This is a genomic window from Ectothiorhodospira sp. PHS-1, assembly GCF_000225005.1.
Lineage (GTDB): Bacteria > Pseudomonadota > Gammaproteobacteria > Ectothiorhodospirales > Ectothiorhodospiraceae > Ectothiorhodospira.
In genome coordinates, this window is the sequence record NZ_AGBG01000004.1 from 1 (window position 1) to 55308 (window position 55308).

Sequence of the window (55308 nt, forward strand, 5' to 3'; positions counted from 1 at the left end):
CTGGCTCGCCCCCTGACCCGCGAGCAATGCCGCTGGGTGGCCGATAGAGCCGGGGAGTACTGGCTGCGGTGGTTCATCGCCTGGCCACCAGTGCTCTGGCTGGCCGTGCAGATCGGCCCGCCGGCAGGGGCGGTAATACACTTGCTTTTCACCGCACTGGCCGGATGGACCTTGGTGGGCGTTACAGTGGCCGTTGCCAGGACACGTCGCGAACAGACTCAGCTTGAAGCCTGACCCCTACTGCTCACGGGACCGCAGGCGGATCATACTCTGGCGGCCGCCGTGCGACCACGTTCCCCTTGCCATCGGAAACAAACTCGGGAAACAGTGCTGCCTCCAGCTTTGTGGTCCCAACTTGGAAATAGCTGTCCGCCACCTGCTGCAGGTTTCGCCCGTTGCGATGCCTCTTGGGTGGCGCTGCGACGGTAATGTTCTTCCTCGGGTGGCGTTGTTTCACCATACGAACAACCGGCACCAGATCCGAGTCGGCAGTCAACAACAGCCCTCGGTCGAAGACATCGTCCTCGGCATCAGCCAGAAACCTCAGTGCCAGATGAACATCGGTTTCCTTCTCCTCCCGGCTAGTCCACGTGGACTGGCATTTGAAGCATTGCACGGTCTTTTCCTTGAAGTGGGCCATGACCACCTCAACGCCCGAAGCCTTCAATGCCTTGGTGTACTCACGATGACGCGCATAGGCATCAGGCAACCAAGTAGCATAAGCGGAGAAGTAGACTACAGAAGCCACCCTCTCTGTGGGTTTCGCAAGCTCCGCCGCCAACCGGGCCAGGTTGACCCACTTCAGCTCCGGTCGTCGCAAGTCACTGACGGCGTGGTAAAAGTTGAATCCATCAACATACAGCGCCAGTCGCCTCATTATTCACCATCCCTAAAGTGAAAAGGCCGAGCCCCTTGCGGGAACCCGGCCTTTATCCTCGGGGACGCACCCCGAGGGGGGAACTCATGCGCAATGATGGGATGTTGCCGAGGAAAAATCAAGTAAAAGACGTGCCCGTAGAAATAGCAACATCCTGTCGCTATTCTAGAAGAACTGGGTGGCGCCCGGCCGTCCAGCTGCTTACCTACTCAACACTTTTTCCCGGTAGACTTGGGCTTCGACCGTCGGTGTCCGGAAACACTGACGGTCTTCGGCCCAGGCTTGCCGGAAGTGCGTTTCGGATAACACTTCGTCTTGGCCATCGCCTCGACTCCTTCACCTGACGACAGGACGGGCCTGCCTCCCCAGGGAGCCCCATGCCCCCAGCTTGTACGGGCTGGATCTCACAGGGGTCAGGCAAAGAGAACGACCGGGCACCACGGTCCAAGTGTAATTTCACCCTGTCACAACCGGCAAATCTTCCGCAGATGATCGAGGTCCGTTCCTCGTTTCCGGTCCACCCTCTGTCAGTAACGGCCCTATCACCAATCGGTGATTGCTGGATTAGGGTGATGGGGAAATGGATCGTCTGCTGCACGTCGCCGCAGACCGGGAACTGCGTCAGGAGTGGGAGATCAGACTTACCGGTCCTCGGCCAGACGGGCCGGGCTGGCCTGAGATTGTCCAGGCACGGGTACGCTCCATTGCCAACCGCGCCACACGGGTATCCAGCAACCACGGCCACATCCTGCGTGGCCTGCCGCTCACGGCGGAAGATGTCGCTTTCATTCAGCGTTGCCTTGCCAAGATCCCCCGGCAGCGCCACAGGGAAGTCCTAGGAGGCTACCGCCGTCGATGGAGGGAGGCCTTCAAAGCGGAGGGCGCGGACCACCGCCGGGAGAACGCCGGACGCAGGACCGCCAACACCTACCTGGTGAGGTGTCTACCCACCATGGCCGACGTCTCGCCGCGGAGAGGTCACGACGCTCGCTGAGCGAGGGTCTGCTCAATTACGCCGTGCATGTACCCGACCAGTGCGCCGACATCACTCTCACGCCCTCGCCAGGAATCCCGACACTCACCCAGGTATGCCCGTCTCGCAATTTCCATCAGGGGTCGATGCCCTGCTGGAAGGCGGCTGACGGCCCAGGCTGCCGCGTTGTCCTTTGAGACGATCTCGCCGGTCTCGACGGTCATCCACATCCTGGCCAGGGTCAGGAGCACGTTGCGTTCGTCCCCTTCCAGGCCACCAATCAACTCCGGAAGCGAATCAGCAATCGCCTTCCGCACGTCCTTCGCAGGCACTGGATCCACCACACTTCCCACCGGCGGCCCGAAAAGCACGACGTTGTCCGCGATCGCTTTCGTCAACACGATGGCCAGGTCCGGGTTCAGTGCAGCTGGCGGAATGGTTCCGCCCTCAAGCGTCTCGCGCAGCCATTCACCGTAAAGCAGTTCGCAGCGGGGCGGATATCGCCACGGCACCAGATCCGAAAGGCACAACACCGTCACCTCCAACGGCCGGGGAGTGCCATCGAGCTCCGGCGTACCCGACACCGTCATCAGCCTGGATACAATGCGACGGCGTGTGCCCACATCCGGTCGCTCTCTCACCAGCGCCAGGACATCCACATCGCTGTTCGGCTGCAACCCACCAGCGACCGCCGAACCATACAGGTAGACACCGACAAGCTTACCGGCCAACTCATCGCGTAGGATCCCGAGAGCGTCGCGCGCTTCTTTCGGCACTTCGCAGTTGCCGTACTCCACCATTGGGTTTTCCCCCTCCGCGCAGATATCTCAGGCCGGTCTGTCCCCACGGTCATGAGACGTCCCCGGCTTTCCCCCAGAGCTGACGCCCCAGGTCCGCCGCGTCCAGATGGGTATACCGCGCCAGCATCCGCAGGTCCTTGTGCCCGCTGATCGAGGCGACCTGCATGGGGTTCAGTCCCGCCTCGAACAGGCGCGAGACGGCTTCGTGCCGCAGATCGTGCAGCCGGAGCCCCCGCAGGTAGGCCGGATCAGGCTTGATGCCCTGACGCCTGCACGCCTGTTCGTAGTTATGCCGGGCACGCTGGATGACACGCTCGATTGCACGGCTCGCCGCCCGGGCCTCCATCGGGATGATACGGCCATCGATGGATCTCGGCAGCCGATCCAGTTCCGCCATCACCCTGGGGGAGAGTGGGACTGAACGCCCGGTCCGGGTTTTGGTGATCTCCGCCGGTAGCGTGATCACGCGCCGCTTGCGGTCCAGGTTGGACCAGCGCAGGGCCAGAATCTCGCCCCGGCGCATGCCGGTATCCAGCGCGATCAGCAGAAATGCCAACAGATAGGGGGAGCGCGGCCGGTGCACCTGTCCGCCGCGACCCCCGTGGCGACCCGGCTGGCTCACGCGCCGACAGGCCGCCAGCAGGAAGTCCTCCTCCCCATCGTAGAGCCGCCGCTCCCGGGCATCGTCCACGGTGGGCCGGCTGACCCGATCCAGCGGGTTGAGGTTGAGGTTCATCCCCCACTCGTTCATCCCGTGGCGGATGGCGCGTCGGATGATGGCGAGTTCCCGACAGACGGTCCCGGGCTTCACCTCCCGGAGGCGTTCGTCGCGCCAAGCCGCAAAATCCATCGGCCGGAGCCGGGCCAACGATCGGTCACGGAGGGGGTGCTCGCGAATCCAGCGGTTGAGGCGCGAGACCTCCTGGGCACGTCCCTTGGGCTGGACGACTTCATCACGGTAGCGGGCGAGTAGCTCGCAAAGCGTGGTCTGCTCCGCCTCGCTGGTGTCCAGAAATCGGCCTGCCCGCATGGCAGCCTCGGTTTCGGCCGCCCAGCGACGCGCATCGCTAATCCGATCGAAGGTGCAAGTGCGTCGGGGATAACCCTTGATACGAACCTGAACCTGGTAAACAGTTCGCCCGCCCGGCCCACGGCGAGAAACAATGTGCGCCAATGCTCTCCTCCCGCAGTGCTGCATAAGTGCTGCAAAACGTCTCGGGAGGCATAGGGAAGGTACTGACAGGAGGGTAACTACTTGAAAATACTGGTGGCTACGGGTGGACTCGAACCACCGACCCCCGCATTATGAGTGCGATGCTCTGACCAGCTGAGCTACGTAGCCTTGAAAGCGCGTTATTTTGCTCGGACCCAGGATCGTTGTCAAGCGCGGAGACATCATTTGGTGAATCTCCTGCCGTCACTCCCGCGAAAGCGGGAGTCCAGAGTTTCCGTCCGCAACTGGATTCCCGCTTGCGCGGGAATGACACTTCGGGGGAAGGCAAGGTCGGGAAAACCGTCGAATGGCTCAGACATTGAACCGGAAGTGCACCACGTCCCCTTCCTTCATGATGTACTCCTTGCCCTCCAGACGCCATTTGCCGGCATCCTTGGCACCCTGCTCGCCCTTGCAGTTCACGTAGTCGTCATAGCCGATGACTTCGGCACGGATGAAGCCCTTCTCGAAGTCCGTGTGGATGGCGCCGGCCGCCCTGGGCGCGGTGGCGCCGCGCTTGACGGTCCAGGCACGGACTTCCTTGACCCCGGCGGTGAAGAAGGTCTGCAGACCCAGCAGTTCGTAGGCGGCCCGGATCACCCGGTCCAGCCCGGCCTCTTCCAGACCCATCTCACCCAGGAATTCGGCCTTGTCGGCCTCGTCCAGCTGGGCGATCTCCGCCTCCATGGCGGCACAGACGGGCACGACCTGGGCCTGTTCCACCGCGGCATGTTCCCGCACCCGATCCAGCAGCGGATTATTCCCGAAACCATCCTCATTGACGTTGGCAATGTACATGGTGGGCTTGGCGGTGATGAGCTGCAATTCCCTAAGCAGCAGGCGCTCGTCATCATCCAGCTCGGCACTGCGGGCGGGACGGCCTTCGGCCAGCACCGCCTGCACCTTCTCGGCCACCTGCTTGCGGGCGATGGCATCCTTGTTGCCGGACTTGGCGTTGCGGGTCAGGCGGGTCAGGGCCTTTTCCACGGTCTCCAGGTCCGCCAGGGCCAGCTCGGTGTGAATGACCTCGATGTCGGACAGGGGATCCACCTTGCCGGCCACGTGGATCACGTCGTCATTCTCAAAACAGCGCACCACGTGGGCGATGGCGTCGGTCTCGCGGATGTGGGCCAGGAACTGGTTACCCAAGCCTTCGCCCTTGGAGGCACCGGCCACCAGGCCGGCGATGTCCACAAACTCCACGGTGGTGGGCAACACCCGCTCCGGGGAGACGATCCCGGCCAGGACCTTGAGCCGGGGATCAGGCACCGGCACCACGCCCACATTGGGGTCAATGGTGCAGAAGGGGTAGTTTTCCGCCTGAATGCCCGCCTTGGTGAGGGCATTGAAGAGGGTGGATTTGCCCACATTGGGCAGGCCGACGATGCCGCATTTCAAGCTCATGGGAGGGTCCGGGTGGGATCAGGTGGAAAATCAGGATGGAAAAAGAGACAAACCGGGTCAATCACGCCGAGTGCAGTCGGTTCATGGCCTTCTGCAGTCCCTCGGACAACAGCAGGGGCATGAGGTCGGCGGCACGATCAATGGCGTCCATGATCAGGGGCTCTTCCTCGCGGGAGGGACGGTTAAGCACGAACCCGACCACCTGCTCACGATGCCCGGGATGGCCTACCCCCAGCCGCAGGCGCATGAAGTCCTGCCCTTGGTGGGCCATGATGTCCCGCAGGCCGTTGTGCCCACCATGACCACCCCCGCGCTTGAGACGGGCCGTGCCCGGAGGCAGGTCGATCTCGTCGTGGGCCACCAGCACGGAGGTGATGGGAAGCTTGTAGAACTGGGTCAGCAGCCGGATGGGCTGCCCACTGTGATTCATGTAGGTCTGGGGCTTGATCAGCCAGATTTCCTGCCCCTGGATGCGGATGCGCGCCGTTTCGCCGGCAAACTTGTTCTCCAGGCGAAACTGGCCACCATGACGGCGGGCCAGCTCATCCACGAACCAGAACCCGGCATTGTGCCGGGTCATGGCATAGTCGGGGCCGGGATTTCCCAGCCCCGCGATGACCTGAACGGTGTCTTTGTCAGCCACTGGCAGGTGTCATCCTTTCTTGCGGTCGGAAAGACAAGGCGGCTTACGCCTCGCCTTCGCCCTCGCCTTCAGACTCTTCGGCGCTGCTGCCGCCACGGGTCTTCAGCACGCTGACCACCGGCAGGTCATGATCCGGACCCTGGGCCAGGGCCACGATGCTCACGCCTTCCGGCAACTGGATCTGGGACAGGTGCAGAGAGTCCCCCACATTCAGGGCAGCCACGTCCACCTCGATGAACTCGGGCAGATCCTTGGGCAGACACTCCACTTCCACTTCCATCGCCTGGTGGCTGATCATGCCACCGCCGGTCTTCACGCCCACGCAGATGTCTTCGTTGATGAAGTGCAGGGGCACGTGGACCTTGATGGCCTGATCATCGGTGACGCGCTGCAAATCCATGTGCAGGACCATCTGCTTGACCGGATGACGCTGCAGGTCGCGCAGGATGACCCGCTCGGATTTGCCGTCCACCTTCAGGGTCAGGATGTGGGAATAGAAGGCTTCGTGGGCCAGGCTCAGCCACACGGTATTGTGGTCCAGGGTGATGGCCACGGGTTCCTTGTCGCCGCCGTAGACGATGGCGGGCAACTTGCCGGCGCGGCGCAGGCGGCGGCTCGCACCCTTGCCCTGGTCCGCGCGCGGCTCGGCTTGCAGTTCGAAATTGACACTCATGTCGGTTCTCCAGTCACACAAACAAAAAGCCTCTCCCGCGACCAGGAGAGGCAGCGGCGATCAACCCATGCCGGTTCATCAGTCGATGAACAGGGAGCTGACCGATTCCTCGCGGTTGATGCGACGGATGGTTTCCGCCAGCATGCCGGCAACACTGAGCTGCTTGATGCGGCCACAGGCCTTGGCCTCGGGACGCAGCGGCAGGGTATCCGTGACCACCAGCTCGTCGAGCTGGGAGTTGTTGATGTTTTCGATGGCGGGGCCGGAGAGCACCGGATGGGTGGCATAGGCCATGACCTTGGAAGCCCCGTGGTCCTTGAGGGCCTTGGCGGCCTGGCACAGGGTGCCGGCGGTGTCCACCAGGTCGTCGATGATGATGCAGGTCTTGTCTTCCACATCCCCGATGATGTGCATCACCTGGGACTCGTTGGGCTTGGGACGCCGCTTGTCGATGATGGCCAGCTCCGCGTCATCCAGGCGCTTGGCCAGGGCGCGGGCGCGTACCACGCCGCCGACGTCGGGAGACACCACCAGCAGGTTCGGGATTTTCTGGCGCCAGATATGGCCCAGCAGGACCGGCGAGGCATAGACGTTGTCCACCGGCACGTTGAAGAAACCCTGGACCTGATCGGCATGCACGTCCACCGTGAGCACCCGGTCGGCGCCGACGGCCTCAAGCATGTTGGCCACCACCTTGGCGGAGATGGGCACGCGGGCGGACCGCACCCGGCGATCCTGACGGGAATAGCCGAAATAGGGAATGACGGTGGTGATGCGCCCGGCGGAGGCCCGGCGCAGGGCGTCCACCATGATCAGCAATTCCATCAGATTGTCATTGGTGGGCGCGCCGGTGGACTGGACGACAAAGACGTCCCGGCCGCGCACGTTCTCCAGGATTTCCACCTGCACTTCCCCGTCGCTGAAGCGACCGACGACGGCCTTGCCCAGCGGCAGGTTCAGGTGATTGACGACACTTTGTGCCAGTTGGGGAGTGGCATTCCCCGCGAAGACCATCATCTTGGATTTTTCCACCACTGTGGACCTGGGCAGCATGATTCCAACAATGTCCGGTTGCGAGCGAAGCGGATGACAGGGCTGCACCAGCAGGGCTGACGCGGGCCACCCTGCCGGCGAAAGGACGCACCGGGCCGCGCCATAGCGTAAACGCCGCCAGCCGATGACCGTCATGGGGACAGTGAACCGGTGGCGGCGCTGGCCTGGCGACGGCAGGCAACGTCCGAAGAATGGCTGGGCCGGCAGGATTCGAACCTGCGAATGCCGGGATCAAAACCCGGTGCCTTACCACTTGGCGACGGCCCAATAAATCGTGTGACTCGTTATTCCTGCGAGGCAGTGACAGCCTGAAGCCGAGCCCTGTGTCGATGCAACGGAGACTGGTTGCAGCCACGGGCCACAAACCCCGTCCATCCACCCGGCAGACAATCAAGGGCGGCGCGGGCGGCGTCTTCCGTCTCGAAGATGCCGAACACACAGCTGCCGGTACCCGTCATGCGTGCCGCCACGCCCTGTCGTTGCAGCCATTCCAGGGCCTTGGCCACCTCCGGAAAGCGCCGACAGACGACCGGCTCACATACGTTGCCTGCTCGTCCTGCAAGAAAGTCCGCTATTTTGATGGGTGGGCAGTCCCGTGTCAATCCAGGATCGGTAAAGATCGCCCCGGTGGGCACCATCACGCCGGGATGCACCACCAGATACCAGGGCTCAGGCGGCGACACCGGCGCCAGCCGCTCCCCGACCCCTTCCGCCCAGGCGGCATGGCCGCGCACGAACACCGGCACGTCCGCACCCAGCTTCAGGCCCATGTCGGCCAGGGCGTCGTCGTCCAGTCCGGTCTCCCAGAGCGCATTGAGGGCCACCAGCACCGTGGCCGCATCGGAACTACCGCCGCCGAGCCCGCCCCCCATGGGCAGACGTTTATGGACCCGGATGGCCACGCCGCCGGGGTGACCGGTGGCGGCCTTGAGGGCCCGAGCGGCCCGGACGGTCAGATCATCGTCATGATCCACGCCGTCAAGGGCGTGCTCGGCGCACACCCGATCCTCATCCAGCAAACGGAAATCCAGGGTATCCCCATGGGAGAGGAACTGAAACACGGACTGCAATTCATGATAGCCGTCGGGCCGACGACCGATGATGTGCAGGAACAGATTGAGCTTGGCGGGCGCGGGCCAGCCCATGCAAGGGTCTTGTTGCATCATGGTGCCATTTGCCAGTCGTCCACCACCAGGCGGACGCGTATGTCGTCGAATTCCAGCCTCATGCGATCGGGCAGCGGCGCCGGGCCGACGGCCTCGGCATAGCGATCGTACCCCACGTCCCAGCCGGATTGCAGCAGTCGCTGGGCCCTGCCCGCCGAATCCAGGGCCCGCCCTTCCAGGCGGTCGTGGGAAGGTATGCCGAGCACCCAATAGCGCAATCCGCTGACCGGCAGCTGCCAGCCCAGGGCCTGATGCACCAGACGGTCCACGTCCCGGTCCTGGTACACATCACCCTCGGCATTACGCAAGGTCACGCCGGCGGCATTACCCTCCAGGGTGGCGGCATGACGTCCGAACGGCCCGAACAGCTGGATGTCGTAGTCATCCCCCCGCTGACGCCAGCGCAGATGGGCATTCCACTGCTCGTTCTCCAGGAACAGCGCGATCCGGCCGCTCAGGGTCCATTCATCCTGGGCGGAGAGCAACCGCACCCGCTCTTGCCAGGCCTGCTCCCGATCATCCACCGGTACCGGCGGACGCACGGCACAGGCGGTAAGCAGCAGGCTCACCAGACAGACAAGCAGGAGTGCCCTCATGGATCCAGGCGCTCCTTGAGCCTGAGCAGACGATCATGATCAGGATCCCGCTCCAGGGCCTGGTAAAGAATCTCCAGGGCTTCCTCCCGCTCGCCCCGATCCCACAGCAGGGCCGCCAGATTGCTGGCGATCTCGCCGTCCTCCATCATGTCGTGGGCACGCCGCAGGTAGACCTCGGCCTCGTCCAGACGCCCCAGACGGTAGAGCACCCAGCCCATGCTGTCGATGATGGCCGCGTCATCCGGGCGCTGGGCATAGGCCCGACGGATATAGCCGTAGGCCTCCTCGTGGCGATCGGTATGATCCGCCAGGGTGTAGCCCAGGGCATTGAGAGCGGCCGGGTTATCCGGATCCTGGGCCAGGATCTGGTTCAGATCCGCCTCCACCAGATCGATCCGGCCCAACCGCTCCGCCATGAGCGCCCGGGAGTACAGCAGGTCCGGATTGCCGGGGTATTCCCGCAAGGACTGATTGAGCAGGTCCATTCCGGCCTCATAGTCACGCACATCCCGAAGCAGACCGGCCTCGGCCAGATAGACGCGCACCCGATCACCCGGCTCGGCCAGACGATCCCGCAATGCCGACAGATCGGTGCGAGCCCGCGCCACCTGCCCGAGCTCCCCCCTGAGCAGGGCGGCGCGAATGACGGACTCGTCACGGTGATCTCCCCGAGTCACCTGCTCATAGAAGCGGATGGCCCGTTCACGGTCACCGGTGGTCTCGGCGATCCGTCCCAGGTAATAGCGGGCCTCCTGGGCACGCCGCCCGGTCTGCAGCACCCGCTCCAGATAACGCTGCGCGTCGTCGTACTGTTCCACCTCGATGTTCAGCAGCCCCAGGGTATAGAGCAGGTCGGCATCCCCCGGCCGCTCGCGGGCAACCCGCTCGAACTGCTGACGGGCCTCCTCATAACGCTCCGATTGCAGCAGCAGGCGGGCATAGGTGATGCGCAGATCCACATCGCCGGGATAGCGCGCCACCAGTTCTCCCATGGCTCGTAGGGAGGCTTCCTCGTCACCGGCGTGCCCCAGGGCACGGGCGCGCAGGACGTGCGCCTCCCTGAGCCCGCCGTCCAGGGTCAGCGCCCTTTCGGCCGCCGCCACGGCCGTCAGGGGGCGATCCTGCTGCAGGGCCAGACTGGCCACCGCCAGATAGGCATGGGCCTCATCGCCACGGCCCTCCGCCACCAGGGCAAGGGCCTCTATCGCGGCATCGCCGTTCTGACTGCGGGACAGCATGTTCACCAGCAGACCGTAGCCGTCACCCTCCACCGCCTCCATGCGCTCAAGCACGGTGAGCAGATGGCTGGCGGCCTCTTCCGGGCGGCCTTCGTTGACCAACAGCGCGGCCAGGATCTGACGGGCCTCCAGATTCTCCGGCTCCAGCGCCAGCCAGCGCTCGGCACCCGGCAGGGCCGCGACCGGATCGCCAGCAAACAGGGCAATGCGGGTCGCCCGCTCAGCCACTTCGGGGTTACGTGTACGCTGGGCCGCCCGCAGGTAGTGTTCGACGGACACCTGCAATTCACCCTGATGTCCGGCGATCTCGCCCACCAGCAATTCGTAGAGCAGATCGGCGACACCGTTGTCCTGCGCCTCCAACGGCAGCAGATGACCTTCGGCCAGGGGCCGCCAGGGCTCATGGTCCTGACTGTCCCGCTGCAGACCCGCACAAGCGGTCAGCAATCCGCACAGCACCATCGCCGCTCCCAGGCGGGGTAGCGGGTGACGGGAAGGAAACCAGGGGAAAACAGATCTTTGATTGGGCAGCATGGAAAGACTATAAACCCATTTGCTGGAAAAATGATCGCCCCATGGGGCGTGCCAAAATCGCCGGACAGTGTAAACTAGACTGGACACACCCCGACTCGACACCGCGTCAACCGGATCAGTCGGCAAGTCAAGGCCCGCGCACCACGAAATCGCAAGCTCTTGATGCGGGACATGGACGATCGGCAGGCAATCCACCACATTGGGGCGGATCTGATACGGTCGACGGCGGAATCGGGCCTGGGCAAGGGAACGAAAAATGACGCACCGCGATGCAAGCGCATTTTTCCTTCCCATGTTCCTTAGCACCCCACGGCGGCCGATAAGTTCCCGCCGCGACGGGTCAATTTTGGGCAGACCGGTTTTACGAGCGGACTCAAAGGGTTGAAAATCCGGGACATCTTGTCATGACTTCAATGCTGGCGCAGAATACGCTATTCCACAGGTCCTCACGTGCGATGCTTTTTACTCTCGGAGTCAATCATAAATCCGCCCCGGTCGGGATTCGTGAACGCGTCGTGTTCTCCCCGGACCGCATGGATGAAGCCCTCACCGGTCTGACCCGCTCCACTCCGGTGGAGGAAGCGGCGATCCTGTCCACCTGCAACCGGACGGAGATCTACTTCCGCTCCGAAGCCCACCAGCCAACGGACCGGGTGCTGCACTGGATGGCGGATTTCCACCGCCTCAAGCCCGGCGAGATCCAGCCCTACATCTATCGTCACTCGGAAGCCGATGCGGTCAAGCACCTGCTCCGCGTGGCCTGCGGCCTGGACTCCCTGGTGCTGGGCGAACCCCAGATCCTGGGCCAGCTCAAGGGTTCCTATCAGAGCGCCGGCGCCGCCGGCACCCTGGGCCGCCAACTGGGACGACTGTTCCAGCATGCCTTCTCGGTGGCCAAGAACGTCCGCACCTCCACCGCCATCGGCTCCAGCCCGGTCTCGGTAGCCTTTGCCGCCGTCTCCCTGGCCAAGCAGATCTGGGGCGACATGAAGCCCCTCACCGCCCTCATGATCGGCGCCGGTGAAACCATCGAACTGGCGGCCCGCCATCTGCACAGCAACCAGATCGGCCGCATCATCGTCGCCAACCGCACGGTGGAACGGGCCAAGGTACTGGCCAGCGAGTTCGACGCCGAGGTCATCACCCTGTCCGAGATCCCCGCCCGTCTGGCGGAGGCCGACATCCTCATTTCCTCCACCGCCAGCCCCCTGCCGATCCTGGGCAAGGGCGCTGTGGAGCGTGCCCTGAAGGCCCGCAAGCGCCGCCCCATGTTCATGGTGGACATCGCCGTGCCCCGGGACATCGAGCCGGAGGTGGGCAATCTGGACAACGTCTTCCTCTATACCGTGGACGACCTGGAAGAGGTCATCCAGGAAAACCTCCAGTCCCGCCGGGAGGCGGCGCGTCAGGCGGAGGAGATCATCGAATCCCAGGTCAGTACCTTCATGGGCTGGTTGCGGGCCCAAAGCGCGGTGAGCACCATCTGCGCCTTCCGCGACAAGGCCCACGGCGTGCAGATGGAGGTGCTGGAAAAGGCCAATCAGATGGTGGCCGCCGGCAGGTCGCCGGAAGAGGCTCTGTCCTTCCTGGCCCATACCCTCACCAACAAGCTGCTGCATGACCCCTGCCACACCATGAACGAGGCCGCCCGCGAAGGCCGTCTGGAACTGGTGGACGCGGCCCATGCCCTCTTCAAGCTGCCGAGTTCCACCGACAAGATCCATTCGTGAAAGACTCCATTCGCCGCAAGCTTGAAGACATCGCGGATCGTTTCGAGGAACTCAGCGGCCTGCTGGCGGACCCGCAGGTCATCGGGGATCAGGATCGCTTTCGCCGGTATTCCATGGAATACAGCCAGCTCGAACCGGTGGTTCAGGGCTGGAAGGCCTATGCCGCCGCACTTGATGAACTGGAGGCGGCCCGCCAGATGGCCCGCGATCCGGACCCGGACCTGCGCGCCATGGCCGAAGAGGAGATCCCCGCGGTCTCGTCCCGGCTGGAGTCCCTGGAACTGGACCTGCAGCGGCACCTGATCCCGAAAGACCCCCACGACGAGAACAACACCTTCCTGGAAATCCGTGCCGGCACCGGCGGGGACGAGGCCGCCATCTTTGCCGGCGATCTGTTCCGCATGTACAGCCGCTATGCGGAAACCCGGGGCTGGCAAGTGGAACTCTTGTCCGAAAGCGAGGGCGAGCATGGCGGTTACCGGGAGGTCATCGCCCGCATCATTGGCCGCGGGGTCTATTCCCGCCTCAAGTTCGAATCCGGCGCCCACCGGGTACAACGGGTGCCGGATACAGAGTCCCAGGGTCGCATCCACACCTCCGCCGCCACCGTCGCCGTGATGCCGGAACCGGACGAGATGGAGATCCCCGAGATCAATCCGGCGGACCTTCGCATCGACACCTATCGGGCTAGCGGCGCCGGCGGCCAGCACGTCAACCGTACCGATTCCGCCGTGCGTCTCACCCACCTGCCCACCGGCCTGGTGGTGGAATGCCAGGACGAACGCTCCCAGCACAAGAACAAGGCCCGGGCCATGAGTCTGCTCGCCGCCAAGCTGATCGAGCGGGAAGAGACCCGACGCTTCCAGGAACAAAGCGCCACCCGCAAGAGCCTGGTGGGCAGCGGGGATCGCTCCGAGCGCATCCGTACCTATAACTTCCCCCAGGGGCGGGTCACGGATCACCGCATCAACCTGACCCTCTACAAGCTGGAAGCCATCATGGCCGGCGATCTGGATCCGGTCATCGATCCGCTGGTGAACGAACATCAGGCGGAACAACTGGCCGCCCTGGCGGACTGAAGCCGGCCTTGCCCGCCATCACCCTCAAGGCCCTGCTGGTGGAGTCGAGATCCGCCCTGGCCCAGGGGGACGCCCCCCGCCTGGAAGCCGAGTTGCTGCTGGCCCATGTCCTGGGCAAGGACCGGGGCTGGCTCTATGCCCATGGCGATGACATCCTGGAAGACCCGGACGCCCTGACGGTCTTTCGGACCCTGGTGCGGCGTCGCGGCGAGGGCGAGCCGGTCAGCTACCTGCTGGGCTGCCGGGAATTCTGGTCCCTGAATCTCACGGTCCGCCCCGGCGTACTGATCCCCCGCCCCGATACCGAAACCCTGGTGGAGGCCGCCCTGTCTCGGCTGGCCGAAGATTTTTCGGGCCGGCTGGCGGACCTGGGCACGGGCACGGGTGCCATCGCCCTGGCCCTGTCCGTGGAGCGCCCTCGATGCCGTATCGTTGCCGTGGACCGCTCGCCCCAGGCACTGGCGGTGGCACGGGAAAACGTGACGCGGCTGGGTCTGGAGGCACGGGTGGAATGCCGCCTGGGCAGCTGGTTCGAGCCGTTGGCCGGCGAACGGTTTGACCTGATCGTCTCCAACCCGCCCTATATCGCCGACACAGATCCCCATCTGACCCAGGGTGATCTGCGCTTCGAACCACGCTCGGCCCTGGCCTCCGGGCCGGACGGGCTGACGGACATCCGCCGGATCGTCGAGCAGGCCCCCGGTCATCTCGGACCAGGCGGCGCATTACTGCTGGAACACGGAATGGATCAAGGCGAGGCCGTGCGGACGCTGCTGACCCGGCAGGGGTTTATCGAAGTGGACACGGTGCGGGATCTGGGCGGCAGGGACCGGGTGACACTGGGAATCATGGGGCAATGAGCGGCCTTTGCAACCGCCGTGACAAGGCGCTCGTCAGCCCCTGGGCCGCCAGGTCCCAGTCCGTCCGCACGCCCAGCGCCGCCAGCGAGGTGGTCGCCAGGCCCCGATAGCCGCAGGGATTGATGCGATCAAAGGCGGACAGGTCCGGGTCAAGGTTGAAGGCCAGCCCATGATAACTGCCCCCTCGCCTGACCCGAAGCCCCAGGGCGGCAATCTTGGCCCCATCCACATAGACCCCCGGTGCATCCGGCCTGGCCCGGGCGGTGATGCCCTGGGTGGCCAGATAATCGATCACCGCCGACTCCAGCGCGGTGACCAGGGCCCTCACCCCCAGACCCGAGCGCCGCAGATCCAGCAGGGTGTAAATGACCACCTGCCCCGGTCCGTGGTAGGTCACCTGACCGCCCCGGTCCACCGGGATCACCGGGATGTCACCCGCATCGAGAATGTGCTCGGACTTGCCGTTGAGGCCCAGGGTGAATACTGGAGGATGCTCCACCTGCCAGAGTTCATCGGTGGTGCCTTCATCCCGGACATCGGTGAAGGCCTGCATCCGCCGCCAGGTGGAAGCATAGTCCCGGCGCCCCAGGCGGCGTACAAGAATAGCGGACATCCGACCGGACTCAGAGGGTCATCTGCACCAGCTCGCAGGCATTGAGCTCAAGGTAAAGGGCATCCATCTGGGCCTGACTGCGGGCGTGGACACGGATGGTGATGGCCTGGTAGCGCCCGCCCTTGGAGGCACGCATGGAGAAATCCGACTCCCGGATGTCCGGCACGTGCTTGCCGACGATGGCCCGCACCCGTTCCCCCAGTTCCGGCACCGAGGCACCGAATACCTTGACCGGGAACTGGCAGGGAAACTGCAACCCCATCTCTTCAGGCTTTTGCATCATGCGGTCTCCCGCAGTCGGGCCTTGTAATCCTGGTACAGGCCATGCACGCGGCGCCACACCGGACCGGGCACGCCCGCCCCCACCGGCCGACCGTCCAGACGGGTCACGGGCAGGATCTCCCGGGTGGAACTGGTCAGCCAGATCTCCTCCGCCACCCGCAGGGACTGCTCCGGAATGGTGGACTCCATCAACGGTAACCCTGCTTCCTGGGCCAGTTCCACCACCAGATCACGGGTGATGCCGGGCAACAGGGACCGGTCCTTGGGCGGGGTGACGATGACGCCGTCTCCCACCACGAACAGATTGCTTGCCGCCCCTTCCGTTGCCAGCCCCTGCCGGATCAGGATGGCTTCCGTCGCCCCGGCATCCAGGGCCTCCTGACGGGCCAGCACGTTGGGCAGCAGGGTGATGGCCTTGATGTCGCAACGGGACCAGCGATGGTCGTCGACCACCACCGCCGCCACCCCCTGCTCCAGTACCGCCGGATTCTGGGGGACGATGGGGTTGACCATGGCAAAGACCGTGGGCCGGACGCCGGTCGGAAAGGCGTGATCACGCCGGGCCACGCCCCGGGTCACCTGGACGTAGAGGCTGCGGTCCCCGCCCGGATTTTTCTCCAGCAGGGTCGAGAACAGGGACTCCCATCCCGACCGATCATGGGGATTGTCGATGCGCACCTCGGCCAGACTACGCGTCAGGCGCTCCAGATGCTCCGCCAGCCGCAAAGGGCGGCCGCCGAACACGGGGATCACCTCGTAGACCCCGTCACCGAACAGAAAACCCCGGTCGAACACGGACACCCGGGCCTGTGTTTCCGGAACAAACTCACCATTGAGATAGATGATCATGTCTTGAACCATCCGCAGTGTTAGCGCACCAGCATCCAGGCACTGTCGATCAGGCGCCGGAACAGGCCGCCCTCCTCGACGCCCTGCAAGGCCACCAGGGGCAATACCCGCAGCGGTTCGCCGTCCAGCATGATGCGCAGTTCGCCGTAGGCACGCCCCTGCTCGATGGGGGCTTCCAGCTTGCTGCCCAGGGAAATCTCGGCCTGGAGGCGATCATAGCTGCCGCGGGGGATGGTCACGTGAAGATCCTGCACCAGACCCAGCTGGACCTTGTTCTGCTCTCCCTTGAAGACCCGGGCTTCGGTCAGGGCCAGCCCGCCGTCATAGAGCTTGTGGCCCTCGAACTGCCTGAAGCCCCAGTTGAACAGGGCCTGGGACTCATTGGCGCGGATGCGTCCACCCTGCTCGTGATCACCGGCCTGGATACCCATGACGGCGGCCACCAGACGCATGCCGTCCCGCTGGGCGGAAGACACCAGGTTATAACCGGCATTGCTGGTCCAGCCGGTCTTGCCCCCGTCCACGGAGTCATCCCGCCACAGCAGGATGTTGCGATTGGACTGGGAGATGCCGTTGAAGGTGAAGCTGCGTTCGGAATAGTAGGAATAGTATTCGGGAAAATTCCGGATCAGGGCCTGCATCAGCACGGCGATGTCGTGGGCCGTGGTGTACTGGGCCGCGTCACTGGGCAGGCCGTGGCTGTTCTGGAATTGGGTATCGTACATCCCCAGGGCGCGGGCCTGGGCGTTCATCATGTCCACGAAGGCGCCTTCCGTACCGGCAATGCGCTCCGCCAGGGCGACGCAGGCGTCGTTGCCGGACTGCACGATCATGCCGCGGATCAATTCCTCGACCCCGACCTGGGTGTTCACCTCGATGAACATGCGCGATGCCCCCCGCATGCCGGTTCGCCAGGCCCGTTCACTCACGTCCACCGGTTCGTTCAGAGCCAGCCGACCGTCCTGCAATTCCTTGAAGACGATATAGGCGGTCATGATCTTGGTGAGGCTGGCGGGCTCGACCCGCTCGTTGGCGGCCCGCTCGGCGAGTACCATGCCGCTGACCGCATCCAGCAGCACATAGTTGCGCGCGGTCAGGTCCGAGGGGGGAGAGACACGCAGGCTGGCGCCGGCCAGTCCGGGCAACAGGAGAGCAAGCAACAGAACGCTGACGACGAGTCTTGGCATCATGGCATCTTCAGGGGCTGTAAAACCGACGGAATGGGTATTCGGATCGAAAAGGGTAACACACCAGGGACACCCCGGATGCGAAGGGGTTCAATCGGCGACGACCCGATAGTCTCCAAGCCCCATGGACTGCAGGATCCGGACCGTATCCCGCTTGCTGCGCACGTCCGACAGGGGGCCGACACGCACACGGTAAAGCGTGGTGTCGTCCTGGCGACTTTCCAGCACGGCCACCAGGTCGAGCCGCGCGTGCAGACGGTCGCGCAACTGCTCCGCGTTCACGCGGCTGGAAAAGGCGCCCACCTGCAGGAATACGGGTCCGGCCAGGCCGGATTCGGACGGCCCGGCGGGCGGCGACGGCTCCACCCAGCCGGCCTGGATGACATTCGGGCCGGACGGTTCGGGCGTCAGGGCCTTGACCTCCACCCGCGCCGTGCCCCGATCCAGCATGCCGATGCGATGGGCCGCCGCATAGGAAAGGTCGATGATGCGGTTGTCCACGAACGGTCCGCGGTCATTCACCCGCACCACCACGCTGCGGCCGTTTTCCAGGTTGGTCACCCGCACGTAGGTGGGCAGGGGCAATGAAGTATGGGCCGCGGTCATGGCGAACATGTCATAAGGCTCGCCGCTGGAAGTGCGCCGGCCATGGAACTTGGTCCCGTACCAGGAAGCCACGCCGCGCTCGCGATACCCTTGCGCGCTATCCAGGGTGGTGTAGCGGCGTCCGAATACCACATAGGACTCCGGGTTGCCGTAACGGCTCATGGGCTCCACCCGGGGCACCGGCTCGGGGATCCGGGACAGATCCGGGATCCGGCTGGGATGCGGCGCACCGTCACGCTCTTCCGGTGTGTACCCGGAAACAGGCCCCGGACCGCGGCTGCCACTGCAGGCGACCAGGATCAGCGCCAACAGGACGATCGGCAAAAGACGCATGGCATCACGCCGTATCACCGCGCCCCACCCTCCGCCAGGGCCTGCTCCCGGACCTTGCGAATCTCCCGGGCCAACTCATACACCGCCATGGCATAGAGCGGACTGCGGTTGTAGCGGGTGATGACGTAGAAGTTCTCGTAACCCAGCCAGACCTGGGTCCCCTCCTCCGCCTGCAGTTCGATCACGGAGAAGCGGGCGTCGGGGGCGACCCGACCTTCCGGCACGATGCCGTGGCGGGCCAGTTCGTCGAGGCCGTATCGGGCCTGGTAGCCGCCGCCGACCAGGGACTTGTAGGCGTCGCCCTCCACCCGGGCCCGCACCACCACGGGCGCGCCCATGGTCCAGTGATGACGACGGAAATAATTGGCCACGCTGCCGATGGCATCGGGCCAGGAGTTGAGCAGGTCCCGACGGCCGTCGCCGCTGAAGTCCACGGCATATTCACGATAGCTGGAAGAGATGAACTGCCCCCGACCCATGGCCCCGGCATAGGAACCGAGCGTGCCGCGCAGATCAAGTCCCTCTTCCCGCACCAGGTGCAGGTAGTGGCGCAGTTCGGAACGGAAGAAATTCGCCCGGGGCGGATAGTCAAAGCCCAGGGTCACCAGGGCGTCCAGCACCGGGAAGGTGCCCTGATGGCGGCCGTAGAAGGTTTCCACGCCGATGATGGCGACGATGATCTCCGCATTGACCTGGAAGGCCTCCTGGGCACGCAGGATGGTGGCCTCATGCTCCTGCCAGAAACGCTCTCCGGCACGGATGCGCTGCTCGGTCAGGAAGATCGGACGGTAATCCTTCCAGGGCCGGCCCTCGGCCGGGGTGGAGATCAGATCCAGGACCCGCTGCTGCGGTCTGGCCTCGGCAAACAGACGCTCCAGTTCGCGGGTATCGAAGCCGTCTTCCCGGGCCAGGGTGCGAATGAACTCCCGGACGTCATCGCGCTCCAGGTAGGGCGGATCACCGGCCACCAGGCCTCTGGGGTTGGCCCCGGCCGCGGCACAGGTGCCCAGCAGCAGCGCCGCCAGCAGCAGGGAGAAGATAGGACGGTGGAAGGGCACTGGAGAAGCGCGCAGGGAAGTCATCGGGCGAGTAGTCTACGATGGGAGTTGATGGACATGAGAATACCGAAAGCCGCCATCAGGGTCACCATGGACGTACCGCCGTAGCTGAACAGGGGCAAGGGGACCCCGACCACCGGCAGCAGTCCCGACACCATGCCCGTGTTGACGAATACGTAGACGAAGAAGGTGAAGCTCAGGCTGCCGGCCAGCAGGCGCGAATAGGTATCCTGGGCCCGCAGGGCGATGGTCAGCCCGCGCAGGATCACCAGCAGGTAGAGGGACAGCAGCAGCAGGATACCCATCAGGCCGAACTCCTCGGCATAGACGGCGAAGATGAAATCGGTGGAACGCTCCGGCAGGAACTCGAGCTGGGACTGGGTGCCGTTGAGCCAGCCCTTGCCGTAGAACCCGCCGGAACCGATGGCGATCTTGGACTGGATGATGTGATAGCCGGCCCCCAGGGGGTCACTCTCCGGATTCAGCAACGTGAGTACCCGCCGGCGCTGATAATCCTGCATGAAGTGCCACAGCAGCGGTGTCGCCACCAGGGCCAGGGCGCCCAGCCCCATGAGGATGCGCCAGCGCACCCCGGCCAGAAAGATGATCACCAGACCGGATCCCGCCACCAGCAGGGCGGTACCCAGATCCGGCTGCTTGGCGATGAGCACGGCCGGCACCATCACCAGCAAAGCCGCCGCCACCACTTCCAGGAACCGGGGCGGCAGGGGGCGGTCGGCGAAATACCAGGCCACCATCATGGGCACGGCGATCTTCATGAACTCGGAAGGCTGGAAACGCACCACGCCCAGATCCAGCCACCGCTGTGCCCCCTTGCCCACCTCGCCGAAGAACATCACCGCCAGCAACAGCAGCACCCCGCCGGCGTACACCCATGGCGACCACTGGCGCAGATGGTTAGCCGGAATCTGTGCCATCACCATCAGCACGGTAAAGGCAATGCCCACCCGTACCCCCTGGCGATACAAGGTATCCAGATTTTCCCCGCTGGCGCTGTAGAGCACCACGAAGCCCATGGCCAGCAACAGCACCACCCCACCCAGCAACAGCAGATCCAGATGCAGGGCACGGATGATGGCGCGCCCCAGACCATGCTCCTCCCCGTTGCCATTGAGCATCATGGGGTCATCTCCAGCATGAAATAGTCCATCACCTTGCGGGCCACCGGTGCCGCCACCCGGCCGCCGCTGCCGCCGTTCTCCACCAGCACCGCCACCGCGATGCGGGGATCATCCGCCGGCGCAAAACCGATGAACAGGGCGTGATCCCGCAGGTGCTTGGCCACGGACGCCTCATCGTATTCCTCGTCCTGACCCAGCCCGAACACCTGTGACGTCCCCGTCTTGCCGGCGATGCGATAGGGAGCATCATGGCCCGCCGAATGATAGGCAGTGCCGTTGGGCCGGTGCATGACATGCTCCATCGGGGTCAACACCTGGTCCCAAAACTCGGGACGTGACACCTGCACCGGGGCGAGGAACTCGGGCTCGGCCACGTGCAGCTCCTCCCCATCCTCGCCCAGCATGCCGCGAAGCAGATGGGGGCGCACCCGCTGGCCGCGCATGGCCAGGGTACTGCTGATGGAGGCCAGCTGCATGGGCGTGGCCAGCATGTAGCCCTGCCCGATGGAGGTGATCAGGGTCTCGCCGGGAAACCAGGGCATACCCTGGGCGGCCCGCTTCCATTCCCGGCTGGGCAACAGGCCGCGACGTTCGCCCGTACTGTCGATGTCCGTGGCCTCCCCCACCCCGAAACGGCCCAGAAACTCCGACATGCGGTCGATTCCCAGACGGAAGGACATGTCGTAGAAATACACGTCGGAAGACTGAGTGATGGCCTTGTCCAGGTCCACCCAGCCGTGGCCGTGACGGCGCCAGTCCCGGTAGCGCCGGGTATCGTTGGGCAGGGTGTAGTAGCCGGCGGCGAACATCATGCGGTCGGCCCGGATCACCCCATGCTCAAGCCCCGCCAGACCCACCAGCATCTTCAGGGTGGAACCCGGCGGGTACTGACCGGAGAGGGCACGGTTGAACAGCGGCTGCCGACGGTTATTACGCAGCTCCTGGAAGGTACGGGCCGGAATTCCGTGCACGAAGAGGTTGGGATCGAAAGTGGGCATGCTGACCATGGCCAGGACTTCGCCGTTGCGGGGATCCATGGCGACGATGGCGCCGGCCATGCCATCCAGGGCCTCCTGGGCCACGGCCTGCAGGCGCACGTCCAGGCTCAGCACCAGATCACGCCCCGGTACCGGCGGCTCCCGCTCCAGTATTCGCAGGGTCCGGCCCTGGGCATTCACTTCCACCTTCTGGAACCCCACGTGACCATGCAGATGGTCTTCGTAATAGCGCTCCACCCCCAACTTGCCGATGTGGGTGGTACCGGCGTAGCGGCGGGTGTCGATACGGGCCAGTTCCCGCTCATCGATGCGCCCCACGTAGCCGATGACATGGGCCAGCGCCTCGCCGTGGGGGTAATGACGCGCCACCCGGGCTTGCACGTCCACACCGGGAAACAGATGCCGGTTGACGGCAAAGTTGGCCAGTTCCTCATCCGTGAGATTGAGCTTGAGAGGCACCGCCTGGAACGGGCGCTTGCCCCGCAGGGAGCGACGAAAGCGCTCGATCTCGGCAGGCTCCAGGTGCAGCAGCGCCGATAGCCGATCCAGGGTGTCCTGGAGGCTGTCCACCTGCTCCAGCGTCACCTCCAGCTGATAGGCCGGACGATTTTCCGCCAGCACCACCTCGTTGCGGTCGTAAATCAGCCCCCGGGGCGGCGGCAAAGCCTCCAGACGCACCCGGTTATTCTGTGACAGGGTGGAAAAATGGGAATGGTTGACCACCTGCAGCTGCGTCAGCCGAACCCCGAGAAGACCGAACAGCAGAACGATGATGATACCCAGGGTGATGACCCGGGCCAGGAACAGTCGCTGTTCCAGGTGATGATTCTTGATGGGTTGACGCGACGACATGCCCTTGATCCGGAAGACTCATGGCCACACGGGCAGGAGGAAGGTATGGGGGCCGGCGTGCCTGAAGCGAGCGGGCAAACACGCCGGGGAGGCCTCGGGCCTCCCCGGCTCGGGATCAGGCCTGGGCCTGGTAACGCTTGACGGAATTTTCGATCTCCGCCCGGGCCTCATCAACACCAACCCAGCCTTCGACCTTCACCCACTTGCCGAGTTCCAGTTCCTTGTAATGTTCGAAGAAGTGTTTGATCTGATCCAGCAACAGGGCGGGAACGTCATCGGGTCCCTGGATGTGATCGTACTCACGAGATAACTTGGACACGGGCACCGCCAGCAGCTTGGCATCCTCACCCGCCTCGTCGGTCATCTTGAGCATGCCCACGGGACGGCAACGGATCACGCTGCCGCTGGCCACCGGGAAGGGGGTCATCACCAACACGTCCACCGGGTCACCGTCATCGGACAGGGTGTGGGGCACGAAACCGTAGTTGCAGGGGTAGAACATGGGGCTGGCCATGAAACGATCCACCAGCAGGGCACCGCTGTCCTTGTCCACCTCGTACTTGACCGGGGAGGCATACGCGGGAATCTCGATGATCACGTTGATGTCGTTGGGCAGGTCTTTACCTGCGGAGATCTTGTCGATGTTCATTGAATCAGGCCCAAGGGTGTAGTGAATCGGGAGGCGGCATTATAACGGCAACCCGGCCGACGAAAAGCCATATCCCCAAGGGGAGTGCTTGCGTGCCGGGCGCTTGAGCAGGTATAAGTTTCGGCCTAATGTCTTTATAACCCATGCAACACACGCCTATAAACTAAAGAGGAAATGCCATGCGTATCGTGCTTCTGGGCGCACCGGGGTCCGGCAAGGGAACCCAGTCCAAGCTGATCATGGAGCGTTACAAGGTGCCTCAGATCTCCACTGGGGATCTCCTGCGCGCTGCCGTTTCCGCCGGAACCCCCCTGGGTCAGCAGGCCAAGGCCGCCATGGATGCGGGCCAGCTGGTGACCGACGATATCGTCCTGGGCATGATCCGTGAGCGCCTGGCCATGCCGGACACCCAGCAGGGCTACATCCTGGACGGGTTCCCCCGCAACCTGGCCCAGGCCGGCGCGCTGGACGACCTGCTCAAGGAACTGGGCAAGCCGCTGGATGTGGCGCTGCTCATCGACGTGGACTTCGACAACCTGATGCAGCGCCTGACCGGCCGCCAGACCTGCAGTTCCTGCGGCGCCGTCTTCAATCGTCACACCAACCCCTCCCGGAAGGAAAACGTGTGTGATGTCTGCGGCGGCGAACTCACCCACCGCGCGGACGATAACGAAGAAACCATCGGCAAGCGTCTCAAGGTCTACGAAGAGCAGACCCGTCCCCTGGTGCAGTATTACAACGAACGCAGTCTGCTGCAGACGGTGAAGGGCGAAGGCGAGATCGAATCCATCTACAAGGCGGTTTCCGAGGTACTGGAGTCCAGTCGCAAGTAAGGACGTGCTCCGCCCCGAGACACACTCCGGGTGTCTCGGGGTCATCTCACCCCGATGTCCCACCGGTTTCCATGCATTCCAGCGCAACTCATTCAGGCATCACGCCACCCGGCACCCTCCCGTTGGGCCAGGCGCACCAGCGCGCATGAACCCTCGCAAGCTCCTGTCCTGCTGCCTGCTCATGGCCTGCTGTGTCACCACGGCCCAGGGCAATGACTGGTCCCTGTGCCGCTACCAGCCGCAATCCCTGGACTATCCGTTCCCCCGGGATGATCAGACCCGCTTCTTCGCCGACCGTGCCTTCATCGACCGGGACGGGGTCTCCCGCCTGGAGGGGAATGTCACCCTCTATGACCGGGGTCGCATGCTGCGGGCGGACCTCATCACCTATGAGGAAGGCCGTGCCTTCCTGGAAACCCGGGGGGATGTCCGATTCCAGACCGATACCGGACTGTTCTTTGAAAGCCCCGGCGGTTTTCTGCACCTGGACACGGAAACCGGCCGGTTCGAGAATGCCAGTTACCGCTATGATCCCCGCCATGCCCGGGGTGAAGCCCGGGCGCTGGAACCCCGCGGCAGCGATATGCTCTACCTTGAGGGAGCCACCTTCACCACCTGCGATCCCGGCCGGGACGACTGGCTGCTCAGTGCGCGTCATGTGCAACTGAATCAGGACAGCGGCCAGGGCACGGCCCGGAATGTCCTGCTGCGCTTTCAGGGGGTGCCCCTGTTCTACACCCCGTGGATCACCTTCCCCATCGATGACCGCCGCAAATCCGGCCTGCTGCCGCCCAGTTTCGGCACCTCGGACAATACCGGCGCCGATCTGCTGATCCCCTTCTATCTGAACCTGGCGCCCCACCGGGATGCGACCCTGGGTCTGCGCCTGATGGACAGCCGGGGCGCCATGCTGATGTCCGAGTTCCGTTACCTCAATCCCGACAACCGGGGCAAAATCCAGCTGGATTACCTGCCCAACGACACGAGCTATGGCGAGGATCGCGTCCTGGTGGCCTGGGATCACCACTGGCGCATCGCCCCCCGGCTGCACTTTCATACGACGGGCACCGACGTCTCCGATGAGCGCTACTTCCGCGACCTGGGCGACTCGCTCGACGATACCAGCATCACCCACCTGGAACGGCGGGCGGATCTGGTCTACAGCGGTCAGGGATGGAGCCTGCTGGGGCGGGTGCAGGATTTCCAGATCGTGGACGAGACCCTCGCCAGCACCAGCCGCCCCTACAAACGTCTGCCCCAGTTGCTCTTCCAGGGCCGCAGGCCCCTGCAGGCGGGCGGATTCGACTATCGCCTGCGGGCCGAGTGGGTGGCCTTCGAGCGGGACGACACCGTCACCGCCCAGCGCACGGATCTGATGCCGGAGATCAGCCGCCCCACACACGGTACGGCCTGGTTCCTGACCCCGAGCCTGAAATACCGCGTCACCCATTACGCCCTGGAGGACCAGCCCGCGGGGGTCGACCGTCGCCTGACCCGATCCCTGCCCATCGCCAGCCTGGATGCCGGCATCTTCCTGGACCGCCCCCTGGCGGGCGGGAACCTCCAGACCCTGGAACCCCGCCTGTACTACCTCTATACCCCGCGCCGGGACCAGGGCGACATCCCGCTGTTCGATACCGCGCAATTCGATTTCAGCTTTGACCAGCTGTTTCGCGGCCACCGTTTCAGCGGACCCGACCGGGTTGCCGACGCCAACCAGCTCACCACCGCCCTCACCACGCGAATCATCGACGGCCGCTCCGGCGAGGAACGCCTGCGCGCGAGCCTGGGACAGATCCACTACTTCGACGATCGTCGCGTGACCCTGCGCGAGGATGATCGCGGCGAAACCGCGGACAGCTCATCCCTGGTGGGTGAGGTGGGGGCACGGCTGGGTGCGCGCTGGAACGCACGCGCCAGTGCGCAGTGGGACCCGCGACGGGAACAAATTGAACGTTCATCCACTCATCTGCAATATCGGGTGGATGGACGTCGCGTGATCAACCTGGGCCATCGTTACCGTGAGGATCTGCTGGAACAAACGGACCTCTCGTTTGCCTGGCCCCTATCCCGTCACTGGGATGTGGTGGGTCGCTGGGCCTACAGTCTGGAAGACAACCGGGAACTGGAAGTCCTGGCGGGCCTGGAATACAAGAGCTGCTGCTGGGCTTTCCGCCTCGTCTCCCGCCGATTCCTCAACGACGGCGTCACGGGTGAGTACAATGAAGGCATCTATTTTCAACTTATCCTCAAGGGACTCGGCAGCCTGGGCACCGGCCTGGGTGACCTGCTGAGCGAGGGCGTGCTGGGTTATGAAACTGATTACTAGACTGTTGATCCTCCTGGTCCTGGCCGGGTCCACCGGCCTCGGCGCCCAGGTGCCGGAAGACGGCCGACTGATAGACCGGATCATCGCCGTGGTGGAAGAAGACGTCATCATGCAGAGCGAGCTGCTGCGGCGCATGGATGAGATCGGACAGCAACTGGCCGCCCGCGACGGCCAGGCCCCGCCCCGGGAGGTGCTGATCCGCCCGGTGCTGGACCGCCTGATCCTGGAGCGCCTGCAACTGCAGGAGGCACGGCGCATCGGCATCCGCATCGACGACATCACCCTGAACAACGCGATGGAAAACATCGCCCGGGAAAACCGCATGACCCTGGTGGAATTCCGGGACAGGCTGGTGGCCGACGGCGTGGATTTCCCCGCCTTTCGCGAACAGATCCGGGATGAACTGGCCATCAACCAGTTGCGACGCCGGCAGGTGGACAGCCGCATCCAGGTCAGTGAACAGGAAATCGATGACCTCATCGCCAGTGAAAGCGGCGCCATCGACAGGGACGTAGAATACCGCTTGCTGCATCTGCTGATTTCTCTCCCCGAAGGGGCGACCCCCGACAGGATCCAGGCAGCCCGGGAACAGGCCCTCAAAATTCGAGAGGAAGCCGCCGCCGGCGCCGACTTCACCGCCCTGGCCCTGCGGGAGTCCGCCGGCCAGCACGCCCTGGACGGCGGCGACCTGGGCTGGCGCAACGCCGCCCAGGTACCCACCCTGTTCGCCCGTCATGTGGTCCTGATGCGGGAGGGTGAAGTCAGCGAGGTGATCCGTTCCCCTTCCGGCTTCCACATCATCAAGCTGGCGGAACGCCGGGGCGGAACACGGGCCCAGATCCGCCAGACCCGGGTGCGTCACATCCTCATTACCCCCACCGAGGTGCTGAGCAGCGATGAAGCCCTGGAACGCCTGTCCAGCCTGCGCAGTCGCATCGAGGACGGCGCCGACTTCGCCGAACTGGCCCGCGCCCACTCCGACGACCGGGGCAGCGCCCTGCGGGGCGGCGACCTGGGCTGGACCGACCCCGGTGATCTGGTGCCCCAGTTCGAGGACATCATGAACCGTCAGCCCCCGGGGCGAGTCAGCGACCCCTTCCGCTCCCCGTTCGGCTGGCACATCCTGGAAGTGCTGGAGCGACGGGATCACGACGGCTCCCGGGAGCTGATGCGCGCCCAGGCCCGGGAAATCATCCGGGATCGCAAGCGTGACGACGAACTGGAACTGTGGCTGCGCCGACTGCGGGACGAATCCTTCGTGGAGCTGCGCCTGGACAGACTGGCCCTGGGTGGTCCAACCACTCCCATTGAGTCGCCGGCACGATGATGGCCCACCCCATCCCCCGTATCGCCATCACGCCGGGAGAACCGGCGGGCATCGGCCCGGATCTGGTGGCCATGCTGGCTCAGGAACCCTGCCCGGCCCAGCGGGTCGTGATCGGTGACCCGCTGGTGCTGCAGGACCGGGCCGCGGCCCTGGGCCTGCCACTGACACTGGCCCCCTTCGAGCCGGACAGTCCACCCCACGCCGACCTCCCCGGCTGCCTGAGCATCGTCGGCGACTGCCAGGTGAACCGCCCCGTCAGAGCCGGCCAGCTGGATCCGGCCAACGGGGACTACGTGCTCAAGACCCTGCGCCGGGCCGCCGACGGCTGTCTGGCCGGCACCTTTGACGCCCTGGTCACCGGGCCGGTGCACAAGGGCGTCATCAACACGGCGGGCATCCCTTTTACCGGACACACGGAATATCTGGCCGAGCGCTGCCGCGCCCCCATGCCGGTGATGATGCTGGCCGCCGGCACCCTGAGGGTGGCCCTGGCCACCACCCATCTGCCCCTGTCCAGGGTGGCCGCCGAGATCACCCCGGCACGACTCCTGAGCGTGCTGCGGGTGCTGCACCAGGATCTGCGGGCGCGTTTCGGCTTGCCCAGACCCCGCATCCTGGTCTGCGGCCTCAACCCCCACGCGGGCGAGGGGGGCCACCTGGGGGACGAGGAGATCCGGGTCATCACCCCGGTGCTGGAACAGCTACGCACCGAGGGCATGGACCTGCGCGGCCCCCTGCCCGCCGACACCCTGTTCACCGAGCGCTATCTGGGCGAGGCGGACGCGGTGCTGGCCATGTATCATGACCAGGGACTGCCGGTACTCAAGCATGCCGGCTTCGGCCGGGCCGTGAACATCACCCTGGGGCTGCCCATCATCCGCACCTCGGTGGACCATGGTACCGCCCTGGAGCTGGCCGGCACCGGCAAGGCCGAAGTCGGCAGCTTCGTGGAGGCCCTGTCCCTGGCCATCCACCTGGCCGAGCGAAGATCACCCTGACCATCCGTACCGAGGAATCCCCCATGTCCCGAGCCATGCGCATCGGCACCCTGTCCCTGCTCAGCCTGACCCTGATGCTGGGCGGCTGTACTTTCGTCAAACTCACCCCCGGCGGTGAACGGGTCCGTATTCTGGACGCCCAGGATGTGACCCAATGCGAACGGGTCGGCAGCACCTCGGCCAGCGTGGCGGAAAGGGTCGGCATCATCAAGCGCCCCCCGGAAAAGCTGACCCAGGAAGTGGAACATGCCGCCCGTAATGCCGCCGCCGAGATGGGCGGCGACACCCTGGTCCCCCGCGGCCCCCTGCGGGAAGGGCGACGGGGCTATGACGTCTATCGCTGCATCCGCTGACAGGCCCTCCGGAGATCCCCACCCCAGTGGAACACGCCCCCAGAAAACGTTTCGGCCAGCACTTCCTGCATGACCCCGGCATCATCGGGCGCATCGTCGGGGCCATCGATCCCCAGCCGGGACAGACCTTGCTGGAGATCGGTCCCGGCATGGGTGCCATCACCCGTCCCGTGCTGACCCGGTGCCGGCAACTGCATGTGGTGGAACTGGACCGGGATCTGATTCCCCGTCTGCAGACGGAGTATGCCGACGCCGGTGAACTCGTCGTGCACGCCGCCGACGCCCTGAAGTTTGACTTCGGCGCGGTACCGGTGCCCGCCGGCCGCAAGCTGCGGGTGATCGGCAACCTGCCCTACAACATCTCCACCCCCCTGATCTTTCACCTGCTGAAATGGGCCGACGGTATCCAGGACATGCATTTCCTGCTGCAAAAGGAAGTCGTGGATCGACTGACTGCCCGCCCCGGCACATCCGAATACGGGCGACTGGGGATCATGGTGCAGTATCGCTGTCGGGCCGAATCCCTGTTCCATGTCGGCCCGGGCGCCTTCCGCCCACCGCCTCGGGTGGATTCCGCCGTGGTCCGGCTAGTGCCCTGGGAGGCCCTGCCCTGCCCCGCCCGGGACGAGGCCCTGTTTGCCGCCCTGGTCCACCAGGGCTTCACCCGTCGACGCAAGACCCTGCGCAATGCCCTGCAGGGGCTGGCGGAACCCGCTGCCATGACGGCGGCGGACATCGATCCCGCCCGGCGCCCGGAGACCCTGTCGGTGGAGGAATTCGTCCGTCTGGCCAACGAGGTGGCCGCCAGCCGCACTTAAGCCGGCCCCCCTGAGGGGTTACAATGCATCTTTATCCGCCATCGGCGAGGACACAATGGCAGAACACAATCCGCTGCTTCGCTTGAGAGAACTGGGCCAGAGCGTCTGGTACGACTACATCCGCAGTGACCTCATGGCCTCCGGGGAACTGGATCGCCTGATCCGGGAGGACGGCCTGGGCGGTCTGACCTCCAACCCCGCCATTTTCGACAAGGCCATCACCGGCAGTGATCTCTACGATACCGCGATCCGGGACTGCCTGACCCGGTCTCCGGACCTGACCACCCAGGCCCTGTTCTACCAGCTCGCCATCCGCGACCTCCGGGCGGCCGCCGACGCCTTTGCCCCGACCTATCACGACACCGACGGACGTGACGGTTTCGTCAGCCTGGAAGTCTCCCCGGAACTGGCCTTCGACACCGAGGGCACCGTGCGCGAGGCCCTGGAACTGGCCGCCCAGGTGGATCGGGCCAACCTCATGATCAAGGTGCCCGGCACCCTGCCCGGCCTGGCCGCCATCGAGCAGCTGACCGCCGCCGGCATCAACGTCAACGTCACCCTGCTGTTTTCCGTCACCCGCTATCAGGCGGTGCTGGAGGCCTTCCTCAAGGGGCTGGAGACCCGCCTGGACCGGGGCGAGCCGGTGACCTCCATCGCCTCCGTGGCCAGCTTCTTCGTCAGTCGGGTGGATACGGCCCTGGACGCCCTGTTGGAAGAGCGCATCCGCGAGGGCCGTCCGGTGGAGCACATGCAGGGCCTGCTGGCCATCGCCAATGCCAGGCTGGCCTATGCCCACTTCCAGCAGGTCCGCGACAGTGAGCGCTGGCAACGGCTGGCCCGGGCCGGCGCCCGGCCCCAGCGGCTGCTGTGGGCCAGCACCGGCACCAAGAACCCCGCCTACAGCGATGTCCTCTATGTGGACTCGCTGATCGGCCCCGACACGGTGAATACCCTGCCGCCGGCCACCTATGAGGCCTTCCGGGATCACGGCAATCCGGCCCTGACCCTGACCGACGGACAGGAACAGGCCCGCGCCCTGATTCAGGGGCTGCCCGACCTGGGCATCGACCTGGAAAGCGTCACCGACCGTCTGGAAGCCGAGGGCGTCCAGGCCTTTGCCGATGCCTTTGCCCATCTGATCCAGGGTCTGGAAGACAAGCGCCGCCGCCTGGCGGCCTGAAGAGCCGTGGCCCAAGGAGACGATCGTGGACGTACTGGCGGGAGACATCGGGGGCACCAAGACCCTGCTCATGCTGGCCAGGGTGGAGGACGGTCGGCTGATCCCCGGGGAAATCCGGCGCTATGCCAGCGCCGACTACCCCGGCCTGGCCCCCATGGTCCGGACCTTTCTGACGGATACCGGCCATGGTACGCCGGTTGCCGCCGCCTTCGCCCTGGCCGGCCCTGTCGCACGCCGGGATGACGGCCAGCAGGCCCGCCTCACCAACCTGCCCTGGCAACTGGACTCCCGGCAACTGGCCCGGGACCTGGGCCTGCCCCGGGTCACCCTGGTCAACGACTTCGAGGGCATCGCCCACAGCCTGGACGACCTGCCCGCCGACAGCCTGCATGCACTACAGCAGGGGGAAAGGGATCCGGACGGGGTGCGCCTGGTGGTGGGCGCGGGCACGGGCCTGGGGGTCTGCATCGTCTGTCCCGGGCGGCCGCCGCGACTCATTCCCACCGAGGCGGGCCACGGCGAACTGGCGCCCGCCGACGCGCGCCAGTCCCGCCTGTGGGCGGCCGTCACCCGGCGGGAAGGGCGATGCAGCCGGGAGCACCTGCTCAGCGGCCGGGGCATTGCCCGGATTGCCGATTTCCTCATCAGCGAAAGTCCCCAAAGGCCGGGCAAGGCCCTGGCCGAGGCCATGGCACAGCCGGACCCGGCCCCCGAACTCACCCGGCTCGCCCTGGCGGGCGGCGACCCCCTGGCCGTGGAAACCCTGTCCCTGTTCTGCAGCCTTTACGGCGGCCAGGCGGGCGATCTGGCCCTGGGCTGCCTGCCCTTCGGCGGGGTCTATGTCGCCGGCGGCATTGCCCCGCGCATCCTGCCCCTGCTGGATGCCGGAGGCTTCGTGGAGGCCTTCCGCCGCAAGCCGCCCATGACCCACCTGCTGGAAAGGATGCCGGTCCAGGTCATTACCGATCCCCGCTCGGGACTGCTGGGCGCCGCCCGGCTGGCGGCCTCGCAGATCCCCCGGGACCGCGGCTGAAATCCGTTCCGGGCTACAACTTCCCACGCCGATCCGGCAAGATACAGGCTCTTGCCCGGGCTCCCGCCGGGCCATCGGAGACAGCCCATGTCGGAAAGCGGCGACCACCATATCCAGGTCCAGATCAACTGCAGTTACGTGGAATCCCAGTCCGACCCCATGCACGGCCGCTTTGTGTTTGCCTACACGGTCACCCTGCGCAATCTGGGCAAGCAGGGAGCGAGACTCGTCAGTCGCCACTGGATCATCCATGACTCCAACGGCAAGGTGCAGGAAGTCCGGGGCGAAGGCGTGGTGGGCGAGCAACCCCACCTGGATCCCGGCCAGGGCTTTCAATACACCAGCGGTGCCATGATCGAAACCCCGGTGGGTACCATGCACGGGACCTACCAGATGGTCGCCGACGACGGCACCCGGTTCGAGGCCGTCATTCCCACGTTCACCCTGTCCGTGCCCAGGGTGCTGCACTGAATAAATCCGACCTGGATCAAGCCTGCAAACCCCTACTTTAGACAGGGGCATGGTCACTGACTACAATCGTGAGCACTGGAAAATAACGATACAAGACTCATCCACAACCACGGGCTAACCTCATGCGCATCCCTTATACCCTCTGGGCACCCATCTACGATCGACTGATTGAAAAACCTTCAACAGGCGTCAGACAGCGCAGCCTGGAACGGCTGGGCAACGTGGAAGGTCGATCCATCCTGCTGGCGGGCGTGGGCACCGGGCTGGATTTTCCCTTCCTGCCCCAGGGCGCCCATTACACCGGCGTGGACCTGACCCCGGCCATGCTCAAGAAGGCGACCGAACGCGCCCAGTCCCTGAACCTGGGCATCGAACTGCATGAAGGCGATGCCATGGCCCTGCCCTACGAGGATGCCCAGTTCGACGTGGTCGTCATGCACAACATCCTGGCCGTCGTCCCCAATGCCGGCAAGGCACTGACCGAGGCCACCCGCGTGCTCAAGCCCGGTGGCCGGATCCTGATCCTGGACAAGTTCCTCAAGCCCGGCGAAAGCGCTCCCTTCCGCCGCCTGCTGGGCCTGGTGTCCCAGTTCATGGCCACCCGCACCGACGTGGTGTTCGAGAACCTGATGAAGAAGCGCACCGACCTGACCCTGCTGGAAGACAGCCCGGCGATGCTGCGCGGCTGGTTCCGTCACATCCTGCTGGAAAAGAAGGCCTGACCCCGCCTCATGGCACTGTATGCCGTCGGCGACCTGCAGGGCTGCCTTGACCCGCTGAAACAGCTCCTGGACTGGGTCCGTTTCGACCCGGCCCGGGATCGGCTGTGGCTGGTGGGGGATCTGGTCAATCGGGGGCCGGACTCCCTGGGCTGCCTGCGGTTCGTGCAGTCCCTGGGGGAGGCGGCGGTGACGGTGCTGGGCAACCACGATCTGCATTTGCTGGCCATCCACGCCGGTCTGCACAAACCCCGGCGCCGGGATACCGTCCAGCCCATCCTGGACAGCCCGGACCGGGACGCACTCATGGACTGGCTGCGTCGGCAGCCGGTGCTGCACCATGATGCCCTGGTCGGCTGGACCATGGTCCATGCCGGCCTGCCCCCCCAGTGGGACCTGGCCACGGCCCTGGCCTGCGCGGACGAACTGCACCGGGTACTGCGCGGCCCCGACTACCGCACCCTGCTGCAGCGGATGTACGGTGACCAGCCCGACCGCTGGGACCCGGCCCTGTCCGGCTGGTCCCGCCTGCGCTTCATCACCAACTGTTTCACCCGCCTGCGCTACTGCACCCGGGACGGCACCCTGGACATGGATCACAAGGGGGCACCGGGCACCCAGCCTTCCGGCCTGCTGCCCTGGTTCCAGGTACCGGGCCGGGCCAGCGCCGACCTGAAGCTGGTGGTGGGTCACTGGTCCACCATCGGCTGCCGTTATGAACAGCAGGTCCTCACCCTGGACACCGGCTGCGTCTGGGGCGGGCGGATGACCCTGGCCCGTCTGGATACCCCCACACCGGACATCGTCCAGCAGGCCTGCCGGGCCCACCGAACCCCCGCCCCGATCATCTGATCCATCGCAGGCTTACAGGGGCACCGCGCCCCCCCATCCCCCACAGACTGATCAGGGCCACCGTCGCACCGATGGCGGCACCGGCCAGCACGTCGGTGGGATAATGCAGCCCCAGCACCAGGCGGGACAGGGCCACCATCAGGGTGAAGGGCAGCACCAGCCAGGCCCAGACCGGCAACCAGGCCAGCAGCACCACGGTGAAGGCCCCGCATGCAGGGTATGACCGGAGGGGAAGCTGAACCGGTCCAGCGGCGCCATGTGCAGGGTGCTGGCGGGGCACCTCATCGTCATCGGGTGGGTCCTGGAAACCCTCGGCGAAAATCCGGTCCCAGTGCAGGGATGAGGCGCGCCCGGCGGCGTTCATGAGGGGGAATCTCCTTCAATGGGTGGCGGAAGGCTGCCATGGAACGCCTCCCTGACGGCCTCTTCGGCCGCCCGGGACAAGCCGCGACGATCCGTACCGTCGACAGGGATCGGCGGCATGAAACTGAGCGCCACATCGACCCGCGGCATGGCCAGCAGGCGCAGGGCATGGGTGAGGAAATTCTGGTTATCCACGAAGGCCGCGGCATCATCCACCGGAGGCAGGTAGCGGATGGACACCGGCTGTACCGGACAGCCTGCGCTCTGGGCCGCCTGGAACAGCCGGGGATGAAAGCGTCGCACCTCCTTGCCCAGGGTGGTCGTCCCTTCCGGAAACACATGCACCGAGTGGCCGCCACCCAGATGCCCGGCCATCTGATCAGACACCTGGGAGGCGGCGCCGTTGACGCCGCGATGGATGAAGAGGGTGCCGTTACGCCCGGACAGCCAGCCGATCAGCGGCCAGCGCCGCACCTCCGACTTGGACAGGAAACCCACCGGGGCATACGCCCCCAGCACCGGGATGTCCAGCCAGGAGATGTGATTGGAAACGGACAGCACCGGTCCGTCGGAGGGTTGACCACGCACATGGATACGGACCCCGAACAGGCGACAGAAAACCCGGTACCACCACTGGATGGCACGCCGGAACCGCTGATCGGGCATCCCGGCCTCGTTGGGCCGTCCCAGCAGCAGGGTCAGGATCACGGCAATGAACAGGTGGAGGACCAAGGGGATCAGCCTATAGATGCATCTGAAGGTTTTCATGACATTCCGCGGTTAAGGGTGTCCGCAGAAAATGCCGCTGGTAGCGGGCGGGCACAAGCCCCGCGTCCAGAAAAATGAACACATCATCATCACTGGCGGCCAGGGACACGCTCAGCCCTGGGCGTGATACATTCCAGTCATTGGTCACACGCGTGTCGGCGGTCTGCATGGCCTTGCGGTTCTCCATCGTCATGCGGCCATGCTAGGCGCGGGGAAATGTTCAGGGATGTGAAGACACGGTGACGATTCCGTGACCCGGACAGGGCACGCAACCCAGGGGATAACGCAGATGGCCATCGAGAAGAAAACCTGCCTCATGATCCTCCTCACCCTGCCGTTCTGGATCACGGCAACCGGCTGCCGTGCCCCGTGCATCCAGGGATCAATGGAGGTCGCCGCCGTGCGGGTACTGGCTGCCGGTACCCATTGCGGCCACGACGACCCCGCCCCGCGTGTCCGGATGGCCGATACCCTGGCCGACCTGGAGCGGTTGCTGGCCGACACCGGCCTCGGACTGGCCGGCTCGCAGCCCGATCCGGCCCGGGAACGGTTCATCCTGATTCATCAGGGACTTCGGCCCACCCTGGGCTATCGCCTGGAACTGGCCGGGGATCATGCCCGGCTGGAAGGGGAAACATGGGTCATCCGTGTCATCCACCATGAACCACCCCCGGATGCCGTCACCGCCCAGGCCCTGAGCAGTCCCTGCCTGCTGCTGGGCATGGAACGGACGCAAGACCGGCCGGTTCGCGTCGAGGATCAGGACGGCAATCCCATGCACGGCCCGTCGAAGTGAAGTCCGCGGACAACGGCTATAATGGGCGTTTTGCCGGAGTCCCCATGGAAACCCTCGACTACGTCCCCCTGCGCCTGAAGAAAAACGAAGAACGGCGCCTGCTGGCCGGCCACGCCTGGATCTTCAGCAATGAAGTGGACGTGGAAGCCACCCCCATCCGCCCCCTGGAACCGGGTCAGCCGGTGACCATTCAGGACAGCCGGGGGCGCACCCTGGGCACGGGCTACGCCAACCCCAATTCCCTCATCTGTGCCCGCCTGGTGACCCGGGACGCGGATCACCCCTTCGGCCCCTCCCTGCTGGTCCACCGCCTCAAGGTGGCCCTGTCCCTGCGGGAGCGTTTGTTCGAGGAACCCTTCTACCGACTGGTTCACGGCGAGAGCGACGGCCTGCCGGGTCTGGTGGTGGACCGCTACGGCGACGTGCTGGTGGCCCAGATCACCACCGCCGGCATGGAACGCTTGCGGGATGCCCTGCTGAGCGCCTTCGAGAAGGTGCTGCGCCCGAGCGCCGTGCTCTGGCGCAACGACAGCCCGGTGCGCAGTCTGGAAGGCCTGGACCTCTATGTGCAGCCCGCCACAGGTCCCATCCCGGAGACCGTGGAGATCACCGAAAACGGCGCCCGCTTCCAGGTCCCCCTGCTGGCGGGCCAGAAGACCGGCTGGTTCTATGATCAACGGGACAACCGGGCCTGGCTGCGGCGCCTCTCCACCGGGGCTCGGGTGCTGGACCTGTTCAGTTACGCGGGGGGCTGGGGCATCCAGGCGGCCATGCACGGGGCAGAACAGGTCACCTGCGTGGACGCCTCCGCCGATGCCGTCGCCCAGGTGGAAGCCAATGCCCGCCTGAACCGGGTGGATGACCGGGTGCAGGCCCTGGCGGGAGATGCCTTCGAGGTGCTGCGCCGACTGCGGGAGGAACGAGCCCGTTTCGATCTGATCATCGTCGACCCGCCGGCCTTCATCAAACGCCGCAAGGACCTCAAGGAAGGGACCGCCGCCTACCGGCGCATCAACCAGATGGCCCTGCAGGTCCTGGCCCGGGACGGCTTTCTCATCGCCTGTTCCTGCTCCCAGCACATGGCGGCCGATGCCCTGGAAAAACAGGTTCATGCCGCCGCCCGCCACGTGGACCGACAGATGCAGATCCTGTCCCGCGGCGGTCAGGCCAGTGATCACCCCATCCACCCGGCCATGCCGGAGACGGCCTATCTCAAGGCGATCCTCTGTCGCTGTATCGGACAATAACCACAGGTTAGAATCCACCGATGACGCCTACACATCCCTTCATCGATCCCGTGGCCCTGAGCCTGGGTCCCCTGCAGATCCACTGGTACGGCCTCATGTACCTGCTGGGCTTTGCCGCCTTCTGGGCCCTGGGCTGGCTGCGGGCCGGCCTGCCCTGGAGTCCCCTGAACCGGGAGCAGGTTTCCGACCTGCTCTTCTACGGCGTCATCGGCGTGATCGTGGGGGGGCGGCTGGGTTATGTCCTGTTCTACAACCTGGACGCCCTGGCCGGTGATCCGCTGATGCTCATCCGGCTCTGGGAAGGCGGCATGAGCTTCCACGGCGGCCTGATCGGGGTGCTGGTCACCTGCTGGCTCTATGCCCGCAAGCTGGGTTGCCGCTTTTTGCAACTCACTGACTTCGTCGCCCCCCTCATCCCCATCGGCCTGGGGGCCGGACGCATCGGCAACTGGATCAACGGCGAACTCTGGGGCAAGCCCACGGACCTGCCCTGGGGCATGATCTTCCCGGCCGCGGACCTGCTGCCCCGTCACCCCACCCAACTCTACCAGGCGGCCCTGGAGGGACTGGCCCTGTTCCTGATCCTGTGGTTCTTCTCCCGGCGCTGGCGCCCGGTGGGGGCGGTCTCCGGCCTGTTCCTGGCGGGTTACGGGGTATTCCGTTTTCTGGTGGAATTCTGGCGCCTGCCCGACGCTCACATCGGTTATCTGGCCTTCGGCTGGCTCACCCTGGGTCAACTCCTCACCCTGCCCATGATCCTGGCCGGCGTCATCCTGCTGGCCTGGGCCCAACGGCGGGAAAAGGCACGTCATGCATAGTTATCTTCAGCTCCTGCAACACCTGCTGGAACAGGGCACGGAGAAATCCGACCGCACCGGCACCGGCACCCGCTCCCTGTTCGGTCACCAGATGCGCTTCGACCTGGCCCGGGGCTTCCCCCTGGTGACCACCAAGAAGCTGCACCTGAAGTCCATCATCCACGAACTGCTCTGGTTCCTCAAAGGTGACACCTCCACCGCCTATCTGCAGGCCAACGGGGTGCGCATCTGGGATGAATGGGCCACGGCGGACGGCGATCTGGGGCCGGTCTACGGCCGGCAGTGGCGGTCCTGGCCCCTGCCCGGCGGCGGTCACGTGGACCAGATCAGCCAGGTGGTGGAACAGATCCGGTCCCGGCCCGACTCCCGGCGCCTGATCGTCAGTGCCTGGAACGTGGCGGACCTGCCGGACGAGGGCGTCTCCCCCCAGGACAATGCCCGCGCCGGACGCATGGCCCTGGCACCCTGCCACTGTCTGTTCCAGTTTTACGTGGCCGACGGGCGGCTGTCCTGCCAGCTCTATCAGCGCAGCGCCGACATCTTCCTGGGGGTGCCGTTCAACATTGCCTCCTACGCCCTGCTCACCCTCATGGTGGCCCAGGTCACGGATCTGGAACCGGGGGAGTTCATCCATACCTTCGGTGACGTGCACCTGTATCTGAACCACCTGGATCAGGCCCGTGAGCAGCTGGCCCGCGAACCCTATCCCCTGCCCCGGATGGTGCTCAATCCGGCGGTGAAATCCCTGTTCGACTTCCGTTACGAGGACTTCACCCTGCTGGATTACCAGGCCCATCCCCACATCAAGGCCCCGGTGTCCGTATGACCGATTCCCAACCGCTGCTCACCGCCGTGGTCGCCATGGACCGCAACCGGCTCATCGGCGCCGACAACCGCCTGCCCTGGCACCTGCCGGCGGATCTTGCCCACTTCAAGCGTCTGACCATGGGCGGGTGCATGCTCATGGGACGCAAGACCTTCGAGTCCATTGGTCGCCCGCTGCCGGGGCGACGCAGTCTGGTGATGACGAGGGATCCGGATTTCCAGGCCCCTGGCTGCACGGTGGTCCACGACCTGGACCAGGCCCTGATGGCCGCCGGGACGGTGGAGGAGATCTTCGTCATCGGCGGGGCGGACCTGTTCCGGCATCTTTTGCCGTTGTGCCGGCGGATGCACCTGACGGTGATCGAGCATGCCTTCGAGGGAGACACCTTCCTGCCCCAGCTCAACGAGACCTGGCAGGAAGTGGCCCGGGAAGCCCATGATGCCGATGACAAAAACCCCTATCCCTACACCTTCCTGACCCTGGAGCGCCGCCTCTAGCCGGCTAGGACGGCGTACGGAGCCGACGCAGCAGGGCAGCCCCCGGCAGACTGAAGATCACGGCAAACAGCAGCGCCGCCGCCACCACGATGGACGGCCCGGCGGGGGTATCCCAGGTCAGGGAACCCCACAGTCCGCCGGCCACGGCCAGACAACCGATCAGGGCGGCGAACAGGGCCATCTGCTCCGGCGTGGATGACAACCGCCGCGCCGCCGCCGCGGGGATGATCATCAGCGAGGTGATCAGCAAAATGCCCACCACCTTCATGGCCACGGCAATGACCAGGGCCATCAGCAGCATGAAACCCATGCTCACCAGGGTCACCCTCACCCCCTCCACCCGGGCCAGATCCTCATGCACCGTGATCGCCAGCAGGGGTCGCCACAGGGCCGCCAGCATCCCCAGGGCCAGCACGCCACCGAGGAAGATCCAGATCAGGTCCTCATGGGACACCGCCAGGATGTCGCCGAACAGGTAGGCCATCAGATCAATCCGGACCCCTTCCAGAAAGGCCACCGCCACCAATCCCAGGGACAGACTGCTGTGGGCCAGGATACCCAGCAGGGTGTCCGTGGCCAGCCGCCGCTGCCGCTGCAGCAACATGAGCACCAGGGCCAGGGTGACACAGAGGATGACCACGGTCAGATTCACGTTCAGACCGATGAGAAAACCCAGGGCGACGCCCAACAGGGCGGAATGGGCCAGGGTATCGCCGAAATAGGCCATCCGGCGCCAGACCACGAAGGAACCCAGCGGCCCCGCCACCAGGGCCACGGCCATGCCGCCGAGCAAGGCCCGGACAATGAAATCATCCATGGTGCCGATGGGCCTCCGACCCGGGGCAGCCGCGCCCGGGCGGCCCTTCCCCCTCAAACGCCACCACGTCGCCGTGCAGATCATGGCGGTGATCGTGATGATGGGTGTACAGGGCCATGCCCGCCGGCATGGTCTTGCCGAACAGTTTGAGATAGGCGGGATCGCGGCTCACCACGTCCGGCTTGCCGGTACAGCACACATGCTGATTCAGGCAGATCACCGAATCGGCGGCGGCCATGACCAGGTGCAACTCGTGGGACACCATCAGCACCCCGCAGCCGTAGCGGTCGCGCAGGCGGGCGATGAGCTGGAACACCTCCCCCTGCCCGGCCACGTCAACCCCCTGGGCGGGCTCATCCAGCACCAGAAGATGGGGTTCCCGCAACAGGGCGCGGGCCAGCAGGATGCGCTGCATCTCCCCGCCGGACACCGACTGTACGGGCTGTTCCAGCAGATGGGCGCAGCCCACTTCCGCCAGCACCCGGGCCAGTCGGTCCCTGGGGAAGCGCCCCCCCAGCCCGAGGAAGCGACGCACGGTGATGGGCAGGATCTCATCCACCTGGATGCGCTGGGGCATGTAGCCGATACGCAGCCCCGGCCGGCGCAGGACCTGGCCGCCGGTGGGTGAGAGCAGCCCCAGCAACACCTTGAGCAAGGTGGTCTTGCCGGCGCCGTTGGGACCGATGAGGGTGACGATCCGGCCGGCTTCCACCGCCATGTCCACCCCGTCCAGAATGCGCCGCCCCCCCGCCACCAGACCCACCTGCCGCGCCGCCACCAGGGCGCCGCGAGCCGGCACGGCATCATCACGGGATCGGATCAGACGGGACAGAGGGAACATGGCAACCGGACTCGGCGCAGAGAAAGGATGGAAGTGTTTTCCGGGAAGATTGTTATAGTATTACATAACCCACATCAACCATGGAGTCCATTCACCCATGCGCAGCCGCCGATTGCTTGCGGGCCTCACGGCCCTGGTACTGGTCATGCTCCTGCCGACGGTGTTGCAGGCAGCCCCTCGGGTCGTGGTCAGCATACCCCCGATCCACAATCTGGTCAGCGGGATCATGGAAGGCGTGGCAGAGCCGGTGCTGCTGGTGCCCGGCGGGGCCTCTCCCCATGACTACGCCCTGCGTCCTTCGGACATGCGGCATCTGCAGTCGGCCCAGGTGGTGATCTGGGTGGGCCGCGACCTGGAAGGTTTTCTGGAGCGGCCTCTGGCCAGACTGCCGGAATCCGTGACAAAAGTCACCCTGCTCAAGGACGCCCACCTGGTGCGTCATGAACTACGGGAGGGAGGCATCTGGGATCGCCATGACCACGGCCACGGTCATGACCACAACCATGGTCATAGCCACAGTCACAGTCATAGCCATGGTCACGATCATCACCATGACGTGGACAGCCATGTCTGGTTATCGCCCGAGAACGCGGCCCGTATCGTCCGCCATGTGGCCGACGTCCTGGCCGACAAGGACCCCGACCATGCTGACCGCTACGGGGAAAACCGGGATCGCATCCTGGCCCGCCTGGAGACCCTGGATGCGACGCTTCAGGCCCGGCTGGAGCCGGTGCGGGGACGTCCCTTCATCGTGCTCCACGATGCCTATCAGTACTTTGAAAGACACTACGGTCTGACCCCGGCGGGTTCGGTGACGGTGGATCCCGCCCGCCCGGCGGGTGCGCGCCGGATCCAGGAGATCCGTCAGCGGATTCAGGATTCCGATGCCATCTGCGTCTTCAGCGAACCCCAGTTCCGGCCGGCCATCGTGGAAACCCTGATCGACGGCACCGGGGCACGCACCGGCGTGCTGGATCCGCTGGGCGCGGACCTGCCGGCGGGCGTGGGAAGCTATTTCCAGCTGCTGGAAAACCTGGGGCAGAGCCTGGTGGACTGCCTGAGTCGCTAAGCACCCGATCTTCAGGGGACGGGGACACCGATCCGGGCCGCCATCGGTCGCAGCAATACCTGGTGTAGACGCCATGAAGATACTGCGGCGTTCGATGGCGGCCATGGCGGTGCTGCCCCCTGTTCGACACAGGGGGCAGAGTAACCCGGCTCAGGGCTGGACCATTTCCAGATCCATCCGGATCTCGTCCAGCCCCTTGCGGGCGCACATCTCGTCGGTCTCCCCGGACGGGGCGCCGCTCACGCCGATGCCGCCAATGATCCGGCCCGCCGCATGGATCGGCAGTCCGCCGGCGGAGAACACCACACCGTCCACCTTGCCCACCTGGAAGGGCTTGGTGAAGCGGTCCTCCATCTCCGACAGGGGGCCATTGAAGGACATGGCCGTATAGGCCTTCTGTCGGCTGATCTCCAGGGTGAGATCCACCGCCAGGGTGTCCCGCAGGACCACCTGGGTGTTGCCGCCACGGTCCACCACCGTGACCGCCACGTTGACGCCCGCCTCGCGGCAGGCCTCCAGGGTGGCCCAGGCCAGCCGCGAGGCGGTATCCAGGGTCATGACCTTGATGTTCATGGTCACCGGGGCCTCATCGGCCTGAAGGGGGGCGGCAACCAGACCGAGGGTCAGGGCGGTGGCGGCCAGGGTGGCGGGCAGTTTCATCGACATCGGCTTTCACTCCATGGTGGTGGCAAGGACCGGCGGGGCCGGTCGGATGCCGGCCCCTTGTTGTGATGTCCTTGAGTGTAGACCCGAACGGCGGGAAATACCCAGTCGCCGGCAGGCCGGCTCCCACGGAGGCTTACAGGAGTACCAGCAGCCACACCACCACGGCATGGAGGATGGACAACAGCACCGCCGCCGACCCCATGTCCTTGGCCCGGGCCGAAAGATCATGGTAATCCCGACCGATGCGATCGATGGCCGCCTCGATCCCGGAATTCAGCAACTCCACGATGAGGATCAGGAACAGGCTGCCGATCAGCAAGGCCCGCTCCACGCCGTTGTCCCCCAGCCACAGGGCCAGGGGCACCAGGACGATCATCGCCAGCAACTCCTGACGAAAGGCGGCCTCGTGGCGGAAGGTGCTGTGCAGCCCCTTCCAGGAATACCCGGCCGCCTTGATGATCCGGGTCAGGCCCCGGTTGCCGCCGTAGGCCATCAGCCGGCCTCGGGGTGCCAGGCCACATCCAGTTCCCTGGCGGCCCGCACCTCGTCAAAACGCCGGTTGGGCTGAGTATAGGGAGCACCCTTCACCTTCTCGGGCTCGGCCGCCGCCTCTTCCAGGATCCTCGCCATGGCCTCCACGTAGGCGTCCAGGGTCTCCTTGCTTTCGGTCTCGGTGGGCTCGATCAACAGGCACTCGGGCACCAGCAGGGGGAAATAGGTGGTGGGCGCATGGAAGCCGTAGTCCAGCAGACGCTTGGCCACGTCCATGGCGGTCACGCCCTGCGCCTTGGCCTGACGTCGCAGGGTGACGATGAACTCGTGGGTGGCACGACGTTCCGGGAAGGCCAGGTCATAGCCCAGTGACCGCAAACGGGCCATCACGTAGTTGGCGTTCAGGGTGGAGTAGTCCGCCACCTTGGGCATGCCCTCCCGACCCAGCAGACGCATGTAGACGTAGGCCCGCAGCAGCACCCCGGCATTGCCGGCGAAGGCGGACAGGCGGCCGATGCTCTGGGGCAGGTCCCGCTCCGTGAGCCAGCGATAACGTTCCCCTTCCCGGCCCACCACCGGGATGGGCAGGAAGGGCTTGAGCCGCTCGCTCACACCCACCGCGCCGGCGCCGGGACCACCGCCCCCATGGGGGGTGGAGAAGGTCTTGTGCAGGTTCATGTGGATGACGTCGAAGCCCATGTCGCCGGGACGCACCTTGCCCAGAATGGCGTTCAGGTTGGCACCGTCGTAGTACAGCAGGCCACCGGCGTCATGGACCACCTTGGCAATCTCGTGAATGCGGCGCTCGAACACCCCCAGGGTGGACGGGTTGGTGAGCATGATCCCCGCGGTGGCGGGCCCCACGGCGGCCTTGAGGGCCTCCATGTCCACGTCGCCGGAGGCGTCGGTGGGGATCTCGCGCACGGCGTAGCCGCACATGGTGGCGGTGGCCGGGTTGGTGCCGTGGGCGGCGTCGGGGACCAGGATCTCGGTACGACCTTCATCCCCGCGGGCCTTGTGATAGGCGTGGATCATGGCCACTCCGGCGAACTCGCCCTGGGCCCCGGCCATGGGGGTCAGGGACACAGCCTGCATGCCGGTGACGTCCTTGAGCATCTCCTGCAGTTCGAACATGCAGGACAAAAAGCCCTGACTCACCGACTCGGGGGCGTGAGGATGGCGACGCAGGAAGCCCGGCAGCATGGCCAGGCTGTTGCACACCCTGGGGTTGTACTTCATGGTGCAGGACCCCAGGGGATAGAAATGGGTGTCGATGGAGAAGTTTTTCTGGGACAGGCGGGTGTAGTGACGCACCACGTCCAGTTCGGACACCTCCGGCAGCGGCGCCGGACGACGGCGCCGGAAGCGCTCGGGCAGCGCGGCGACATCCGCGCGACCGGCCGGGGCCTGGCTGGGGGTCCGGCGACCGGGACGGGAACGTTCAAAGATCAGCATTGCCTGGCTCCTGCAAAGACATTCGATATGAGTTCAAAATTCCTTCCCCCGGGAAAACCGCCGACGGCCACCGTCTGCAGGGCACGCGTCGACAGCCCCTCCCCGAGGGAAGTTAAAAAAGCCTATTGCTGTCATTCCCGCGAAAGCGGGAATGACAGGGACGCGCACAGAAATACCGGCCCGGGACGAATCAGCCCAGTTTCGCGTAAGCCGCGTCGTAATCCGGTTCCTGAGCGATCTCGGGCACCAGTTCGGCATGGACCACGTGATCATGGGTGTCCAGCACCAGCAGGGCCCGGGCGGTGATGCCCGCCAGGGGACCGTCCACGATCAACACGCCGTAATCCTTGGCAAAGTTGCGGGAACGCATCATGGACAGGGTCTTCACCTTGTCCACGTCCTCGGCACCGCAGAAACGACCCTGGGCAAAGGGCAGGTCCGCGGAGACCACCAGCACCACCACGTCATCACGATCCGCCACCCAGTCGTTGAATTTCTTGGTGGACAGGGCACAAACCCCGGTATCCAGGCTGGGGACCATGTAAAGGATCTTCTTCTTGCCGCCGAAGTCGCTCAAGCTGACGTCGTTGAGTTCCTTGTCCACCAGGGTGAACGCGGGGGCGGCACTGCCGACCTTCGGCAGATCACCGCTGGTATTGATGGGATTGCCTTGCAGGGTAATTCGGGCCATCGTTTTGAGTCCTCGTGCTGGTTGGTCACATGACTGGATTCCCGCTTTCGCGGGAATGACTGCTTTGGAACATCCAGAGTGTAGCTGCCCGACCTCGACATCCGGTGAATTCCGGGCCGATGCCGAATCAGCCCGCCAGGTCCGCCCGCGCCCGCTCCAGCACCGCCACATAGCGATCCAGGTCCGCCGCGGTCTTGGTCTCGGTGACACAGACCAGGATGGCATCGGACAGTTCGGGATAGTCACGCCCCAGGGCATGACCACCAAGCACCCCGGCCGCCGCCATGCGCTCCAGCAGGGCCTCGCCGTCCACGCCCACCCGCAACACGAACTCGTGGAAGCGCTCGTCGGTGAACGGGATTTCGAAGCCCCGCTCCCTGAGCCGAGCCACCAGCGACCCACAACCCTCGACGCAGGCCCCGGCCACCCGCTCCAACCCTTCCGGACCCAGCAGGGCCATGTGGATGGTGGCGGCGGTCACCACCAGTCCCTGGTTGGTGCAGATGTTGGAAGTGGCCTTGGAACGGCGGATATGCTGTTCACGGGCCTGGAGGGTGAGCACGAAACCAGGGCGGCCGTCCGCATCCACGGTGCGGCCGACAATACGACCGGGCATCTGGCGCACGTGCTCCTTACGGCAGCACAAAAAGCCGAAGTAAGGCCCGCCGGAGGACAGGGGCGCCCCCAGGGGCTGACCATCACCCACCACCATGTCCACACCCTGACGTCCCCACGCCCCGGGCGGGGTGAGCAGGGCCAGGCTGACGGGATTGACCACGCCGATGGCCTGGGCGCCGTTGGCATGGGCCCAGTCGGTGAGGGCGTCCACCTCCTCCAGCACACCGAAGAAGTTGGGCTGGGGAATCACCAGGGCGGTGATGTCCTCGCCGGCAAAGGCCTCCAGGGCAGCCGGATCGACCCGACCGGTGGCCGGATCGAACGGGACATCCACGATCTCGATGCCCTGACTGGCCACGATGCCACGGGTCACGCTGCGGTAGGCCGGGTGCACCGTCAGGGGCATGAGCACCCGCTGGCTCTTCGAGCGGCGGTTGGCACGCACGGCCATGAGCACCGCTTCGGACAGGGCGGAGGCACCGTCATACAGGGAGGCGTTGGAAATGGGCAGCCCCGTCAGGCCGGCCATCATGGACTGATATTCGTAGATGACCTGCAGGGTGCCCTGGCTGGCCTCGGCCTGGTAGGGGGTGTAGGCACTGTAGAACTCACCCCGGGTGACGATCTGCCAGACCGCCGCCGGGATGTGGTGTTCGTAGGCACCGGCACCGATGAAGTTCAGGCCCATGACATCCTGGGCAGCCCGATCTTCCATAAGCCGGGTGATTTCCATCTCGCCGATGGCCGGCGGGATGGCGTTGAGTCCGTCCACCCGCAGGGCGGCGGGGATCTCGTCGAACAGGGTCTCAATGCTGTCGGCACCGATGGCCGCCAGCATCTCGCGCACGTCGGCGTCGGTGTGGGGAATGAAGGGCATGGTGATTCCGCTGCGGTCTGGGTGAAGGGGATCAGGAAAGGCCGGGATCAGCCTTCCGCTTCCAGGTGGGCGGCGTAGGCGTCGGCGTCCATGAGGGCTTCCACGGCAACGGCATCGGCGGGCTTGATGCGGAACAGCCAGCCGTCGCCGTAGGCATCGCCATTGACCAGTTCGGGGCTGTCGGCGAGTTGTTCATTGACGGCCACCACTTCACCGGCAACGGGGACGTAGACGTCGGAAGCGGCCTTGACGGACTCCACCACGGCACAGGCACCGCCGGCATCCAGGTGGGCACCCACTTCCGGGGTTTCCACGAACACCAGATCACCCAGCAGTTCCTGGGCATGGTCGGAGATGCCGATGGTGAGGGTGCCGTCGGCTTCCTTGCGGACCCACTCGTGGGACGGGGCGTATCTGAGTTCTGCGGGGATGTTGCTCATGGGGACTCCTGATGAAGGGTTCGGGGGTTCGGAAAAATTGGGTTCGGGTTCGACGGAACACCGTCGAGATCAAAGATCGATCAGGGCCTTGCCCTGGCGCACGAACGGCGGCTTGACCACCTTCGCCGGGACCTGCTTGCCACGGATGTCCACCATCACCCGCTCGCCGGCATCCGCCGGGATCCGGGCCAGGGCGATGGACACGCCCAGGGTGGGGGAAAAGCTGCCGCTGGTGGTCTCGCCCTGCCCGGCCTCGCCGGCGCTGACGCTCATGTGGCCACGCAGGACGCCCCGCCCTTCCAGCACCAGCCCCACCAGGCGCCGGTGCGCGCCGTCGGCCTGCTGCCGCTCCAGGGCCTGACGGCCGATGAAATCCCGGTCGGCGGGCGTCCAGGCCACGGTCCAGCCCAGGCCGGACTCCAGGGGACTGATCTGCTCGTCCATGTCGGTGCCGTAGAGATTCATGCCGGCTTCCAGGCGCAGGGTATCCCGGGCGCCCAGACCGATGGGACGCACACCGGCCGCGGCCAGGGCCTGCCAGAAGCTCGGGGTGGCGGTCGCGGGCAGGATGACTTCAAAGCCGTCCTCGCCGGTGTAGCCGGTCCGGGCCACGAACCAGTCCCCGTCTTCCGTGGCGGTAAAGGGAGTCAGGGCCTCGGCCGGCGCCCGCAGGGACTCCGGCAGCAGGGGCAGGCACAGATCTCGGGCCGCCGGCCCCTGCACGGCGATCATGTCCAGATCGTCCCGCTCGCGGATCTCCACCGGGGCAAGGGTGCCGGAGAGCCTGGCGGCCACGTCGCGCATCCAGGCCAGGTCCTTGTCCCGGGTGGCGGCATTGACCACGACCCGGTAGCCGTCGGCGCGACGATAGGTGATGAGATCGTCCAGCACGCCCCCTTCCGGATTGAGCATGCAGCTGTAGAGGGCGCGTCCGGCGGCCTTGAGCTTGTCCACGTCATTGGCCAGCAGGTGGCGCAGGTAATCGCGGGCACCGGGGCCGTCCACGTCGACCACGGTCATGTGGGAGACATCGAACATGCCGGCATGACGACGCACGGCGTGATGCTCGTCGATCTGGGAACCGTAGTGAACGGGCATGGACCAGCCGGCAAAATCCACCATGCGGGCACCGGCGGCCTCGTGGGTGGCGTGCAATGTGGTGCGGCGTAATGTCATCTTCGACTCCCGGTCAAAATGAAAAAGGGGCGGCCGACACCCTGTCTCGGGTATCGGCCGCCCCTCTGTCCTGAAACCTGAGAGATTACATCCGTGGCGGATGATCCCCTTCGGTGGGTCTGTCGGACCACTCTCCAGAGTCGATATCGGGCAGCGCGGTCCTTTTGCCTGAGCGTTTCCGGGCGGAAGTTGCGCCTTCGGCGCCTCCGGTGAGGGAGGTCTCTCCCACGCTGCCGAGGATGCCGGGGGCATCCCTATCAAGGGGTGAACTATACCCCAGGCGTGCCGGAACCGGAACTGCCTTTTCGGCCCCTGCGTCAGACATCCGGTCGCCGGATCAGGGCGCGGGTCACCGCCGCGCGGCCCCGATGCCCCGGCCCCTCGTCCAGTTCGACGGCCAACTCCGCCAGTTCCATGAACTCGCCACCGACAAAATCCTCCCGCAGCATCACCCCGTTGTAGAGCATGCCCGGGTCTCGGGGACCGCCGCTGTGATAATCCATCTGCTCCGGGTGAAAGGCCTCCATCAGCAACAGGCCACCGGGCTTGAGGGCCTCCAGCATGGCCTGATGCACCTGGCGCCGCTGGGTCGGGGGCAGGTGCAGATAGATGGAAATGATGTGGTCGTACCGCGCCCTGGGCCACTTCCAGCCCACCAGATCGGCCCAGATCGTCTCCAGGGTCACCCCCTGGTGCTGGGCCAGGGCCTGGGCCTTGGCCAGGGCCTGCTGGGAAAAATCCACCGCCGTCACCGACAGCCCCCGACCGGCCAGCCAGACCCCGTTGCGCCCTTCCCCATCCCCCACGGCCAGCACGCTCTGGCCCGGCTGGTAGAGGGGGTGATGGGCCAGCAAATAGGCATTGGGCGCGGTGCCGTAGACATACTCCGTTCCCGAATAGCGGTTATCCCAGAATTCTCTCATGGCAGCACGCCCCTGAAGGTTGAAACAGCAAAACGGATGCTCGCGATCGGTCCACCGTAGGGTAGCCTAACCAGGCGAGTACGGCAGGTTCGGTGAATCCAGCCCCAGGGCCCGTCTGGCCAAGGTCCTTTTCAGCGGGCCGGCGCGATCCGCCAGCATCAGGCCCAGATTCCGCCCCAGGGCCAGCGGCGGCAGCGCGCTGCCGAAGCCGTAGCGGAAGCACTCCATGGCACGCATCATGATGACATTGTCTCCCCGCCGGGCGCGCTCGTAACGACGCAGCACGCGGAATTCCCCCGGATCCCCCACCGCCCCATGCAGCAGCACCCCGGCCAGGGCCCGGGCATCCTGGAACCCAAGATTCACCCCCTGTCCGGCCAGGGGATGAATGGTGTGGGCCGCATCCCCCACCAGTGCCAGCCGGGGACGCACATAGTGACGGGCCTGGGAGCCCCGCAGCGGAAAGGCCGCCCGCTGACTGCTCTCCACCACCGCCCCCAGACGATGGTCCAGACCTTCCGCCAAGGCCTCGCGGAAGGCGACGTCATCCAGATCCCGCAACTGCTCGGCCCGTTCATCATCGGCCGACCAGACGACGGAGCAGCGGCCGTCCGACAGGGGCAGGAAGGCCAGCGGGCCGGTGGGCAGGAAACGCTGCCAGGCGGTCTCCTGATGGGGTAAGGCGGTGCGCACCGTGGCCACCAGGGCCTGCTGACCGTAGCGCCGACTGTCCAGATCGATTCCGGCCATCTCGCGGATGCGGGAGCGGGCGCCGTCGGCGCCCACCACCAGCGATGTCGTGATCCGGGCCCCGCTCTCCAGCGTCACCCGGGCCTCACGGGCACCGATGTCCAGGTGGGTCACGGCATCCGGGCAGAATCGGGTCACCCCCGGCGCCGCGTCCAGGGCATCCCAGAGTGCGCGCTGAACCACCCGGTTCTCGATGATATGTCCCAGATCCGGCTCCCCCAGCTCCCGGGCCTCGAAACGGATGCAGCCACTGCCGCCCGCATCCCAGACCTCCATGGCCTGATAGGGGCTGACCCGCATGGCCCGCATCCCTTCCCACACTCCCAGCGCCCGGAACAGGCGCTGGGAGGCGCGATTGATGGCGGATACCCGCAGGTCATGCCCGCTGTCCGGGGCAAAGGGGGTCGGTGGGCGCAGCTCCACCAGGGCCACGGCAAGACCGCCGCGGGCCAGGCTCAGGGCCAGGGCGGCTCCCACCATGCCGCCGCCGGCGATGAGGACGTCACAGGAGGTTGCCGACATGGAGGCTCCTTGTTCATCGGTTCCGAACATCTACAATCCCATCCCCGCCCGCGCCACCCCGTGCCGCAGCGGGCCGCACAGGTTCAGGGCCACCAGGGCCGCTCCCCGGACATGCCCGAACCCCGGCGTGGTGAAGAGCCGGGCCAGGGCATCGGTCACGCCCGTCACCCGGTCCAGGTCCGGCCGGCGCCGGGCGGCATAGCGCTGCAACAGCCCCGCGTCACCGGGGTCCGAGACCTCCCGCCCGGCCCGGCACAGCAGATCCGCCAGGGTATCCACGTCCCGCAGTGCCAGATTGAAGCCCTGGCCGGCCACGGGGTGGATGGTGTGGGAGGCATTGCCCACCAGCACCAGCCGGGCGTCCGTATCCCGGACGGCACGCACCCGGGTCAGGGGATAGGCAACCCGCGTCCCCACCCGGCGCAGGCGTCCGAGGCGATGACCGAAACGGTCCTGAAGGACCCGCAGAAAATGCCCGTCATCCCAGGCCAGCGTCTCATCGAGCCGATGGACCGGACGGACCCAGACCAGGGCACAGCGGGGACTGCCGTCCTCGGCGGGACTCAGGGGCAGCAGCGCCACCGGCCCCTCGTCGGTGAAACGCTCGAAGGCCGTTCCCCGGTGATCCAGCTCGGTGGAGAGATTGGCGATGATGCCCACCTGACCATAGTCACTCTCGTGGATGTCGATGCCGGCTAGGTTACGAACCACGGACCGGGTGCCGTCCGCGCCCACCAGCAGACGGGTCCGAATCGGCGTGGCAACCTGGTCCAGACTCACCTGCACCGCCAGATGGTCATCATGGCCGGTGTACCCGGTCACCCGCGCCGGCGTCATCAGGGTGACGGGCGCCGCGGCCAGGGCCGTCTGCAGGACCTGCCCCAGCACCCGGTTGACGATCACGTAACCCAGTGCCTCCACGCCTTCTTCCCGGTGGTCCAGGCGCACGTTGCCGAAATACCCCCGCTGGGAGACGTGGATGCGACGGATCGGTTCGGCATGGGGCGCCAGATCCGCCCACAGGCCCAGACGCTCCAGGATACATCGGGAACCCCAGGACAGGGCCGTGGCCCGCTCGTCATAACTGGGTTGCCCCGGAGCGCCGGGAGGCTGCGCCTCGATGATGCCCACCCGGTAACCGCTGTCCGCCAGGCCCAGCCCCAGGGTGGCGCCCACCATGCCGCCGCCGGCGATCAGGATATCGAAATCGCTGTTCTGCACCGCGTCCTCCGCGTGCCGATCCCGGCACCGGGTTGTTTCAGTTGCCGGAACCCACCAGGGCCTGAACCTCGTCGACGCCCTTGGGGCAATCTTCGGTGAGGACCTGATGTCCGGCCCGGGTCACCGCCACGTCATCCTCGATGCGGATGCCGATATTACGGAATGGCTTGGGCACGCCCTTCTCCGTGGCCGGCAGGTACAGGCCCGGCTCGATGGTCATCACCATGCCCGGCTCCAGCAAACGCCATGCCTCGCCCACCTTGTAGTCCCCCACGTCATGCACGTCCAGCCCCAGCCAGTGGCCGGTGCGGTGCATGTAGAAGCGACGATAGGCGCCGTCCTTGATCAGGCGGGAAGGCCGCCCCTTAAGCAATCCCAGGTGCACCAGCCCCTTGGTGAGCACCTTCACCGCCGCTGCATGGGGATCATCCCAGTGATTGCCGGGGACCACCTGGGCGATGGCCGCCGCCTGGGCCTCCAGCACCACCTCGTAGACCTGGCGCTGATGCTCGGTGAAGCGTCCGTTCACCGGAAAGGTGCGGGTGATGTCCGCCGCATAACCCTGGTACTCGCAGCCGGCGTCGATCAGGACCAGATCACCGTCCCTGAGCCGCTCGTTGTTTTCGGTGTAGTGCAGGATGCAGCCGTTGACACCGCCGCCCACGATGGAGGCGTAGGCGGGTTCGGTCCCCGCCCGGCGGAACTCGTACAGCAGCTCCGCTTCCAGCTGATACTCCCACAGCCCCGGCCGGCAGGCGGCCATGGCGCGCTGATGGGCACGACTGGTGACCCGGGCGGCCTCCTTCATGGCCTTGAGTTCGGTGGCCGACTTGAACAGGCGCATGTCATGGAGCAGGTATTCCAGAGCCACGAACTCATGGGGGGGGTGGACGCCGGTGCGGGCCCGTTCACGGATGCCGTTGACCCAGTCGATCAACTTGCGGTCGAACTCCGGATGGCGACCCAAAGTGGTGTAGACCCGCTCCCGGTTCTCCAGCAGCCCGGGCAGGATCTCGCCGATGTCGCCGATGGGGAAGGAATCGTCGGCGCCGAAGCGCTCAACCGCCCCTTCCTGTCCGGCCCGGCGGCCATGCCAGGTCTCCTTTTCCTTGTCCCGTTCCCGGCAGAACAGGATGTACTCCCCCTGGGGTCGGCCGGGCACCAGCACCGCCACCGCCTCCGGCTCGGTAAAGCCGGTGAGATAGAGAAAATCGCTGTCCTGACGGTAGGGATATTCCACGTCATGATTGCGCACCCGGACCGGTGCGGCGGGGATGACGGCGATGCCGCCCTCCCCCATGGCACGCATGAGCTGGCGACGGCGACGGGCGAATTCTTTCATGGCGATGGCTTTGGGTTCCGGGTCATCAACAGGGGGGTCACTGCAGGCGGGAGGGGCCCTTGAGGGGCTGCAGTTCCTCGCTCACCAGCAGCACGCCCACCCGCACGTATTCCAGGATCTCCACATAGGCGGTCTCGCTGGCCTCGTCGTCGTCCACCTCGAAACCGGCGCCGGCAATATCGGAAAGATCCTTGAGGATTTCCGCCGAATCGGCGGGCAGCTTGGCCGGGTCGGTGACGCCGGCCACCGCCAGACCATAGAGGAAGCCCTGGCACCAGTGCCCCAGGGCGTCCACCCGGGTGGAAAGGGCATCGTCCTCGTCCGGCAACAGCATCTGGAACCCGAGCAGGGCATCGGCCAGTTGGGTGCGGGTTTCGGCAAAGACTTCATCCAGCAGGCGCCGGGCCTCCCCTTCCGGCGGCGGCGTCTCGCCGGCCTCGGGAAAGATCTCCTGCAGCCAGCGCACCTCGCCGGACCCCAGATTGGCACTGAGCATGCCGCAGAGCGTGCCGTGGGCCTCGGCGGCATCGGCCGTGGCGCCCGCCCCCCGCAGGGCATCCTGTAAGGCTTGATAATCGGGCATCATGGGGCAAGGCTCTCCAGTCGTGGTGGCCGGACCTCCGGGGCCGGGATCCGATACATGGACGTAGTCTAGCAAGCCCGACGGCGCCAGCACCATGCCGCCGCCGATCCTTGTTGACGGCCCCGAGGCGGAGTCCTAGTATTGAGCCCATGACATACACCGCTCACAATGCCTCGGCGGATTCCGCCCTGAAAGACCTGGAGTCCCGGGTCGAGGCGTTGCTGCGGGTCTGCGAACTGCTGCGGGACGAGAACCTCAGGCTGCGCCGCCAGAACGAACTGCTGCTGGCGGAACGGGCCCAGCTCTCGGAACGGGGTGAGCAGGCACGCATGAAGGTGGAGTCGATGATCAACCGATTGAAGTCCATGGAGCAGGCGGTATGACGGAACCCCGCTCTGAACCGGTCACGGTTCAGATTCTGGGCAAGGAATACCGGGTGGCCTGCCCTGAAGATGAGCGCAATGCCCTGATTGCCTCGGCCAGCCTGCTGGATCGCCGGATGAAGGAAATCCGCGATGGCGGCAAGGTCGTGGGCGGAGACCGGATCGCCGTGATGGCGGCCCTGAACATTGCCCATGAACTGCTGGCCCTGAAGCGGCAGAACGCCGGCCTGGATCAGCGCATGCGCGCCCTGCAGGAACGGGTGGATTCGGTACTGCAACACGAACGATCGACGGATTCATGATGTACGGTCCCGGCGGCGGGGCCACGAAAAAAGGTTTTACGGTTTGGGCACCTCTGAGGTGTGCGTGAGCGGCTGGGTAATATCCTTGAGCCTAATCAACTACCCCGGGAGCCATTCTGCGATGTCTTGTTGTGCATGTCCGCCCCGTAGCGGAAAGCCTGTAGAGATCGCGTCGGCCCCCACTTGAACCCCTGGTTCAAGGTCGAAAGCTCGCCACGGCACTCTCGGAGCGTGCCCTCTTCATTTCCATGACACGCGCCGACCTACGCAGACAGCTTCGCGCCCGGCGTCTGGCGCTCTCCCCGGCCGAACGGGCCCGGCATGCCCGTGCCATGGCCAGGCACCTGATCCACCACCCCCTGTTCAGCGCCGCCCGGCGCATCGCCGTCTACCTGCCCGACCGGGGCGAGGCCGACCCCGGCCCGCTGGTCCGGGCCGCCCGCGCCGCCGGCAAGGACCTCTACCTGCCGGTGCTGGCACCACTTCACCCCCGGCTGCTCTGGT

59 protein-coding genes, 2 tRNA genes, 1 other RNA gene, 1 pseudogene and 1 riboswitch (1 of these 64 only partly in view) are annotated in these 55308 nt (G+C 65.6%); of the genes and pseudogenes, 25 read left to right on the forward strand and 38 right to left on the reverse strand.

Annotated elements, in window-relative coordinates; all coding sequences use genetic code 11:
- Window positions 1-234, forward strand: a 234-nt coding sequence (locus ECTPHS_RS14750) for a hypothetical protein (RefSeq protein WP_040404867.1), incomplete at its 5' end; no start/stop codon positions are given.
- Between the two features lie 10 nt (window positions 235-244).
- Here the strand turns inward: ECTPHS_RS14750 and ECTPHS_RS13850 are convergent.
- The 12 genes from ECTPHS_RS13850 to ECTPHS_RS02445 form a co-directional block, all read right to left on the reverse strand.
- Window positions 245-877: an NYN domain-containing protein gene (locus ECTPHS_RS13850; RefSeq protein WP_008931081.1), complete on the reverse strand. Its 633-nt coding sequence runs from the start codon at window positions 875-877 to the stop codon at window positions 245-247.
- Window positions 878-1855: 978 nt separating this feature from the next.
- Complete coding sequence (locus ECTPHS_RS02395; protein WP_008931083.1) at window positions 1856-2650, reverse strand: aminoglycoside nucleotidyltransferase ANT9; 795 nt, start codon at window positions 2648-2650, stop codon at window positions 1856-1858.
- 49 nt (window positions 2651-2699) lie between these two features.
- Window positions 2700-3680, reverse strand: a complete 981-nt coding sequence (locus ECTPHS_RS02400; protein WP_008931084.1) for a site-specific integrase — start codon at window positions 3678-3680, stop codon at window positions 2700-2702.
- Window positions 3681-3915: 235 nt separating this feature from the next.
- A tRNA-Met gene (locus ECTPHS_RS02405) sits at window positions 3916-3992 on the reverse strand.
- Between the two features lie 183 nt (window positions 3993-4175).
- Entirely contained in the window at window positions 4176-5267 is a 1092-nt protein-coding gene (gene ychF / locus ECTPHS_RS02410) for a redox-regulated ATPase YchF (protein ID WP_008931085.1), read from the reverse strand.
- A 61-nt stretch (window positions 5268-5328) separates the two neighbouring features.
- On the reverse strand, window positions 5329-5910 hold the full coding sequence (gene pth, locus ECTPHS_RS02415) for an aminoacyl-tRNA hydrolase (RefSeq protein WP_008931086.1): 582 nt from the start codon (window positions 5908-5910) through the stop codon (window positions 5329-5331).
- A gap of 43 nt (window positions 5911-5953) precedes the next feature.
- On the reverse strand, window positions 5954-6583 hold the full coding sequence (locus ECTPHS_RS02420) for a 50S ribosomal protein L25/general stress protein Ctc (RefSeq protein WP_008931087.1): 630 nt from the start codon (window positions 6581-6583) through the stop codon (window positions 5954-5956).
- 78 nt (window positions 6584-6661) lie between these two features.
- A complete protein-coding gene (locus ECTPHS_RS02425; RefSeq protein ID WP_008931088.1) occupies window positions 6662-7600 on the reverse strand; it encodes a ribose-phosphate diphosphokinase in 939 nt (312 codons plus the stop codon).
- Window positions 7601-7828: 228 nt separating this feature from the next.
- Window positions 7829-7903, reverse strand: a tRNA-Gln gene (locus ECTPHS_RS02430).
- Window positions 7904-7920: 17 nt separating this feature from the next.
- Window positions 7921-8799: a 4-(cytidine 5'-diphospho)-2-C-methyl-D-erythritol kinase gene (ispE, locus tag ECTPHS_RS02435; RefSeq protein WP_141565242.1), complete on the reverse strand. Its 879-nt coding sequence runs from the start codon at window positions 8797-8799 to the stop codon at window positions 7921-7923.
- Window positions 8799-9398: a lipoprotein insertase outer membrane protein LolB gene (gene lolB / locus ECTPHS_RS02440; protein ID WP_008931090.1), complete on the reverse strand. Its 600-nt coding sequence runs from the start codon at window positions 9396-9398 to the stop codon at window positions 8799-8801. Before lolB ends, ispE begins: the two co-directional genes overlap by 1 nt.
- On the reverse strand, window positions 9395-11083 hold the full coding sequence (locus ECTPHS_RS02445) for a tetratricopeptide repeat protein (RefSeq protein ID WP_246828298.1): 1689 nt from the start codon (window positions 11081-11083) through the stop codon (window positions 9395-9397). Before ECTPHS_RS02445 ends, lolB begins: the two co-directional genes overlap by 4 nt.
- 542 nt (window positions 11084-11625) lie before the next feature.
- Here ECTPHS_RS02445 and hemA point away from each other — a divergent pair.
- The 3 genes from hemA to prmC are packed head-to-tail and all read left to right on the forward strand — an operon-like array spanning window position 11626 to window position 14839.
- Window positions 11626-12900, forward strand: a complete 1275-nt coding sequence (hemA, locus tag ECTPHS_RS02450; protein ID WP_040404872.1) for a glutamyl-tRNA reductase — start codon at window positions 11626-11628, stop codon at window positions 12898-12900.
- Complete coding sequence (prfA, locus tag ECTPHS_RS02455) at window positions 12897-13979, forward strand: peptide chain release factor 1 (protein WP_008931093.1); 1083 nt, start codon at window positions 12897-12899, stop codon at window positions 13977-13979. The genes hemA and prfA overlap by 4 nt, the downstream gene beginning before the upstream one ends.
- Window positions 13980-13987: 8 nt before the next feature.
- A complete protein-coding gene (prmC, locus tag ECTPHS_RS02460) occupies window positions 13988-14839 on the forward strand; it encodes a peptide chain release factor N(5)-glutamine methyltransferase (RefSeq protein ID WP_008931094.1) in 852 nt (283 codons plus the stop codon).
- Here prmC and lipB read toward each other — a convergent pair.
- The 9 genes from lipB to ppa form a co-directional block, all read right to left on the reverse strand.
- On the reverse strand, window positions 14826-15452 hold the full coding sequence (gene lipB / locus ECTPHS_RS02465; protein ID WP_040404874.1) for a lipoyl(octanoyl) transferase LipB: 627 nt from the start codon (window positions 15450-15452) through the stop codon (window positions 14826-14828). The two genes, prmC and lipB, sit on opposite strands and share 14 nt — an antisense overlap.
- Window positions 15453-15462: 10 nt before the next feature.
- Complete coding sequence (locus ECTPHS_RS02470; RefSeq protein WP_040404875.1) at window positions 15463-15735, reverse strand: YbeD family protein; 273 nt, start codon at window positions 15733-15735, stop codon at window positions 15463-15465.
- Window positions 15732-16583: a D-amino acid aminotransferase gene (locus ECTPHS_RS02475; protein ID WP_008931097.1), complete on the reverse strand. Its 852-nt coding sequence runs from the start codon at window positions 16581-16583 to the stop codon at window positions 15732-15734. The genes ECTPHS_RS02470 and ECTPHS_RS02475 overlap by 4 nt, the downstream gene beginning before the upstream one ends.
- Window positions 16584-16603: 20 nt before the next feature.
- A complete protein-coding gene (locus tag ECTPHS_RS02480) occupies window positions 16604-17773 on the reverse strand; it encodes a D-alanyl-D-alanine carboxypeptidase family protein (protein WP_008931098.1) in 1170 nt (389 codons plus the stop codon).
- An 87-nt stretch (window positions 17774-17860) separates the two neighbouring features.
- On the reverse strand, window positions 17861-18709 hold the full coding sequence (locus tag ECTPHS_RS02485) for a septal ring lytic transglycosylase RlpA family protein (RefSeq protein WP_040404877.1): 849 nt from the start codon (window positions 18707-18709) through the stop codon (window positions 17861-17863).
- A 14-nt stretch (window positions 18710-18723) separates the two neighbouring features.
- Entirely contained in the window at window positions 18724-19791 is a 1068-nt protein-coding gene (gene mltB / locus ECTPHS_RS02490; protein WP_050814188.1) for a lytic murein transglycosylase B, read from the reverse strand.
- Window positions 19788-20909, reverse strand: coding sequence for a rod shape-determining protein RodA (gene rodA, locus ECTPHS_RS02495; protein WP_008931101.1), 1122 nt, complete (start codon window positions 20907-20909; stop codon window positions 19788-19790). The genes mltB and rodA overlap by 4 nt, the downstream gene beginning before the upstream one ends.
- Window positions 20906-22759: a penicillin-binding protein 2 gene (gene mrdA, locus ECTPHS_RS02500; protein ID WP_008931102.1), complete on the reverse strand. Its 1854-nt coding sequence runs from the start codon at window positions 22757-22759 to the stop codon at window positions 20906-20908. The genes rodA and mrdA overlap by 4 nt, the downstream gene beginning before the upstream one ends.
- A 115-nt stretch (window positions 22760-22874) precedes the next feature.
- Window positions 22875-23408, reverse strand: a complete 534-nt coding sequence (gene ppa, locus ECTPHS_RS02505) for an inorganic diphosphatase (RefSeq protein WP_008931103.1) — start codon at window positions 23406-23408, stop codon at window positions 22875-22877.
- Between the two features lie 179 nt (window positions 23409-23587).
- Between ppa and ECTPHS_RS02510 the strand changes: the two genes are divergently transcribed.
- The 11 genes from ECTPHS_RS02510 (at window position 23588) to ECTPHS_RS02560 (ending at window position 34321) form a co-directional block, all read left to right on the forward strand.
- The gene (locus ECTPHS_RS02510; RefSeq protein ID WP_008931104.1) at window positions 23588-24241 is read left to right on the forward strand and encodes an adenylate kinase; all 654 of its coding nucleotides are present in this window, start codon (window positions 23588-23590) and stop codon (window positions 24239-24241) included.
- Between the two features lie 145 nt (window positions 24242-24386).
- Window positions 24387-26570 (forward strand): LPS-assembly protein LptD, encoded by a 2184-nt coding sequence (locus ECTPHS_RS02515; RefSeq protein ID WP_008931105.1) that lies wholly within the window; start codon window positions 24387-24389, stop codon window positions 26568-26570.
- Window positions 26571-26574: 4 nt separating this feature from the next.
- Window positions 26575-27897 (forward strand): peptidylprolyl isomerase, encoded by a 1323-nt coding sequence (locus tag ECTPHS_RS02520; protein WP_008931106.1) that lies wholly within the window; start codon window positions 26575-26577, stop codon window positions 27895-27897.
- Complete coding sequence (pdxA, locus tag ECTPHS_RS02525) at window positions 27894-28895, forward strand: 4-hydroxythreonine-4-phosphate dehydrogenase PdxA (protein ID WP_008931107.1); 1002 nt, start codon at window positions 27894-27896, stop codon at window positions 28893-28895. The genes ECTPHS_RS02520 and pdxA overlap by 4 nt, the downstream gene beginning before the upstream one ends.
- A 23-nt stretch (window positions 28896-28918) precedes the next feature.
- A complete protein-coding gene (locus ECTPHS_RS02530; RefSeq protein ID WP_008931108.1) occupies window positions 28919-29248 on the forward strand; it encodes a DUF4156 domain-containing protein in 330 nt (109 codons plus the stop codon).
- A gap of 26 nt (window positions 29249-29274) precedes the next feature.
- Window positions 29275-30066 carry a 16S rRNA (adenine(1518)-N(6)/adenine(1519)-N(6))-dimethyltransferase RsmA gene (rsmA, locus tag ECTPHS_RS02535; protein WP_008931109.1) on the forward strand — a complete coding sequence of 264 codons (792 nt, stop codon included), beginning with the start codon at window positions 29275-29277 and terminating at the stop codon, window positions 30064-30066.
- 55 nt (window positions 30067-30121) lie between these two features.
- Window positions 30122-31246 carry a transaldolase gene (gene tal / locus ECTPHS_RS02540; RefSeq protein WP_008931110.1) on the forward strand — a complete coding sequence of 375 codons (1125 nt, stop codon included), beginning with the start codon at window positions 30122-30124 and terminating at the stop codon, window positions 31244-31246.
- A 25-nt stretch (window positions 31247-31271) separates the two neighbouring features.
- The gene (gene glk, locus ECTPHS_RS02545; protein WP_008931111.1) at window positions 31272-32279 is read left to right on the forward strand and encodes a glucokinase; all 1008 of its coding nucleotides are present in this window, start codon (window positions 31272-31274) and stop codon (window positions 32277-32279) included.
- 87 nt (window positions 32280-32366) lie between these two features.
- The gene (gene apaG / locus ECTPHS_RS02550) at window positions 32367-32750 is read left to right on the forward strand and encodes a Co2+/Mg2+ efflux protein ApaG (protein ID WP_008931112.1); all 384 of its coding nucleotides are present in this window, start codon (window positions 32367-32369) and stop codon (window positions 32748-32750) included.
- 122 nt (window positions 32751-32872) lie between these two features.
- Complete coding sequence (locus ECTPHS_RS02555) at window positions 32873-33472, forward strand: class I SAM-dependent methyltransferase (protein ID WP_008931113.1); 600 nt, start codon at window positions 32873-32875, stop codon at window positions 33470-33472.
- Window positions 33473-33481: 9 nt separating this feature from the next.
- A complete protein-coding gene (locus ECTPHS_RS02560; RefSeq protein ID WP_008931114.1) occupies window positions 33482-34321 on the forward strand; it encodes a symmetrical bis(5'-nucleosyl)-tetraphosphatase in 840 nt (279 codons plus the stop codon).
- On the opposite strand, the pseudogene ECTPHS_RS02565 reads toward ECTPHS_RS02560, so the two are convergent.
- The 3 genes and pseudogenes from ECTPHS_RS02565 to ECTPHS_RS02575 form a co-directional block, all read right to left on the reverse strand.
- A pseudogene (locus ECTPHS_RS02565) lies at window positions 34314-34633 on the reverse strand (phosphatase PAP2 family protein); the annotation flags it as partial. The gene ECTPHS_RS02560 and the pseudogene ECTPHS_RS02565 sit on opposite strands and share 8 nt — an antisense overlap.
- Window positions 34634-34681: 48 nt before the next feature.
- The gene (locus tag ECTPHS_RS02570) at window positions 34682-35452 is read right to left on the reverse strand and encodes a 1-acyl-sn-glycerol-3-phosphate acyltransferase (protein ID WP_008931116.1); all 771 of its coding nucleotides are present in this window, start codon (window positions 35450-35452) and stop codon (window positions 34682-34684) included.
- Window positions 35427-35645 (reverse strand): hypothetical protein, encoded by a 219-nt coding sequence (locus ECTPHS_RS02575; RefSeq protein WP_141565238.1) that lies wholly within the window; start codon window positions 35643-35645, stop codon window positions 35427-35429. Before ECTPHS_RS02575 ends, ECTPHS_RS02570 begins: the two co-directional genes overlap by 26 nt.
- Before the next feature lie 96 nt (window positions 35646-35741).
- Between ECTPHS_RS02575 and ECTPHS_RS02580 the strand changes: the two genes are divergently transcribed.
- From ECTPHS_RS02580 to ECTPHS_RS02600, 5 genes are read left to right on the forward strand one after another with little or no spacing between them, the layout of a single operon-like run.
- Window positions 35742-36248, forward strand: coding sequence for a protease complex subunit PrcB family protein (locus ECTPHS_RS02580; RefSeq protein ID WP_008931118.1), 507 nt, complete (start codon window positions 35742-35744; stop codon window positions 36246-36248).
- 44 nt (window positions 36249-36292) lie between these two features.
- Window positions 36293-37495 (forward strand): class I SAM-dependent rRNA methyltransferase, encoded by a 1203-nt coding sequence (locus ECTPHS_RS02585; RefSeq protein WP_008931119.1) that lies wholly within the window; start codon window positions 36293-36295, stop codon window positions 37493-37495.
- A 20-nt stretch (window positions 37496-37515) separates the two neighbouring features.
- A complete protein-coding gene (gene lgt / locus ECTPHS_RS02590) occupies window positions 37516-38313 on the forward strand; it encodes a prolipoprotein diacylglyceryl transferase (protein ID WP_008931120.1) in 798 nt (265 codons plus the stop codon).
- Window positions 38306-39139 (forward strand): thymidylate synthase, encoded by an 834-nt coding sequence (locus tag ECTPHS_RS02595; protein WP_008931121.1) that lies wholly within the window; start codon window positions 38306-38308, stop codon window positions 39137-39139. Before lgt ends, ECTPHS_RS02595 begins: the two co-directional genes overlap by 8 nt.
- Window positions 39136-39636 (forward strand): dihydrofolate reductase, encoded by a 501-nt coding sequence (locus tag ECTPHS_RS02600; RefSeq protein ID WP_008931122.1) that lies wholly within the window; start codon window positions 39136-39138, stop codon window positions 39634-39636. The genes ECTPHS_RS02595 and ECTPHS_RS02600 overlap by 4 nt, the downstream gene beginning before the upstream one ends.
- Before the next feature lie 4 nt (window positions 39637-39640).
- Here ECTPHS_RS02600 and znuB read toward each other — a convergent pair whose 3' ends face one another.
- Together znuB and znuC are read right to left on the reverse strand one after the other, a co-directional pair.
- Entirely contained in the window at window positions 39641-40453 is an 813-nt protein-coding gene (gene znuB, locus ECTPHS_RS02605; protein ID WP_008931123.1) for a zinc ABC transporter permease subunit ZnuB, read from the reverse strand.
- A complete protein-coding gene (gene znuC, locus ECTPHS_RS02610) occupies window positions 40446-41294 on the reverse strand; it encodes a zinc ABC transporter ATP-binding protein ZnuC (protein ID WP_008931124.1) in 849 nt (282 codons plus the stop codon). The genes znuB and znuC overlap by 8 nt, the downstream gene beginning before the upstream one ends.
- Before the next feature lie 97 nt (window positions 41295-41391).
- Here znuC and znuA point away from each other — a divergent pair, with 97 nt between their 5' ends.
- A complete protein-coding gene (znuA, locus tag ECTPHS_RS02615; protein ID WP_008931125.1) occupies window positions 41392-42363 on the forward strand; it encodes a zinc ABC transporter substrate-binding protein ZnuA in 972 nt (323 codons plus the stop codon).
- A 150-nt stretch (window positions 42364-42513) separates the two neighbouring features.
- Here the strand turns inward: znuA and ECTPHS_RS02620 are convergent, their stop codons facing one another.
- The 12 genes from ECTPHS_RS02620 to ECTPHS_RS02675 all read right to left on the reverse strand — a co-directional run bounded on the left by ECTPHS_RS02620 (window position 42514) and on the right by ECTPHS_RS02675 (window position 54122).
- A complete protein-coding gene (locus ECTPHS_RS02620; protein WP_050814189.1) occupies window positions 42514-43029 on the reverse strand; it encodes a heme-binding protein in 516 nt (171 codons plus the stop codon).
- Between the two features lie 133 nt (window positions 43030-43162).
- The gene (locus ECTPHS_RS02625; RefSeq protein ID WP_008931127.1) at window positions 43163-43522 is read right to left on the reverse strand and encodes a diacylglycerol kinase; all 360 of its coding nucleotides are present in this window, start codon (window positions 43520-43522) and stop codon (window positions 43163-43165) included.
- Window positions 43522-44976, reverse strand: a complete 1455-nt coding sequence (gene gcvPB / locus ECTPHS_RS02630) for an aminomethyl-transferring glycine dehydrogenase subunit GcvPB (RefSeq protein WP_008931128.1) — start codon at window positions 44974-44976, stop codon at window positions 43522-43524. Before gcvPB ends, ECTPHS_RS02625 begins: the two co-directional genes overlap by 1 nt.
- A 190-nt stretch (window positions 44977-45166) precedes the next feature.
- Window positions 45167-45667: a thiol peroxidase gene (gene tpx, locus ECTPHS_RS02635; protein ID WP_008931129.1), complete on the reverse strand. Its 501-nt coding sequence runs from the start codon at window positions 45665-45667 to the stop codon at window positions 45167-45169.
- Between the two features lie 127 nt (window positions 45668-45794).
- Window positions 45795-47162, reverse strand: coding sequence for an aminomethyl-transferring glycine dehydrogenase subunit GcvPA (gene gcvPA, locus ECTPHS_RS02640; RefSeq protein WP_008931130.1), 1368 nt, complete (start codon window positions 47160-47162; stop codon window positions 45795-45797).
- Window positions 47163-47209: 47 nt separating this feature from the next.
- The gene (gcvH, locus tag ECTPHS_RS02645; RefSeq protein ID WP_008931131.1) at window positions 47210-47602 is read right to left on the reverse strand and encodes a glycine cleavage system protein GcvH; all 393 of its coding nucleotides are present in this window, start codon (window positions 47600-47602) and stop codon (window positions 47210-47212) included.
- Between the two features lie 69 nt (window positions 47603-47671).
- Window positions 47672-48778: a glycine cleavage system aminomethyltransferase GcvT gene (gene gcvT, locus ECTPHS_RS02650; RefSeq protein ID WP_008931132.1), complete on the reverse strand. Its 1107-nt coding sequence runs from the start codon at window positions 48776-48778 to the stop codon at window positions 47672-47674.
- Between the two features lie 146 nt (window positions 48779-48924).
- Window positions 48925-49016: riboswitch (glycine riboswitch) on the reverse strand.
- Between the two features lie 79 nt (window positions 49017-49095).
- Window positions 49096-49701 (reverse strand): bifunctional 2-polyprenyl-6-hydroxyphenol methylase/3-demethylubiquinol 3-O-methyltransferase UbiG, encoded by a 606-nt coding sequence (locus tag ECTPHS_RS02655; RefSeq protein ID WP_008931133.1) that lies wholly within the window; start codon window positions 49699-49701, stop codon window positions 49096-49098.
- 66 nt (window positions 49702-49767) lie between these two features.
- Window positions 49768-50973 (reverse strand): UbiH/UbiF/VisC/COQ6 family ubiquinone biosynthesis hydroxylase, encoded by a 1206-nt coding sequence (locus tag ECTPHS_RS02660; RefSeq protein ID WP_040404884.1) that lies wholly within the window; start codon window positions 50971-50973, stop codon window positions 49768-49770.
- 30 nt (window positions 50974-51003) lie between these two features.
- Entirely contained in the window at window positions 51004-52194 is a 1191-nt protein-coding gene (gene ubiH, locus ECTPHS_RS02665) for a 2-octaprenyl-6-methoxyphenyl hydroxylase (RefSeq protein WP_008931135.1), read from the reverse strand.
- A gap of 37 nt (window positions 52195-52231) precedes the next feature.
- Window positions 52232-53536, reverse strand: coding sequence for a Xaa-Pro aminopeptidase (gene pepP / locus ECTPHS_RS02670; RefSeq protein WP_008931136.1), 1305 nt, complete (start codon window positions 53534-53536; stop codon window positions 52232-52234).
- Window positions 53537-53573: 37 nt separating this feature from the next.
- Window positions 53574-54122: a UPF0149 family protein gene (locus ECTPHS_RS02675; RefSeq protein WP_008931137.1), complete on the reverse strand. Its 549-nt coding sequence runs from the start codon at window positions 54120-54122 to the stop codon at window positions 53574-53576.
- 146 nt (window positions 54123-54268) lie between these two features.
- Here ECTPHS_RS02675 and ECTPHS_RS02680 point away from each other — a divergent pair, with 146 nt between their 5' ends.
- The 4 genes from ECTPHS_RS02680 to ECTPHS_RS02690 form a co-directional block, all read left to right on the forward strand.
- Window positions 54269-54502, forward strand: a complete 234-nt coding sequence (locus ECTPHS_RS02680; protein WP_008931138.1) for a TIGR02449 family protein — start codon at window positions 54269-54271, stop codon at window positions 54500-54502.
- Window positions 54499-54804 carry a cell division protein ZapA gene (locus ECTPHS_RS02685; RefSeq protein WP_008931139.1) on the forward strand — a complete coding sequence of 102 codons (306 nt, stop codon included), beginning with the start codon at window positions 54499-54501 and terminating at the stop codon, window positions 54802-54804. The genes ECTPHS_RS02680 and ECTPHS_RS02685 overlap by 4 nt, the downstream gene beginning before the upstream one ends.
- A 47-nt stretch (window positions 54805-54851) precedes the next feature.
- A non-coding RNA gene (gene ssrS / locus ECTPHS_RS14150) (6S RNA) lies at window positions 54852-55038 on the forward strand.
- A 14-nt stretch (window positions 55039-55052) separates the two neighbouring features.
- Window positions 55053-55308: the 5' portion of a 5-formyltetrahydrofolate cyclo-ligase gene (locus tag ECTPHS_RS02690; protein ID WP_008931140.1), read on the forward strand. It continues 377 nt past the right edge of the window; the window shows 256 of its 633 coding nt (coding positions 1-256); the start codon lies at window positions 55053-55055; its stop codon lies beyond the right edge, outside the window.

Bases quoted from the DNA above. Each gene is read 5' to 3' on its own strand.
- ECTPHS_RS13850 (WP_008931081.1), bottom strand. From the start codon at position 877: ATGAGGCGACTGGCGCTGTATGTTGATGGATTCAACTTTTACCACGCC.
- ECTPHS_RS02395 (WP_008931083.1), bottom strand. From the start codon at position 2,650: ATGGTGGAGTACGGCAACTGCGAAGTGCCGAAAGAAGCGCGCGACGCT.
- ECTPHS_RS02400 (WP_008931084.1), bottom strand. From the start codon at position 3,680: ATGCGGGCAGGCCGATTTCTGGACACCAGCGAGGCGGAGCAGACCACG.
- ychF (WP_008931085.1), bottom strand. From the start codon at position 5,267: ATGAGCTTGAAATGCGGCATCGTCGGCCTGCCCAATGTGGGCAAATCC.
- ECTPHS_RS02420 (WP_008931087.1), bottom strand. From the start codon at position 6,583: ATGAGTGTCAATTTCGAACTGCAAGCCGAGCCGCGCGCGGACCAGGGC.
- ECTPHS_RS02425 (WP_008931088.1), bottom strand. From the start codon at position 7,600: ATGATGGTCTTCGCGGGGAATGCCACTCCCCAACTGGCACAAAGTGTC.
- ispE (WP_141565242.1), bottom strand. From the start codon at position 8,799: ATGCAACAAGACCCTTGCATGGGCTGGCCCGCGCCCGCCAAGCTCAAT.
- lolB (WP_008931090.1), bottom strand. From the start codon at position 9,398: ATGAGGGCACTCCTGCTTGTCTGTCTGGTGAGCCTGCTGCTTACCGCC.
- hemA (WP_040404872.1), top strand. From the start codon at position 11,626: ATGCTTTTTACTCTCGGAGTCAATCATAAATCCGCCCCGGTCGGGATT.
- lipB (WP_040404874.1), bottom strand. From the start codon at position 15,452: ATGTCCGCTATTCTTGTACGCCGCCTGGGGCGCCGGGACTATGCTTCC.
- ECTPHS_RS02470 (WP_040404875.1), bottom strand. From the start codon at position 15,735: ATGATGCAAAAGCCTGAAGAGATGGGGTTGCAGTTTCCCTGCCAGTTC.
- ECTPHS_RS02475 (WP_008931097.1), bottom strand. From the start codon at position 16,583: ATGATCATCTATCTCAATGGTGAGTTTGTTCCGGAAACACAGGCCCGG.
- ECTPHS_RS02480 (WP_008931098.1), bottom strand. From the start codon at position 17,773: ATGATGCCAAGACTCGTCGTCAGCGTTCTGTTGCTTGCTCTCCTGTTG.
- ECTPHS_RS02485 (WP_040404877.1), bottom strand. From the start codon at position 18,709: ATGCGTCTTTTGCCGATCGTCCTGTTGGCGCTGATCCTGGTCGCCTGC.
- mltB (WP_050814188.1), bottom strand. From the start codon at position 19,791: ATGACTTCCCTGCGCGCTTCTCCAGTGCCCTTCCACCGTCCTATCTTC.
- rodA (WP_008931101.1), bottom strand. From the start codon at position 20,909: ATGATGCTCAATGGCAACGGGGAGGAGCATGGTCTGGGGCGCGCCATC.
- mrdA (WP_008931102.1), bottom strand. From the start codon at position 22,759: ATGTCGTCGCGTCAACCCATCAAGAATCATCACCTGGAACAGCGACTG.
- ppa (WP_008931103.1), bottom strand. From the start codon at position 23,408: ATGAACATCGACAAGATCTCCGCAGGTAAAGACCTGCCCAACGACATC.
- ECTPHS_RS02510 (WP_008931104.1), top strand. From the start codon at position 23,588: ATGCGTATCGTGCTTCTGGGCGCACCGGGGTCCGGCAAGGGAACCCAG.
- ECTPHS_RS02515 (WP_008931105.1), top strand. From the start codon at position 24,387: ATGAACCCTCGCAAGCTCCTGTCCTGCTGCCTGCTCATGGCCTGCTGT.
- pdxA (WP_008931107.1), top strand. From the start codon at position 27,894: ATGATGGCCCACCCCATCCCCCGTATCGCCATCACGCCGGGAGAACCG.
- ECTPHS_RS02530 (WP_008931108.1), top strand. From the start codon at position 28,919: ATGTCCCGAGCCATGCGCATCGGCACCCTGTCCCTGCTCAGCCTGACC.
- tal (WP_008931110.1), top strand. From the start codon at position 30,122: ATGGCAGAACACAATCCGCTGCTTCGCTTGAGAGAACTGGGCCAGAGC.
- apaG (WP_008931112.1), top strand. From the start codon at position 32,367: ATGTCGGAAAGCGGCGACCACCATATCCAGGTCCAGATCAACTGCAGT.
- ECTPHS_RS02555 (WP_008931113.1), top strand. From the start codon at position 32,873: ATGCGCATCCCTTATACCCTCTGGGCACCCATCTACGATCGACTGATT.
- ECTPHS_RS02560 (WP_008931114.1), top strand. From the start codon at position 33,482: ATGGCACTGTATGCCGTCGGCGACCTGCAGGGCTGCCTTGACCCGCTG.
- ECTPHS_RS02570 (WP_008931116.1), bottom strand. From the start codon at position 35,452: ATGAAAACCTTCAGATGCATCTATAGGCTGATCCCCTTGGTCCTCCAC.
- ECTPHS_RS02575 (WP_141565238.1), bottom strand. From the start codon at position 35,645: ATGACGATGGAGAACCGCAAGGCCATGCAGACCGCCGACACGCGTGTG.
- ECTPHS_RS02580 (WP_008931118.1), top strand. From the start codon at position 35,742: ATGGCCATCGAGAAGAAAACCTGCCTCATGATCCTCCTCACCCTGCCG.
- ECTPHS_RS02585 (WP_008931119.1), top strand. From the start codon at position 36,293: ATGGAAACCCTCGACTACGTCCCCCTGCGCCTGAAGAAAAACGAAGAA.
- lgt (WP_008931120.1), top strand. From the start codon at position 37,516: ATGACGCCTACACATCCCTTCATCGATCCCGTGGCCCTGAGCCTGGGT.
- ECTPHS_RS02595 (WP_008931121.1), top strand. From the start codon at position 38,306: ATGCATAGTTATCTTCAGCTCCTGCAACACCTGCTGGAACAGGGCACG.
- ECTPHS_RS02600 (WP_008931122.1), top strand. From the start codon at position 39,136: ATGACCGATTCCCAACCGCTGCTCACCGCCGTGGTCGCCATGGACCGC.
- znuB (WP_008931123.1), bottom strand. From the start codon at position 40,453: ATGGATGATTTCATTGTCCGGGCCTTGCTCGGCGGCATGGCCGTGGCC.
- znuC (WP_008931124.1), bottom strand. From the start codon at position 41,294: ATGTTCCCTCTGTCCCGTCTGATCCGATCCCGTGATGATGCCGTGCCG.
- znuA (WP_008931125.1), top strand. From the start codon at position 41,392: ATGCGCAGCCGCCGATTGCTTGCGGGCCTCACGGCCCTGGTACTGGTC.
- ECTPHS_RS02620 (WP_050814189.1), bottom strand. From the start codon at position 43,029: ATGTCGATGAAACTGCCCGCCACCCTGGCCGCCACCGCCCTGACCCTC.
- ECTPHS_RS02625 (WP_008931127.1), bottom strand. From the start codon at position 43,522: ATGGCCTACGGCGGCAACCGGGGCCTGACCCGGATCATCAAGGCGGCC.
- gcvPB (WP_008931128.1), bottom strand. From the start codon at position 44,976: ATGCTGATCTTTGAACGTTCCCGTCCCGGTCGCCGGACCCCCAGCCAG.
- tpx (WP_008931129.1), bottom strand. From the start codon at position 45,667: ATGGCCCGAATTACCCTGCAAGGCAATCCCATCAATACCAGCGGTGAT.
- gcvPA (WP_008931130.1), bottom strand. From the start codon at position 47,162: ATGCCCTTCATTCCCCACACCGACGCCGACGTGCGCGAGATGCTGGCG.
- gcvH (WP_008931131.1), bottom strand. From the start codon at position 47,602: ATGAGCAACATCCCCGCAGAACTCAGATACGCCCCGTCCCACGAGTGG.
- gcvT (WP_008931132.1), bottom strand. From the start codon at position 48,778: ATGACATTACGCCGCACCACATTGCACGCCACCCACGAGGCCGCCGGT.
- ECTPHS_RS02655 (WP_008931133.1), bottom strand. From the start codon at position 49,701: ATGAGAGAATTCTGGGATAACCGCTATTCGGGAACGGAGTATGTCTAC.
- ECTPHS_RS02660 (WP_040404884.1), bottom strand. From the start codon at position 50,973: ATGTCGGCAACCTCCTGTGACGTCCTCATCGCCGGCGGCGGCATGGTG.
- pepP (WP_008931136.1), bottom strand. From the start codon at position 53,536: ATGAAAGAATTCGCCCGTCGCCGTCGCCAGCTCATGCGTGCCATGGGG.
- ECTPHS_RS02675 (WP_008931137.1), bottom strand. From the start codon at position 54,122: ATGATGCCCGATTATCAAGCCTTACAGGATGCCCTGCGGGGGGCGGGC.
- ECTPHS_RS02680 (WP_008931138.1), top strand. From the start codon at position 54,269: ATGACATACACCGCTCACAATGCCTCGGCGGATTCCGCCCTGAAAGAC.
- ECTPHS_RS02685 (WP_008931139.1), top strand. From the start codon at position 54,499: ATGACGGAACCCCGCTCTGAACCGGTCACGGTTCAGATTCTGGGCAAG.